Annotated in this window: 57 protein-coding genes and 1 pseudogene (1 of these 58 cut by a window edge); 35 read left to right on the top strand and 23 right to left on the bottom strand. The window is 42.0% G+C overall.

What is annotated here, in order from left to right:
* The first annotated feature begins 378 nt into the window (after positions 1-378).
* The gene (locus B1202_RS06435) at positions 379-1,659 is read left to right on the top strand and encodes an OprD family outer membrane porin (protein ID WP_078189746.1); all 1,281 of its coding nucleotides are present in this window, start codon (positions 379-381) and stop codon (positions 1,657-1,659) included.
* Between the two features lie 292 nt (positions 1,660-1,951).
* Positions 1,952-2,809 carry an alpha/beta fold hydrolase gene (locus tag B1202_RS06430; protein ID WP_078189745.1) on the top strand — a complete coding sequence of 286 codons (858 nt, stop codon included), beginning with the start codon at positions 1,952-1,954 and terminating at the stop codon, positions 2,807-2,809.
* Positions 2,810-3,209: 400 nt separating this feature from the next.
* On the opposite strand, the gene hcaR is transcribed toward B1202_RS06430, so the two are convergent.
* Entirely contained in the window at positions 3,210-4,115 is a 906-nt protein-coding gene (gene hcaR, locus B1202_RS06425) for a DNA-binding transcriptional regulator HcaR (RefSeq protein WP_078189744.1), read from the bottom strand.
* Positions 4,116-4,394: 279 nt separating this feature from the next.
* On the opposite strand from hcaR, the gene hcaE reads away from it, so the two are divergent.
* The 12 genes from hcaE (at position 4,395) to B1202_RS06365 (ending at position 17,077) form a co-directional block, all read left to right on the top strand.
* Positions 4,395-5,762 carry a 3-phenylpropionate/cinnamic acid dioxygenase subunit alpha gene (gene hcaE / locus B1202_RS06420; protein WP_067763943.1) on the top strand — a complete coding sequence of 456 codons (1,368 nt, stop codon included), beginning with the start codon at positions 4,395-4,397 and terminating at the stop codon, positions 5,760-5,762.
* A complete protein-coding gene (hcaF, locus tag B1202_RS06415; protein ID WP_078189743.1) occupies positions 5,759-6,277 on the top strand; it encodes a 3-phenylpropionate/cinnamic acid dioxygenase subunit beta in 519 nt (172 codons plus the stop codon). The genes hcaE and hcaF overlap by 4 nt, the downstream gene beginning before the upstream one ends.
* Entirely contained in the window at positions 6,277-6,603 is a 327-nt protein-coding gene (gene hcaC / locus B1202_RS06410; protein ID WP_078189742.1) for a 3-phenylpropionate/cinnamic acid dioxygenase ferredoxin subunit, read from the top strand. Before hcaF ends, hcaC begins: the two co-directional genes overlap by 1 nt.
* A gap of 2 nt (positions 6,604-6,605) precedes the next feature.
* Complete coding sequence (hcaB, locus tag B1202_RS06405) at positions 6,606-7,424, top strand: 3-phenylpropionate-dihydrodiol/cinnamic acid-dihydrodiol dehydrogenase (RefSeq protein ID WP_067763930.1); 819 nt, start codon at positions 6,606-6,608, stop codon at positions 7,422-7,424.
* A gap of 65 nt (positions 7,425-7,489) precedes the next feature.
* Positions 7,490-8,452: a 3-carboxyethylcatechol 2,3-dioxygenase gene (locus B1202_RS06400; protein ID WP_078189741.1), complete on the top strand. Its 963-nt coding sequence runs from the start codon at positions 7,490-7,492 to the stop codon at positions 8,450-8,452.
* A gap of 11 nt (positions 8,453-8,463) precedes the next feature.
* The gene (gene hcaD, locus B1202_RS06395) at positions 8,464-9,699 is read left to right on the top strand and encodes a 3-phenylpropionate/cinnamic acid dioxygenase ferredoxin--NAD(+) reductase subunit (protein WP_078189740.1); all 1,236 of its coding nucleotides are present in this window, start codon (positions 8,464-8,466) and stop codon (positions 9,697-9,699) included.
* A 294-nt stretch (positions 9,700-9,993) separates the two neighbouring features.
* Positions 9,994-10,902, top strand: a complete 909-nt coding sequence (locus tag B1202_RS06390; RefSeq protein WP_078189739.1) for a DMT family transporter — start codon at positions 9,994-9,996, stop codon at positions 10,900-10,902.
* Positions 10,903-11,128: 226 nt separating this feature from the next.
* A complete protein-coding gene (locus B1202_RS06385; RefSeq protein WP_078189738.1) occupies positions 11,129-12,070 on the top strand; it encodes a cation diffusion facilitator family transporter in 942 nt (313 codons plus the stop codon).
* A 60-nt stretch (positions 12,071-12,130) separates the two neighbouring features.
* Positions 12,131-13,186, top strand: coding sequence for an MBL fold metallo-hydrolase (locus B1202_RS06380; protein WP_078189737.1), 1,056 nt, complete (start codon positions 12,131-12,133; stop codon positions 13,184-13,186).
* A 311-nt stretch (positions 13,187-13,497) separates the two neighbouring features.
* A complete protein-coding gene (katG, locus tag B1202_RS06375; protein WP_078189736.1) occupies positions 13,498-15,690 on the top strand; it encodes a catalase/peroxidase HPI in 2,193 nt (730 codons plus the stop codon).
* Positions 15,691-16,236: 546 nt separating this feature from the next.
* Positions 16,237-16,521: a hypothetical protein gene (locus B1202_RS06370; RefSeq protein WP_078189735.1), complete on the top strand. Its 285-nt coding sequence runs from the start codon at positions 16,237-16,239 to the stop codon at positions 16,519-16,521.
* A 67-nt stretch (positions 16,522-16,588) separates the two neighbouring features.
* Positions 16,589-17,077: a GNAT family N-acetyltransferase gene (locus B1202_RS06365; protein ID WP_078189734.1), complete on the top strand. Its 489-nt coding sequence runs from the start codon at positions 16,589-16,591 to the stop codon at positions 17,075-17,077.
* Positions 17,078-17,363: 286 nt separating this feature from the next.
* On the opposite strand, the gene B1202_RS06360 is transcribed toward B1202_RS06365, so the two are convergent.
* Together B1202_RS06360 and B1202_RS06355 are read right to left on the bottom strand one after the other, a co-directional pair.
* Positions 17,364-17,783: a DUF6530 family protein gene (locus B1202_RS06360; RefSeq protein WP_078189733.1), complete on the bottom strand. Its 420-nt coding sequence runs from the start codon at positions 17,781-17,783 to the stop codon at positions 17,364-17,366.
* Between the two features lie 279 nt (positions 17,784-18,062).
* Positions 18,063-18,686 (bottom strand): TetR/AcrR family transcriptional regulator, encoded by a 624-nt coding sequence (locus B1202_RS06355; RefSeq protein ID WP_078189732.1) that lies wholly within the window; start codon positions 18,684-18,686, stop codon positions 18,063-18,065.
* Between the two features lie 91 nt (positions 18,687-18,777).
* Here B1202_RS06355 and B1202_RS06350 point away from each other — a divergent pair.
* Together B1202_RS06350 and B1202_RS06345 are read left to right on the top strand one after the other, a co-directional pair.
* Positions 18,778-20,438, top strand: a pseudogene (locus B1202_RS06350) (acyl-CoA dehydrogenase family protein).
* Between the two features lie 194 nt (positions 20,439-20,632).
* Positions 20,633-20,833, top strand: coding sequence for a hypothetical protein (locus B1202_RS06345; protein WP_078189843.1), 201 nt, complete (start codon positions 20,633-20,635; stop codon positions 20,831-20,833).
* Between the two features lie 22 nt (positions 20,834-20,855).
* On the opposite strand, the gene B1202_RS16435 is transcribed toward B1202_RS06345, so the two are convergent.
* From B1202_RS16435 to B1202_RS06330, 4 genes are all read right to left on the bottom strand, one after another.
* Entirely contained in the window at positions 20,856-21,017 is a 162-nt protein-coding gene (locus tag B1202_RS16435; protein ID WP_171262604.1) for a hypothetical protein, read from the bottom strand.
* A 67-nt stretch (positions 21,018-21,084) separates the two neighbouring features.
* On the bottom strand, positions 21,085-21,513 hold the full coding sequence (locus tag B1202_RS06340; protein ID WP_143221582.1) for a hypothetical protein: 429 nt from the start codon (positions 21,511-21,513) through the stop codon (positions 21,085-21,087).
* A 79-nt stretch (positions 21,514-21,592) separates the two neighbouring features.
* Positions 21,593-23,890: a phosphoenolpyruvate--protein phosphotransferase gene (ptsP, locus tag B1202_RS06335; RefSeq protein WP_078189730.1), complete on the bottom strand. Its 2,298-nt coding sequence runs from the start codon at positions 23,888-23,890 to the stop codon at positions 21,593-21,595.
* A gap of 77 nt (positions 23,891-23,967) precedes the next feature.
* Positions 23,968-24,447, bottom strand: a complete 480-nt coding sequence (locus B1202_RS06330) for an RNA pyrophosphohydrolase (protein ID WP_078189729.1) — start codon at positions 24,445-24,447, stop codon at positions 23,968-23,970.
* A 181-nt stretch (positions 24,448-24,628) separates the two neighbouring features.
* On the opposite strand from B1202_RS06330, the gene B1202_RS06325 reads away from it, so the two are divergent.
* The 3 genes from B1202_RS06325 to B1202_RS06315 all read left to right on the top strand — a co-directional run bounded on the left by B1202_RS06325 (position 24,629) and on the right by B1202_RS06315 (position 26,188).
* Positions 24,629-25,285, top strand: a complete 657-nt coding sequence (locus tag B1202_RS06325; protein WP_078189728.1) for an HAD family hydrolase — start codon at positions 24,629-24,631, stop codon at positions 25,283-25,285.
* A 90-nt stretch (positions 25,286-25,375) separates the two neighbouring features.
* Positions 25,376-25,849 carry a DUF2628 domain-containing protein gene (locus B1202_RS06320; protein ID WP_078189727.1) on the top strand — a complete coding sequence of 158 codons (474 nt, stop codon included), beginning with the start codon at positions 25,376-25,378 and terminating at the stop codon, positions 25,847-25,849.
* A gap of 96 nt (positions 25,850-25,945) precedes the next feature.
* Positions 25,946-26,188: a DUF2789 family protein gene (locus B1202_RS06315; protein WP_078189726.1), complete on the top strand. Its 243-nt coding sequence runs from the start codon at positions 25,946-25,948 to the stop codon at positions 26,186-26,188.
* 214 nt (positions 26,189-26,402) lie between these two features.
* On the opposite strand, the gene B1202_RS06310 is transcribed toward B1202_RS06315, so the two are convergent.
* A complete protein-coding gene (locus tag B1202_RS06310) occupies positions 26,403-27,266 on the bottom strand; it encodes a LysR family transcriptional regulator (RefSeq protein WP_078189725.1) in 864 nt (287 codons plus the stop codon).
* A 467-nt stretch (positions 27,267-27,733) separates the two neighbouring features.
* Between B1202_RS06310 and B1202_RS06305 the strand changes: the two genes are divergently transcribed.
* Entirely contained in the window at positions 27,734-27,943 is a 210-nt protein-coding gene (locus B1202_RS06305) for a hypothetical protein (protein ID WP_078189724.1), read from the top strand.
* Positions 27,944-28,072: 129 nt separating this feature from the next.
* On the opposite strand, the gene B1202_RS06300 is transcribed toward B1202_RS06305, so the two are convergent.
* Positions 28,073-28,309: a DUF2061 domain-containing protein gene (locus B1202_RS06300; RefSeq protein WP_078189723.1), complete on the bottom strand. Its 237-nt coding sequence runs from the start codon at positions 28,307-28,309 to the stop codon at positions 28,073-28,075.
* Between the two features lie 356 nt (positions 28,310-28,665).
* Here B1202_RS06300 and leuC point away from each other — a divergent pair, with 356 nt between their 5' ends.
* From leuC to leuB, 4 genes are all read left to right on the top strand, one after another.
* On the top strand, positions 28,666-30,114 hold the full coding sequence (gene leuC / locus B1202_RS06295; RefSeq protein ID WP_078189722.1) for a 3-isopropylmalate dehydratase large subunit: 1,449 nt from the start codon (positions 28,666-28,668) through the stop codon (positions 30,112-30,114).
* Between the two features lie 24 nt (positions 30,115-30,138).
* On the top strand, positions 30,139-30,789 hold the full coding sequence (leuD, locus tag B1202_RS06290) for a 3-isopropylmalate dehydratase small subunit (protein ID WP_078189721.1): 651 nt from the start codon (positions 30,139-30,141) through the stop codon (positions 30,787-30,789).
* Between the two features lie 109 nt (positions 30,790-30,898).
* Positions 30,899-31,462: a hypothetical protein gene (locus B1202_RS06285; RefSeq protein ID WP_078189720.1), complete on the top strand. Its 564-nt coding sequence runs from the start codon at positions 30,899-30,901 to the stop codon at positions 31,460-31,462.
* A 41-nt stretch (positions 31,463-31,503) separates the two neighbouring features.
* Positions 31,504-32,583: a 3-isopropylmalate dehydrogenase gene (leuB, locus tag B1202_RS06280; protein ID WP_078189719.1), complete on the top strand. Its 1,080-nt coding sequence runs from the start codon at positions 31,504-31,506 to the stop codon at positions 32,581-32,583.
* A 77-nt stretch (positions 32,584-32,660) separates the two neighbouring features.
* Here leuB and B1202_RS06275 read toward each other — a convergent pair whose 3' ends face one another.
* The 3 genes from B1202_RS06275 to infA all read right to left on the bottom strand — a co-directional run bounded on the left by B1202_RS06275 (position 32,661) and on the right by infA (position 33,960).
* A complete protein-coding gene (locus B1202_RS06275; RefSeq protein ID WP_416202506.1) occupies positions 32,661-33,095 on the bottom strand; it encodes a hypothetical protein in 435 nt (144 codons plus the stop codon).
* A 114-nt stretch (positions 33,096-33,209) separates the two neighbouring features.
* Positions 33,210-33,584 carry a hypothetical protein gene (locus B1202_RS06270; protein WP_078189718.1) on the bottom strand — a complete coding sequence of 125 codons (375 nt, stop codon included), beginning with the start codon at positions 33,582-33,584 and terminating at the stop codon, positions 33,210-33,212.
* A 154-nt stretch (positions 33,585-33,738) separates the two neighbouring features.
* Positions 33,739-33,960: a translation initiation factor IF-1 gene (infA, locus tag B1202_RS06265; RefSeq protein ID WP_001284370.1), complete on the bottom strand. Its 222-nt coding sequence runs from the start codon at positions 33,958-33,960 to the stop codon at positions 33,739-33,741.
* A gap of 231 nt (positions 33,961-34,191) precedes the next feature.
* On the opposite strand from infA, the gene B1202_RS06260 reads away from it, so the two are divergent.
* Positions 34,192-35,199 (top strand): AraC family transcriptional regulator, encoded by a 1,008-nt coding sequence (locus tag B1202_RS06260; protein WP_078189717.1) that lies wholly within the window; start codon positions 34,192-34,194, stop codon positions 35,197-35,199.
* 126 nt (positions 35,200-35,325) lie between these two features.
* On the opposite strand, the gene truA is transcribed toward B1202_RS06260, so the two are convergent.
* The 5 genes from truA to asd all read right to left on the bottom strand — a co-directional run bounded on the left by truA (position 35,326) and on the right by asd (position 41,233).
* The gene (truA, locus tag B1202_RS06255) at positions 35,326-36,123 is read right to left on the bottom strand and encodes a tRNA pseudouridine(38-40) synthase TruA (protein WP_078189716.1); all 798 of its coding nucleotides are present in this window, start codon (positions 36,121-36,123) and stop codon (positions 35,326-35,328) included.
* Between the two features lie 16 nt (positions 36,124-36,139).
* On the bottom strand, positions 36,140-37,102 hold the full coding sequence (locus B1202_RS06250) for an asparaginase domain-containing protein (RefSeq protein WP_078189841.1): 963 nt from the start codon (positions 37,100-37,102) through the stop codon (positions 36,140-36,142).
* A gap of 49 nt (positions 37,103-37,151) precedes the next feature.
* Positions 37,152-38,462, bottom strand: coding sequence for a hypothetical protein (locus tag B1202_RS06245; RefSeq protein WP_078189715.1), 1,311 nt, complete (start codon positions 38,460-38,462; stop codon positions 37,152-37,154).
* Between the two features lie 75 nt (positions 38,463-38,537).
* The gene (locus tag B1202_RS06240) at positions 38,538-39,971 is read right to left on the bottom strand and encodes a hypothetical protein (protein WP_078189714.1); all 1,434 of its coding nucleotides are present in this window, start codon (positions 39,969-39,971) and stop codon (positions 38,538-38,540) included.
* 143 nt (positions 39,972-40,114) lie between these two features.
* Positions 40,115-41,233 (bottom strand): aspartate-semialdehyde dehydrogenase, encoded by a 1,119-nt coding sequence (asd, locus tag B1202_RS06235; protein ID WP_078189713.1) that lies wholly within the window; start codon positions 41,231-41,233, stop codon positions 40,115-40,117.
* Positions 41,234-41,416: 183 nt separating this feature from the next.
* Here asd and B1202_RS06230 point away from each other — a divergent pair, with 183 nt between their 5' ends.
* Both B1202_RS06230 and B1202_RS06220 read left to right on the top strand, forming a co-directional pair.
* The gene (locus tag B1202_RS06230) at positions 41,417-42,544 is read left to right on the top strand and encodes an endonuclease/exonuclease/phosphatase family protein (RefSeq protein ID WP_078189712.1); all 1,128 of its coding nucleotides are present in this window, start codon (positions 41,417-41,419) and stop codon (positions 42,542-42,544) included.
* A gap of 371 nt (positions 42,545-42,915) precedes the next feature.
* Positions 42,916-43,221, top strand: coding sequence for a hypothetical protein (locus B1202_RS06220; protein WP_228145136.1), 306 nt, complete (start codon positions 42,916-42,918; stop codon positions 43,219-43,221).
* A gap of 126 nt (positions 43,222-43,347) precedes the next feature.
* On the opposite strand, the gene B1202_RS06215 is transcribed toward B1202_RS06220, so the two are convergent.
* The 4 genes from B1202_RS06215 to abc-f form a co-directional block, all read right to left on the bottom strand.
* The gene (locus tag B1202_RS06215; RefSeq protein ID WP_078189710.1) at positions 43,348-44,460 is read right to left on the bottom strand and encodes a glycosyltransferase family 4 protein; all 1,113 of its coding nucleotides are present in this window, start codon (positions 44,458-44,460) and stop codon (positions 43,348-43,350) included.
* A gap of 32 nt (positions 44,461-44,492) precedes the next feature.
* Entirely contained in the window at positions 44,493-45,428 is a 936-nt protein-coding gene (lpxL, locus tag B1202_RS06210; protein ID WP_078189709.1) for an LpxL/LpxP family Kdo(2)-lipid IV(A) lauroyl/palmitoleoyl acyltransferase, read from the bottom strand.
* Positions 45,429-45,515: 87 nt separating this feature from the next.
* Positions 45,516-46,277 (bottom strand): 3-oxoacyl-ACP reductase, encoded by a 762-nt coding sequence (locus tag B1202_RS06205; RefSeq protein WP_078189708.1) that lies wholly within the window; start codon positions 46,275-46,277, stop codon positions 45,516-45,518.
* Between the two features lie 186 nt (positions 46,278-46,463).
* Complete coding sequence (gene abc-f / locus B1202_RS06200; RefSeq protein ID WP_078189707.1) at positions 46,464-48,368, bottom strand: ribosomal protection-like ABC-F family protein; 1,905 nt, start codon at positions 48,366-48,368, stop codon at positions 46,464-46,466.
* A gap of 34 nt (positions 48,369-48,402) precedes the next feature.
* Here abc-f and B1202_RS06195 point away from each other — a divergent pair, with 34 nt between their 5' ends.
* From B1202_RS06195 to B1202_RS06165, 7 genes are all read left to right on the top strand, one after another.
* A complete protein-coding gene (locus tag B1202_RS06195; protein ID WP_078189840.1) occupies positions 48,403-48,648 on the top strand; it encodes a SlyX family protein in 246 nt (81 codons plus the stop codon).
* Between the two features lie 132 nt (positions 48,649-48,780).
* A complete protein-coding gene (locus tag B1202_RS06190; protein WP_078189706.1) occupies positions 48,781-49,782 on the top strand; it encodes a hypothetical protein in 1,002 nt (333 codons plus the stop codon).
* 70 nt (positions 49,783-49,852) lie between these two features.
* Positions 49,853-50,302 carry a hypothetical protein gene (locus B1202_RS06185; protein WP_078189705.1) on the top strand — a complete coding sequence of 150 codons (450 nt, stop codon included), beginning with the start codon at positions 49,853-49,855 and terminating at the stop codon, positions 50,300-50,302.
* Positions 50,303-50,340: 38 nt separating this feature from the next.
* A complete protein-coding gene (topA, locus tag B1202_RS06180) occupies positions 50,341-52,983 on the top strand; it encodes a type I DNA topoisomerase (RefSeq protein ID WP_078189704.1) in 2,643 nt (880 codons plus the stop codon).
* A 90-nt stretch (positions 52,984-53,073) separates the two neighbouring features.
* Positions 53,074-53,877 carry an NYN domain-containing protein gene (locus B1202_RS06175; protein ID WP_078189703.1) on the top strand — a complete coding sequence of 268 codons (804 nt, stop codon included), beginning with the start codon at positions 53,074-53,076 and terminating at the stop codon, positions 53,875-53,877.
* A 1-nt stretch (position 53,878) separates the two neighbouring features.
* Positions 53,879-54,637 carry a hypothetical protein gene (locus B1202_RS06170; RefSeq protein WP_078189702.1) on the top strand — a complete coding sequence of 253 codons (759 nt, stop codon included), beginning with the start codon at positions 53,879-53,881 and terminating at the stop codon, positions 54,635-54,637.
* 126 nt (positions 54,638-54,763) lie between these two features.
* On the top strand, positions 54,764-55,336 hold the full coding sequence (locus B1202_RS06165; RefSeq protein ID WP_078189701.1) for an HdeD family acid-resistance protein: 573 nt from the start codon (positions 54,764-54,766) through the stop codon (positions 55,334-55,336).
* A gap of 76 nt (positions 55,337-55,412) precedes the next feature.
* Here B1202_RS06165 and B1202_RS06160 read toward each other — a convergent pair whose 3' ends face one another.
* Positions 55,413-55,862 (bottom strand): carboxymuconolactone decarboxylase family protein, encoded by a 450-nt coding sequence (locus tag B1202_RS06160; protein WP_067763790.1) that lies wholly within the window; start codon positions 55,860-55,862, stop codon positions 55,413-55,415.
* A gap of 83 nt (positions 55,863-55,945) precedes the next feature.
* On the opposite strand from B1202_RS06160, the gene B1202_RS06155 reads away from it, so the two are divergent.
* Positions 55,946-57,115, top strand: a complete 1,170-nt coding sequence (locus tag B1202_RS06155; protein ID WP_078189700.1) for a glycerate kinase — start codon at positions 55,946-55,948, stop codon at positions 57,113-57,115.
* A gap of 6 nt (positions 57,116-57,121) precedes the next feature.
* On the opposite strand, the gene B1202_RS06150 is transcribed toward B1202_RS06155, so the two are convergent.
* On the bottom strand, positions 57,122-57,671 hold the 3' end of the coding sequence (locus tag B1202_RS06150) for a S41 family peptidase (protein WP_078189699.1). Its footprint extends 578 nt past the window's final position; only the last 550 of its 1,128 coding nucleotides appear in the window; the start codon falls outside the window, past its right edge; its stop codon occupies positions 57,122-57,124.

Genomic DNA, 57,671 nt, shown 5'->3' with positions numbered 1-57,671 from the left:
GGTGAAATTTAACTTTAAGTTGCTGATGATTATATAAATTAAATATCATGTGATAGCTAAACTTTATAACAAAAATAAGGATAAATCTCAGCAAAAAACTTTGATTAAACTTAAAAGCAATTAATCCAGCGTATGTAATTGCGAAAAATAAAAAACTTTCTATTTTACGTTAATAAAACATGGGGTTAATTTAATCAGTCGTTCTAAATAATAAAAAAGAGTTATTGTTTTAATCTCTAAGGAAAATAAGCAGAAATCGCATCCTAAGTTCAAGTCGTACAAAAGCCTGATAAACCTTAATACTGTAGTCGGATTTTTTTCCAAGGTATTGTTGAGCATGATGATGTCATAGCTTAATTTGATCACTGGGAATAAGCCATGCGTCGTCAAAATTTATGGATAGCAATTCTTGCTGCGACAGCAACATTAGGAACATCTGCAACTTATGCGGACTTTGTTGACGACAGCCAAGTACAATTGAAATTTAAAAACTTCTACTTAGACCGTCAAATTAAAGAAAATCCGGCGGGTAACTGGGGTTCATGGTCACAGGGTGTGACTTTGGATGCCAAGTCAGGGTATCAAGATATTGGTGCAGGTATTCAAGTGGGTGCTGACCTTTTGGTTCAACACGCATTTAAACTTAATGCACGTGATAAAAACCCAGACTGGATCTTGCCGCACGATGGTAAAGAATCAAAAGATAACTTTGGTAAAGTGGGCGTGACCCTTAAAGCCAAAGTATCTGAAACTGAGTTGAAAGTGGGTGAGTTATTACCGGTTTCTCCAGTGTTGGTTTTCGATCCATCACGTCAGTTAATGACGACTTATAGCGGTGCATGGTTAGAATCGAAAGAGATTAAAGATACCAAGTTAACTTTGGCATATATTGACGGGATCAATAACCGTTATGACAACCAATTCCGTGATTTATCAATGTTCGCTCCAGGTAAAAGATTACCAGATGGAACCATGGGTCATTATGATCTTGGGCCAACTTCTGATGGTATGTATATTGCGGGTATTGACCATCAATTCACACCTGAAATTGGTGGTAGCTACTGGTATGCCGATGTTCAAGACATCTACACACAGCAATATGTCGGCGCGAACTATAAAACCAAGTTAGGTGACAAAGCCAAACTGGATAGCCATATCCGTTACTTCGATAACTCGGATTCGGGTGACAAACTATATGGCGAAATTGATAACCAAGCCTTATCGGTTGGTGCGAAAGTGAATTACGGTTCGCATACCTTTGGTTTGGGCTATCAACAAATGTTTGGTGATAATGCCTTCCCAACACTAGGCGGATGGGTGCCACAGCCGTACTTAGTCAACTGGGGTGTAGCAACTTTTACCAATGTAGATGAAAAATCATGGGGCTTTACCTATGGTTATGACTTTGCAGAACTTGGTGCGAAAGGCTTAAATGCTACAGCGGTTTACTTTACCGGTTCTGATGCGGAAATTGGTACTGCAAATGGCATCCTGAAAGATCAAAAATCTGATGAACTTAACTTAATCGTGAACTACACCGTACCTGAAGGAAAGTTGAAAGGTTTAGGTTTTCAAGCGATGTATATCGACGCCAATTATGACTGGAAATCTGATTTGCAAGAGTACCGTGTCGCGACAACTTATACCTATAAGTTCTAATTTCTCAGGATAAAAAAGAGGGAAGTGGATTCATTGCTTCCCTTTTTATTCGCAGGGCTATTCAAAAAAGAAATACCTCAAAGATTTTATGGATATATTTTTGAGTTATGTATTTAAAAACAATAACTTAAATTATAGTCTATTTATTGTTTATGATCGTAAATATGTATCAGTTAGCAGTGGCTGAACAGGTAATATGAGACTGTAAAAACCACAAAATCCAAAAGAGTCCCCTTGTGTTTAAATCCGTTATGGATTGAAACATAAGCTCTACGCAATACGAGGAGCATGTATGAGCACTGTTCAGATTCCTGACTATACAACTGATTCATTCTTTGGTTTAGAAGATAAATGGATTGAAACTGCTGAAGGCGAATTAACGCATTACCACGAAGTGGGTGAAGGCACACCAATTCTATTTTTACACGGTTCAGGTACAGGTGTATCTGCTGCTGCAAACTGGTGGTTAAACCTTCCACAAATTGGTGAACAAGCACGTTGTATCGCTATCGATACTATTGGCTATGGTCAAACTGTTGTTGCACCGAATACTGCTTATGGTATCCGTGCTTGGGTTGATCACGCTGTACGTACACTAGATGCCCTAGGTATTGAAAAAACTTGGTTAGTGGGTAACTCACTCGGTGGCTGGTTAGCATTCCAAATGGCTTTAGACTATCCAGAACGTGTATTGGGTATCGTGTCTATGGGTACAGGCGGTGCGAAACAAACTGCAGCACTTAAAGCACATGCAAACCCTGTATTAACTGAAGAAGGCATCAAGAAAACTTTGTCTATGTTTGTTGTAAACAAAGACTTGATCACAGACGAATTGGTAAAAGTACGTTTTGCATCTGCTGCAAATGACTATGCATCTAACCGTTTGATGGATGTTGTTGGCGCACGTGACCGTGACCGTTTCGAATTCCCACTCGACTTCGAAAAAATGAAAGACATTACTGTACCAGTATTGCTTATTCACGGTGTTCAAGACGTGGTGATTCCTGTATCTCGTACGTGGGATATTTTGAACACTGTTCCAAATGCCGATGCGCATATCTTTAGTCAATGTGGTCACTGGTCACAAGTTGAAAAAGCTGAAGAATTCAACACAGTTATTAAAGATTACTTAACTGCACGCGGTGTTTAATCGAGCAGCTGAGTTAATAAAAAAAGGGATGGTTTAGACCATCCTTTTTTATATAAAAATTTTGACTTTAAAACAATAAATGAGTATTATTCTCATTAATAAAGCAATAGTGTACGGTCTAAATCAGTAAAAAGGCACAAAATAAGCCCATCTAAATGGTTGGGGAAGGGGAATTATTTATTAGACTTAAGTTGTAAATCGGCAATTTTTAGCAATTTTTATCAATGTCTAAACTAAAATTTATAAGTTATTTTCCATCAAGTCGATATGCATGATAGATAAAATGCGTCGATTAAAACATTTAAACGATTAAAAAAGCGACTTTTTAGCCATAAAAAAAGCACCATTATTCATTTTAAAAATAATGGTGCTATATCTATAAATTATGACTTGGCGAAAATTAACGCTGTTCGCGATTAATATCGAGATAAAAAACTTTGGTTAGCAGTTCAAGGAATTTATCTACAGCCACAGAACTCGCCGTTTTTCGGTAACTTACGTACAAGTCTAGATACGGTAATTCGACATCTAAAGGACGAATCACGGTATTGTTCATGGTCAATGGCGCGATGTATCCCGGTAGGATCGTGCAGCCTAAGCCCATGCCGATGGAGTTAATGTTAAACAGGATATTGTCGGCTTTTTGCACGATATTAAATTGAATACCATGGGTTGAAGCAAAGTCCAAAATGGCTTCATGCAACGTGCCAGATTGTTCACGTGCAGGAATGATAAAATCAATCCCATTCAATGCTTTAACAGGAATACGTTCGTACTTCGCTAAAGGGTGATCTTTGGGTAAAATAAAGATTAGCGGTTCACGCAGTACAAATTGACTTTCAATTTCGTCGCTATGGAAGTTATTGCGGGTAAAAGTGATATCCAGTTCACCTTTTTGCAGCAATTTCATCTGATCGCGGTTATTTAAACTGAGTAATTCAATCTTGAGTTCTGGGTTCTGAACACGTAAATTTGGCAGCACATAAGGGAAGATTTTCATCTCTGCGACAGGGACAAAACCAATGCGCAGCATCTGCTGTTTGGCTTGTGAAACCTGACGTGCCATAGCGACAGCTTTGTCTGCTTGTGCCAAGGTTAAACGTGCTTGTTCTAGAAATACGGCACCTTCTTCTGTGAGCTCAACTTTACGTTTAGTACGGTGCAACAGTTTTACGCCGACATCTTCTTCAAGATCTTTAATTTGTTGGCTTAAAGAAGGTTGAGCAGTATAAAGTTTTAACGCAGCTTTACTGAAATTGAGTTCTTCAGCGACAGTAATAAAGTAGCGTAAGTGTCGTAATTCCATATAATCAACCCGTGGAGTAATCCAAAAAATGTCTTACTTAGAAGTCCGTTCAGTATAATCTATAAACAACTATTGCGTGAGGATTATTTTACCATTCACGAAATAAATGGTGTTCTCGGCAATTTAAAAAAAATGCCATAAAAAAAATCTACCGTAATAATCCATAAAATCTCTTAATTAAAACAAAATAAATATTTCCCGAAAATCGGTCTAAAATCCATCATCGTTGAAAAGTTGAGTCTATTACTTTGTGCCTTACTGGTCACAGGAGAGCTTTTCATGAGTGGAAAAATTGATGTGCGCGAAATCGATGCTTTGGTCGATGCACAAAATGGACGTATCACGCCATCTATCTATACCGATCCAGACATTTACGAACTTGAATTAGAACGTGTGTTCGGTCGTACATGGTTATTCCTATGCCATGAGAGCCAAATTCCTAAAGCCGGCGATTTCTTCAATACCTACATGGGTGAAGATCCGATTATCGTGGCACGCCAAAAAGACGGCTCAATCAAAGCATTCTTAAACCAATGTCGTCACCGCTCTATGCGTGTGAGCTTCGCAGACTGTGGTAATACACGTGCATTTACTTGCCCGTACCACGGCTGGTCTTACGGCATTGACGGTTCTTTAAAAGATATCCCACTTGAAGACCGCGCGTTCCCGCACGGTGCTTGCAAAGAGAAATGGGGTCTTGTTGAAGTTAACCGTGTTAAATCATACAAAGGCTTAGTATTCGCTTGTTGGGATGAAACTACACCTGACCTAGAAGAATACATGGGCGATATCGCTTGGTACTTAGATGGTGTTCTTGACCGTCGTCCAGGTGGTACAGAAATTATTGGTGGTGTACACAAGTGGGAAATCGAGTGTAACTGGAAATTTGCAGCTGAACAGTTCGCATCTGACCAATACCACGCATTGTTCTCTCACGCATCTGCGATCCAAGTATTGGGTGCAAAACCAGATGACGAATCATCTAAGAAATTAGGTGCTGCACAAACCGCTCGTCCTGTTTGGGAAACTGCGAAAGACGCGATTCAATATGGTTCACGCGGCCATGGTTCAGGCTTCTTCTTTACTGAAAAACCAGATGCTAACGTTTGGGTAGATGGTGAAGTGGCGAACTACTTCCGTGAAACATTTGATGAAGTGAAAGAGCGCCTTGGCGAAGTACGTGCACTTCGTCTTGCAGGTCACAACACCATGTTCCCAACATTGTCTTGGTTGAACGGTACTGCAACGCTTCGTGTATGGCACCCACGTGGTCCAAACAAAACTGAAGTGTGGGCATTCTGTATTGCAGACGCTGAAGCATCTCAAGAAGTGAAAGAAGCATTCGAACGTTCTGCAACTCGTGCATTCGGTCCTGCTGGTTTCCTTGAGCAAGATGACTCTGAGAACTGGATTGAAATTCAAAAAGTTTTACGTGGTTATAAAGCCCGTCAAAACAAATTAATTATGGAAATGGGTAAAGGTAACGAGAAAGTACGTGAAGATGGTATCCCGGGTATCACTAACTACATTTTCTCTGAAACTGCAGCGCGCGGTATGTACCGTCGTTGGGCTGACCTATTGATTCATGAAAAATGGGAAGACGTTGAAGCTGCGGCTGACGAATATGAGAAGGAGCTTATGAAATGAGTCAAGTTAGTTTAGAACTCCATCACCAAATTAGTCAGTTCCTTTATCAAGAAGCCAAGCTTCTTGATGACTGGAAGTTCCGTGATTGGTTGGCTGTGTTAGCGGAAGATATTTCTTATACGCTTCGCACCACACCAAACGCGCAAACACGTGACCGTCGTCGTTCGATTGAGCCACCAACAACTTGGGTATTTAACGATACTAAAGATTTGTTGGAACGCCGAGTAGCTCGTTTAGAGACAGGTATGGCTTGGGCTGAAGAACCTCCTTCACGTACAACGCACATGGTTTCAAATGTGATCGTTGAAACGACTGAAGTTGAAGGTGAATACGACGTTTACGTAACGTACTTGTTGTACCGCACACAGAAAGAGAAAGATGTAACGATCTACTGTGGTAAGCGTCACGACAAGATCCGCAAAGTCGACACTGAGCAAGGTTTCCAAATCTTCAACCGTAAGATTACCCTTGATCAGGTGACTTACAACTCACATAACCTGAGCGTGTTCTTCTAATGAATAAGATTTTTGTTTGCCAAGTTGATGACTTAGACGAAGGCGATGCATTGAAAGTAGATTGTGGCGTGAATGGTATTGAAGCGCTTGCAGTATTTAACAATGGCGGAGAATTCTTCGCAATGAACGACCGTTGTTCACATGGTAATGCTTCTATGTCAGAAGGCTACCTTGAAGATGACGGTACTGTGGAATGCCCACTTCATTCAGCACGTTTCTGTCTGAAAACTGGACAAGCATTATGCTTACCAGCAACAGATCCGATCAAAACATTCCCTGTGATTGTTGAAGATGGTGCTTTATACGTAGAGATGGCAGGAGAGTAATCATGGGTTGGCTACAAGGCGAAGTTGCACTTATTACCGGTGGTGGTTCAGGCTTAGGCTGGGCATTGGTTGAACGTTTCTTGGAAGAGGGCGCGAAAGTTGCTGTTCTTCAACGTTCACAGTCCAAAGTTGATGCATTGAAAGAACATTTTGGTGACCGCGTGCTAGCGATCGCAGGAGATGTAGCCAGCTATGAGGATAATGTTCGCGCAGTTCAAGCGACTGTTGAACATTATGGCAAACTTGACTGTTTCGTCGGAAACGCAGGTATCTGGGATCATTATGCAGATATCGTCAATACATCGGGTGAACAGCTAGAAAAAGCTTTTGATGAGATTATGGGTATTAATACCAAATCACTCATCTTAGGTGCGAAAGCTGCACTCGATGCATTGATAGCTTCTGAAGGTTCTATCATATTTACTTTGTCTAACTCTGCACTGTATTCAGCAGGCGGAGGCCCTGTATACACAGCATCTAAGCATGCAGGTGTGGGCATTATGAAAGAACTGGCTTATGAGCTTGCGCCTAAAGTACGAGTGAATGCTGTTGCACCGTCGGGTATGAATGTCAACATCAAAGGCGCTGCGTCTTTAGGTCAAGAAAACCTTGGTCTACTCGATGCGCGTGATCCTGAGAAGATTGCCCGCGGTATGCCGCTCAACTTCTTACCAGAACCCGAAGATATGACTGGTTCTTATGTGTTATTGGCATCTCGTCAAAACAACCGTCCATTGACAGGCGTTTTAATTAACGCGGAATGTGGTCTAGGTATCCGTGGTTTACGTCAACCACGTGCTGGCTTCTTTGACGAGATCTAAATCGCCAAAAACGTAAAGGACTTACTCGGCAGCCGTTTTGGCTGCCTTCCGTTTAGGAGTCACCCATGGCCGTTAAACTCATTTGTGCATCGCACAGTCCCCTAATGGAATTTGCTTCTCCGCAAGAGAAATATAAAGAGGAAAAAGTTCGTGAAACTTTTGCCAAACTTGCGAAAGAAGTTGAAGACTATAATCCAACATTGATCATTACTTTTGGTCCAGACCATTTCAATGGTTTCTTCTATGACCTGATGCCAAGCTTCTGCGTGGGTATTCGTGCCAAAGCAGCAGGTGACTGGGATTATGGTAAAGACAATGATCACATCAACGTACCTGAAGAAACTGCAGTGAATTTAGTACGTCGTGTGTTGGATGAAGGTGTTGATGTTGCGTACTCATACCGTATGCAAGCAGATCATGGCGTGACTCAACCATTACATTTCCTATGTGGTGGCAAGCTTGATCGTTATCCAACGATTCCAATTTTTATCAATGGTGCGGCTGCACCGATGCCGACAACTAAGCGTACAGTCGCTTTGGGTCGTGCAGTCGGTCAGTTTATTCAATCATTGAACCTCGAAAATGAACGTGTATTGATCTTGGGTACAGGTGGTCTTTCACATGATCCACCAACGCCGCAAATGGGTTCAGTTCCACCTGAAGTGGAAGAGTTCCTGATTGCAGGTCGTAACCCAACTGAAGAGGCACGTAATACACGTCAAGGCAAAATCATTGCTGTCGGCCAAAAGCTCGCGGCGGGTGATACTTCTGTGGCAGTGCCACTTAACCCAGAATGGGATCGTGCATTGCTTGAGACTTTTGCCAAAGCTGACTTTGCGGCTATTGAAGCGATGACTGAAGCTGAAATTCGTGCCGAGGGCGGTCGTGGTGGTCAAGAAGTCCGTTCTTGGATGGCTGCATTTGCTGCACTGCATGAAGTGGGCGAATACGACATGACTACACATTGCTACGAAGACATTAGTGAGTGGATTGCGGGCTTCGGCATCGTATCTGCAGAATTGAAATAAGGAATATACCCATGAGCCAAAATGGTATCGAAACCATCGTTATTGTTGGAGCTGGTCAAGCTGGTGCTAGCGCCATTTTAGAACTCCGTGCGAACAAGTATGAAGGCAAAATCATTTTGGTGGGTGATGAAACACATCTTCCTTATGAACGTCCGCCTTTGTCGAAAGACGTGATTTTAAAACCTGAAGACACCAAAATTGAAATTTTGTCAGAAGAAAAACTGGCAGATTTGGGTGTTGAACATATTCGCGGTAATGGTGTGATCAGCATTGACGCAGCAGCGAAAACTGTTCAACTCAAAAATGGCGACAGCATTGCATTTGATAAGCTATTGCTTGCAACAGGTGGAGCTGCTCGTCGTTTACCAAACTTTGATGCTTTGGGTAAGCACGTTTATACCCTGCGTAATCTTGAAGATTCGCAAGCGCTTGTCCCTGTTTTACAAGCGGGTCGTCGTTTAGTGTTGATTGGCGGTGGGGTGATCGGTTTGGAACTTGCATCTTCTGCACGTTCTAAAGACTGTGACGTGACCGTAATTGAAATGGGTCCAATGGTGATGGGTCGTTCATCTCCACGCGTGTTGAGCGAATTCTTATTGGCTCAGCAACGTCTTGCAGGTGTGGATATCCGTCTTTCAACTGCCATTGCAGATTGCAAACTCGACGGCGAAGAAGTGGTTATTACCCTTGAAGGGGGTGAAGAACTACGTGCGGATGCAGTGATTTACGGTATTGGTATTGTGCCAAATGCACAGCTTGCTGCTGAGGCAGGCTTAGATGTTGATCTTGCCATTAAAGTAAATGAAAACTGCCAAACTTCGCATCCTGATATTTATGCAGCTGGCGATGTGGCAACTCAGCTTCGTGACTGTGGTAACCACCGCCGCGTGGAAACGTGGGAAAATGCCAACCTTCAAGCAGGTATTTTTGCCCGTCATGTGATGGAAGTTGAACACCCAACACCAAATCCAGCATGGTTCTGGACGGATCAGCTCAATATTAACTATCAATTTGTAGGTGATATGGCTGCTGCGGAATGGATCGCACGTGGTGAAGTAAATCCTGAATTAGCTGCAGAATCATCATTTGTTTTATTTGGTGTGACTGACGGTGTGATCGTGGGTGGTATCACGGTAAATGCTGCGAAAGAAATGCGTCATCTTAAAAAGTTGATCAGCAAGAATGCAGCGTTTGAAGCAGATAAATATTTAGATCTGAGCCAAGATCTTCGTAAGCTTGTGAAATAACTTTTGCGTTATTAATGCGTTTACAAAAGGGCAGACCTTGGGCAACCTAGGTCTGCTTTTTTATATCTTTGGCTTTGTTGTCACTGCCCTAAATTTCAGTTTTGGTTTATATGTCTTTGCGGAGGCTATGCCTTACTTTTCAAAGATGAAAAGTAACAAAAATCTTCTGCTTATCTGAGGGTACATCCCTATACCCCAGATAAGCAGGCGACATCCATGTCGCCCCCAGCATAATTAATGATGGGGAGGAGTCGATTTTTAGTCTTATCCCTGATTTATGCGATAGAACCATTTATGAACTCTAATTCCTCTCCGATGATTGTCACGGCAAGTATTTATGCTTTGCTGGTACTGATTTGGGCGACGACGCCGCTCGCGATTGTATGGAGTGTTGCGGAAATCCACCCGATGTGGGTGCTGATAATTCGCTATTTGGGGGCTTCCATCATTGCTTTATTTTTATTGAAGCTGATGCGTGATCCTTTGCCTTTTGATCAGACCTCACTCAAAAGTTATGTGGCGGGTAGTCTGAATTTAATTGGCGCGCAGCTGTTTATTTATCTGGCTGCCAATTACCTGACTTCAGGTTTGATGGCGTTGATATTTGGTTTTTCACCGTTGATTGCAGGCTTGATTGGTCATGTGATTTTGAAAACCCAAAAGTTAATCGCTTTACAATGGGTTGGGATGGCGATTGCGGTCGCAGGCTTGAGTTTTGTCTTTGCAGATTCGGCAGACAGTAAAGTGAACCCATGGGGTGTGGTGTTGATGCTGATCAGTATGGTGTCTTATATCAGCTCAATCTTTTGGGTCAAACAAATTAATGCACCATTAAAACCGATGTCGCAAGCCACAGGCTCGCTATTGGTTTCCGCATTGGGTTCGTTGTTGATTATTCCATTTATCTGGCAACATTTTCCAACGGCATTACCAAGTCGCCGCGCGATGATTGGATTTGTATTTACCATGATCATGTCATCGATTGTGGCAATGCTATGTTATTTCTGGCTGATTAAACGCTTAAATGCCTCAACGGTGTCATTGAGTAATGTGATGACTCCTGTAATTGCCTTAGTCCTCGGTGCGACATTAAACAATGAACAAATCAGTCCGAATGCCTTTATCGGCATTGTGGTGGTGATGTTTGGAATCGTGATGTACTTTTGGAAAGAGTGGCGCGAACAATATTTTAAGCGGGTTTAACTTTATCCATCGGAACAAGGAAGCTTCGGCTTCCTTTTTTTGTACTCCACGTTTGCGCGATAGAGCGTGTTTCACATGGAACATGAAGGGCATTGTAGAAACAATCGACAGTTGGTGTAAAAACAACAAAATAACAAACAACAGCTACAGTCAGTTTGAGTACTATGGAATGAGCCATAAAATCAAATAGATCTGTTTGATAAAAATAAGTTTAGGACAATTTTGAATGTCTGAATCTAATAAAGTCGTTGTGTATGCAGCCTTATTCGGAAATCTTGCCATTGCCTTGGTTAAGTTTGTGGCTGCTTATTTGACGAATAGTTCAGCCATGTTGAGTGAAGCCATTCACTCTGTGGTTGATACTTTAAATGAAATCTTACTGCTCTACGGTATGAAAAAATCGCAGCAGCCAGCAAATGCACGCCATCCATTTGGCTATGGGCGAGAGCTGTATTTTTGGGCCTTTATTGTGGCATTGATGGTCTTTGCTTTAGGTGCGATTGTGTCGATCTATCAAGGGGTTAGTCATATTTATCATCCCGAAGAAATGCAAAATCCGATGATTAACTATATCGTGTTAGGTATTGCGATTTTGTGTGAAGGGGCCTCTTGGTTTGTCGCTCTGAAAGCGTTTCGTAAAATCAAAGGTAAACAGGGCTATTTTGAGGCATTTCGACGCAGTAAAGATCCGACGACATTCACGGTATTATTTGAAGATACTGCAGCGCTGATAGGTCTGTTTATTGCCCTGATCGGGATTTATTTATCGCATGCGCTGAATATGCCAATGCTCGATGGTCTGGCGTCGATTTTGATTGGTGTTGTGCTCGCTGTTTCAGCGATCTTACTTGCACGTGAGACTAAAGGATTGCTTATGGGGGAAACCGCAGACCCGCAGTTGAGGCATAATGTCTTGATGGTGGCAGAGCAAGATCCCGCAGTGCATTCTGCCAATGGGGTGTTAACAGAGCAGATGGGGGCACATCAAGTTTTGGCATCTTTGAGTCTTGAATTTAAAGATAATTTAACGTCTGATGATATCGAAGCTTGTGTCAACAGAATTGAAGCACAAATTAAACAGCTTCATCCTGAAATTGTGGCACTCTTTGTCAAGCCTCAATCTCGGAAGGTTTGGCTTGAGCGCATGAAAGGTCGTCTTGATCAGTAGGTCTGCGAGGTTAAATACTTTGCATGGTTTGTCAGCACAGTGAATGAATTTTAAATACACATGAATCAAAAAACTCAATCAGCACAGTTTCAAATCAGTACTGAACGCTGTATGAAACATACGTGGACGAAGCCTGTATTTGATTATCTGGCAACCGACCATTTTAATGGGGAAAAATTCTTTAATACCATTCGAAATCCAGATCCGTTTACGCGTAAAGATATGCTGAAATGGATCATGACGCGTAAAAGCGATACGTGGAAAGTAGATCGTGAGCAAGAATACCAACAGTTTTTTGCATCTTCACGCAGCATTCCACAAAATCGACCTTTGGCTAAAATGGATGATTGGTTAGTTTGGTTTGTTGGGCATGCTACGGTGCTAATTCAAATTGGTCCGTATAATTTTTTGACCGATCCTGTGTGGGCTGAGTATGCAGGCCCACGTCAGGGGACTGGACCACGACGTGCTTGTCCTGCAGGCATTGCCTTAGAAGAATTACCCACCATTCATGGGGTTTTACTGAGTCATAACCACTACGATCATATGGATTTGGCAAGTCTAAATTGGTTGCATGAGCAATTTGCCATGCCGATTTATACCGGTTTAGGTAATGCTTATTATTTGCCAACACACTTCAATGTCATCGAACTCGACTGGTGGCAATCGGAAATGTTCGAAGATTTACGCATCGTCTATACACCGGCACAGCATGGCTCTGGGCGGGGTTGGCGCGATCAAAATCATGCCTTATGGGGCGGGTTTTCTATCGTACATAGCACAGGGCATTTTTTCTTTGCAGGTGATACCGGTTATGCCGCACATTTCAAGCAAATCCATACACGCTTAGGCGCACCGCGTGTGGCGTTATTGCCGATTGGGGCTTATGAGCCACGTCGTTTAATGAAATATTTGCACATGAATCCCGAAGAGGCATTTCAAGCGCACAAAGATCTACAGTCTAAATGTTCATTGGCGATGCATTATCGGACTTTTCAGTTGACCGATGAAGCTAGAGATCAGCCGGAGCATGACTTACATCAAGCAATGCGAAAAACGTCAAAGTTAATGAATCCATTTTTGACCATGCATGAAGGCAAAAAACTGATTGTTTAAACAATCAGTTTTTTTGCATTAACGCTGTGCAAATTGTTTGATCAGACTCGATAAAAGGTTCGAGATAGAAATATCCATTGTTTTTTAAAGACTATTATTTGAATAAATGCCAATTCACGAGTCATTCTAAATTTAAATGTGAATTGAAAAATAACTAATTATTTTTTAAATGGTTATATAGAAATAATCGATTGTGTTCATTCGTTAAATTCGCTTTAGATTGTCACAAAAACCCTATATGTTGTAATGAAAAGAGATTTCAATAGTTCACGGTTCAAACATTTACTTCATAATTATTTTGGAGCTACGAAATGACACAAGATACGCAAGCATCAGGTTGCCCATTCCATAACAAATTGGAAGGTGGTCAAACCAGTTTAGCCAGCACAAACAATGCTGATTGGTGGCCCAACGCGCTTAACCTCGACATTCTTTCCCAACACGATAAAAAAACCGACCCGATGGATCCTGACTTTGATTATGCAGCAGCATTTCAGTCATTGGATTTGGAAGCGGTAAAAGCGGACCTGCGTGATTTAATCAACAGCAGCCAAGAGTGGTGGCCATCTGACTATGGTAGCTACATTGGTATGTTCGTGCGTACTGCATGGCACTTGGCCGGTTCTTACCGTAAACAAGATGGTCGTGGCGGTGCGAACACTGGTAACCAACGTTTTGCGCCACTGAACAGTTGGCCGGATAACGTCAATACAGATAAAGGCCGTCGTCTACTTTGGCCGATTAAACGTAAATACGGTAACAAGATTTCTTGGGGCGATTTAATCGTTTTGGCAGGTACAGTTGCTTATGACGTTGCGGGTCTGAAAACTTTCGGATTCGGCGGCGGTCGTCTCGACATTTGGGCACCTGAAAAAGACATCTATTGGGGTGAAGAGCGCCAATGGTTGGCGCCAACTAAAGAACGCTATGCAAGTGATGCAGACCGTTCATCGTTAGAAAATCCACTGGCTGCGGTGCAAATGGGCTTGATCTACGTGAACCCTGAAGGGGTAGATGGTGTTCAAGATCCGCTTCGTACAGCACAAGACATGCGTGTCACTTTTGACCGTATGGGTATGGATGACGAAGAAACTGTAGCGCTTACAGTCGGTGGTCATACCGTAGGTAAAGCACATGGTAATGGTAAAGCTGAACTTCTGGGTAAAGATGTAGAAGCTGCTGATGTAGAATTCCAAGGCTTAGGTTGGCATAACCCTGAAGGTACGGGTAATGGTCCAAACACCATGGTCAGTGGTTTGGAAGGTGCTTGGACAACCCATCCTGACAAATGGGATAACGAGTTCCTTTACTTGCTGTTCACTTATGAGTGGGAAAAAACCCTCAGCCCAGCTGGTGCGAAACAATGGGAACCTGTGAACATCAAAGAGGAAGACAAACCTGTTGATGCACACAACCCGAATATCCGCCGTAATCCAATGATGACAGATGCCGATATGGCGCTGAAATTTGATCCTGCTTACCGTGCGATTGCAGAGCGTTTCTATAATAATCCTGAACAGTTGAATGATGCTTTTGCCCGTGCTTGGTTTAAATTGACGCATCGTGACATGGGTCCGAAAACTCGTTACTTAGGTGCAGACGTTCCAGCCGAAGATTTAATCTGGCAAGATCCAACACCGAAAGGCAATACGCTGTCTGAAGCAGACGTTGCAAGTCTAAAAGCCCAGCTGTTAAACAGCGGCTTATCTGCGGCGGAATTGATTGCTACAGCATGGGACAGCGCACGTACTTACCGCGGTTCAGACTACCGCGGCGGTGCAAATGGCGCGCGTATCCGTCTTGCGCCGCAAAAAGACTGGGCAGGCAACGAACCAGCGCGTCTAGCGAAAGTGTTGGCTAAACTTGAAGAAATCAAAGCTGCTTCAGGCGTTCAGGTCAGCATTGCAGACCTCATCGTGTTGGGCGGTACAGCAGCCGTTGAGCAAGCGGCAAAAGCTGCTGGTGTAGAAGTGGCTGTTCCATTCCTATCAGGCCGCGGTGATGCATCTCAAGAGCAAACCGATGCTTACTCATTTGAAGACTTTGAGCCAAAAGCGGACGGTTTCCGTAACTTCGTGAAAGCGGATTACGTGGTTCAGCCTGAAGAGCTGTTATTAGACCGTGCGCAATTGCTGGGTCTGACTGCACCTGAAATGACCGTGCTGGTCGGCGGTTTGCGTGTACTTGGCGCGAACTTCGGTGACTCTAAAGCCGGTGTGTTCACAGACAAAGTGGGCACATTAAGCAATGACTTCTTCGTGACCTTGACCGATATGGCTTACAACTGGAAGCCGACAGGCAAGAACTCGTACAACATCGTCAGCCGCGCAACAGGTGAAACCAAATACACAGCAACACGTGTAGACCTTGTATTCGGTTCTAACTCGATTCTGCGTTCGTATGCGGAAGTGTATGCGCAAGATGACAACAAAGCGAAGTTTGTAAAAGACTTTGTTGCAGCTTGGACAAAAGTAATGAATGCAGACCGTTTTGATGTGAAATAATTTGCATTGATCTAGTTTGAAAAAAACCGCCTTAGGGCGGTTTTTTGTGGAACAATGAAGTTTCAAGTAAAAAACCTTAGTTTGTTAAACCTTGGCTTTTTTATGGGTTAAAACTTATTGAAATCATTAAACTAATACAGTCGATTTCGTATAACGCGTATTATGTTAATTTTAGGAATTCTTAATCATCTAAGCTAAAGAAGTCTAAATTAAGCATAAAAATGGAATGCAGATTTTACTGAAATTAGAGGGCATGATTTAAAGACTGAATTTGATGATGCCATGATCCGAGCATCTTACTTGTGTAAGTCTGAGCAAAAGGATTTATTGCTTGAACATATCAAACGGTATTCTTTTGATCAGACAAGAGCTAGCAGTGCTATGAATGGTGATCTTTATAAACAAGCATCTTAATAGGTGCTTTACATATAACTATTCAAAGATATGAATTATTAATTAATTTCTTGAACATAGACCTTGAATTTTACTCATTCGTATCAACTTACTTACTAAGTAAACAATACATTAAGATATCAAGGAACGTAAATGACTATTCCAGCAGTGGTGGAGCACTTAATTTCAGAGTTGAAATCATGTGATGAGCATGACTATACAGAGACTTTTACTAAAAAACATAATATTGAACTACAGAAAGAAACGAATAAAGTATTCTTAGTTAAATCTGCACGAGACAATAACTCATCTCAAGATAATGATTTAAGTGAATATGAAGAACGAGATGGAGATTCCGTAGTTAAGCGATACTATGAATGGGAAATTGGAGATAAATACCCACCACATTCAACATCTTCAGGATATGTTGTTATCTAAATTTAACAAGCCCATTTAATAATGGGCTTTTTACTTTATGAACTCTATTTTATTGTAATGGTTATATATGAATAATTCTGAAATGGCTCTTTTAGCTTTTCACCACTTACAACAGGCATATCAACAGAACTTAATTTCTTTTGAGCCTTGTAAGACTTCAAGTAATTTATTTTTACACCTCGATTTTCCAACAGGAAATCAGAATGAGCCAAGACTTACATATGTAATTTTTGACCCCAAAAATCCTAAGAAAATTGTAGCTCAGTGTATTGTGAATTTTTCACGTATGATATCTCAATATGATCGTAAATGGGATATTGGTTGGTGTGTTGATGACGAATATCGAAACCAAGGTTATGGTTTTAAAGTAGCAGAATTAGCTTTAGAAGCATTTTCAAATAGTCCAAATGTCAAAGGAGATGTGATAGAAGCTTCTGTAGATGAAAATAATATAGCATCGCTTAAAATTGCTGAAAAGCTTATTGGTTCAAAAGAGCTTTTATTTAATGAAGATACAAATTTAACTGTGCATAGTTTTCTTAAGGTTATTGCTTAAATTAATTCACCGCTTTTTTTGGTTTTTTTAAGAAAAAATTTATTTGGTGAAAAATATACTATCAAAGAACTATACCCAAACGATAATTTGATAAAAGGCACAAATTACCTATCAATAGATTAATTTTTAATAACTAATGATAGGTTTATCATAAAATTTATCAAACCTAAGATTTAACATAAAACCTCTTATGCGAAATTAAAAAAATACAGTAAAAATAGTCACTTAAGACTTAGTTTTTTGATTTCGTATAGAGTGTATTATGTTGATTTTAGGAAAATTAAACTTAATATCCCAACACTTTGAGATATCTAGACAATCTTTTTAAAGATTTATCTAAATATTCTTCATCATTAGCCACACCTTCTTTCAAAACTTCAATCAATGCAGGGTTCTTTGATAAAGTGATATGAAAGTCATCATAAATTGGTAACTTTTCATCCTTAGCGTAACTGATAGACGCACATAATAAGCTAGCTAAATCTAATACACGATGAATAGGTAACTCTTCTGACTGTCTTGACCATTTTTCTCCCGTATATCTCCAAACTTTTGCAGATAAATCCATTTCCTCTGCATCACTCCACTGTGCTAAGCCTATTGATAAACCTTCAGCATCTGATTGATTAGCAAATTTCCCATCTAACTGTGTGTAGTCTTCCAATTTTACAATTGGTTTATGTGACAAATGAGTTGGTATATCCATGTTCAAACCCTTTTAGTAAGTAATTTAGTTAATTGTTTATAAAACATATTAGTAACATTTTTACTAAAAACTTTACTAAAATAAAGAATTATTTTTCCTCCCTATTTAACATAATGGTGCTTATGCGAAATAGTTTTAATAACAAATTAAAAATCAATTAGTTGAGTAATTAAAAAATCACAATTCATCTTCAAAAAAAGCGACTTTGAAACAAGTCGCTTTGTTTTTAATCAGCTTTGGTCACTTTTGCCACTAAAAATACATGTTTATGTACGAAATTTAGCTACGGTAATCTAAATTTTTTAGGAACTGAACAATATCCATCTCCAAAACATTCCAATCCTTAAATGTCGGCTCAATCAACAAAGTCTGTGACACAAAGCCATAACAGACTCGCTGCATATTTAAAGCCATCGACTTGAGCTGTTCATCATCCTGTATAAACGGCTCGAGAATGCTGCGCCACATCTGCACCATCATGGCATAACTTTTACGGTAACTTTCAATCTCTGAAATCTGTCGTTCCAACAAAAATACCTGCGACCATAAAAACTGCTGTGCTTGAATTTGCTCAATTTGAAAGTGAATAATTCGCTCCAAATACGCCCGAACATCCAAATCTGTGGATAACTTGATCAAGCTTTGTGCATAACTTTTTAAGCTTTCCGCATTGTGTTTCACATGCAAATGAATGGTCAGCGCAATCAAATCTTCCTTCTTGGAAAAATACTCATAGAACGTCCCCAAGCCAACGCCTGCAAGGTCGGTAATTTCCCGAATGGTAATTTGACTGGCAGGGCGCTCATGCAAAAGCCGAACAAAACTGTCCTGTAGGGCTTCTTGTGTCAGTTTGGCCCGTGATTGACGTGGCTTGCGCCGTATTTGAATGGCTGAATTCTTCATATTTTTAAGCGTGGAAAACCGAACGTCTATGCTTTAAATTTTCTCTATACTGAAATGAAAAGCCAACAAGAACAAGCGGAAAATATAGACGATGAATACATTAGAACAGACATGGATGACACATCAAATCAGCAACCAATTTGATGAACTGGAAAACTACAATCTATTTTCAAGCGATACGGTTTTGCATGAAATCTTGAAACGCTACGGCAGCCATGATCAGCCGACCTTATGTGAAATGGGTAAAGTTGCAGGTTCAAGTGAATACTTTCAGCATGGGGCTTTAGCCAATAAACACACGCCAATCTTACATGCCTTCGATGCCCGTGGTCGCCGTACCGACTTTATCGAATTTCATCCCTCATGGCATAAATGGATGGGACTCAACCGTCAGTTTGATACCCATCACATCCTTTTAATCAGCCTAACTCTAAGACTAAATGGGTGGAATGGGCTGCACGTTTTTATCTTGCAGGTCAGGTCGAATGCGGCAACTTATGTCCAAACTCAATGACGCTGGGCAGTATTCCACTCATTCAGCGAGAGCCTGAACTGTGGGCGAAAATTGGCGAGAAGTTGCTGTCGACGGAATATGATGAGCGGGATGTACCGATTGCGCAGAAAAAGTCGATTTGGCTCGGTATGGGCATGACCGAAAAGCAGGGCGGTTCGGATGTGCGTGCCAATGAAACCATTGCCGTGCCTGTGGCAGAAACAGGACGAGGCAAGGCTTATTTACTCACAGGGCATAAATGGTTTTTCTCTGCACCGATGTGTGATGCGCATTTGGTGGTGGCAAAAACCGAACAAGATGGTTTGGCCTGTTTCTTTGTGCCGCGTTGGTTGGAAGATGGCACCAAGAATCAAATTCAGGTACAGCGCCTAAAAGAAAAAGTCGGTAATCGCAGTAACTCAAGCTCGGAAGTCGAATTTAAAAATGCGTGGGGCATCATGATTGGTGAGGCAGGGCGAGGTATTCCGACCATTATTGAAATGGCGAATTACACCCGTCTGACCTGTTCGGTCGGTTCGAGTGCCATGCTGCGTCAAGCTTTGGTGCAATGCATTGCCTATACCCGTCAGCGTCAGGCTTTTGGTAAACATCTGATTGATCAACCACTGATGCGTGCAGTTTTGGCAGATTTGGCTTTAGAGAGTGAAGCAGCGACGCAGCTCAGTTTCCATTTGGCGCAGTGCTATGAATCGGATGATGCTTTGTCTGTTGCATGGAAACGCATCATGACCCCAGCAGCCAAGTTTTGGATTTGTAAGCGTGCCGTAGAGCTAACAGGGGAGATGATGGAAGTCTTTGGCGGCAATGGCTATGTCGATAACGGCATCATGGCGCGCATCTTTAAAGAAGCACCTGTGAATACCATTTGGGAAGGTTCAGGCAATGTGATGTGCTTGGATGTATTGCGAGCGATTGGACGTGATCCTGAATCCATGGAGGTACTGTTTAAAGATCTCGCTTCAACTGCAAGTACAGATAAAGCCTTGCAAACAGAATTGCAGGACTTGTTCAGGTTGTTCCATCAATCGCCTGAAGATTTACAATTTATGGGGCGCAGTTTGGTCAGTCGTTTAACGCTACTTGCACAAGCGGTTTTACTGAAACGCTATGCGCCTGACTATGTAGCGAATGGTTTTATTCAAAGCCGTTTTAGCGCTAAACATGGGCAAGTGGTGGGGATGTTGGATGCCAAAATGGTCGATATTGAGCGCGTATTAGAACGGGCGTTTGCAAGCTAAATACAACGTATTTCCCTCTCTCAATGGGAGAGGGGTGTGGAGAGGGGAATAATGTGGCAAAGCAATTTTTTATGAATTTGGGACTAACTACGCTGTATCAAAAAGCCATAGGAAAGTGCTTGAAAAAATCTAAAAATAGACCAATATATGCACTACAGCACGAGGGTGCTGTATAGGCAAAAAGGTGAATGCAAATGGCAAAGAAAAAAGTCCTGCCTGAAGTTGAAGTTCGCAACTTTGTGGCAAAACACATGAACGATTTTAACAAAAGCCAAACTTTTGTAGATCGAAAGAAAAATGCAAAACGCGGCTATGCAAAGCACAAAAAAGGGGGATATTCGAATGATTATCTCCCTTTTTATTTCAGTGTATTTTTAAGTTTTCTAGTACGTTAAATTATTCTGCGTCAACATCTGCTTAAATAAATTCCGCATCATATTCCATACGTTTCGCTGTTTGCTTCGCAATCTCTAGGCCATGCAATTTGGCCACAATATAAAGCGATGCATTGATCCCCGAAGAAGGCCCCGCAGCATCTAAGACTTCAACTTCGTTGAATAACAAAATACCGACGTTCATTCAGATAGTTCCATGCGGGACTGAACGCATGGGTTTTGAGTTGCAATGTAGGGCTATGAAACATGTCTTATTTTGAAAATAAGTCCTCAAACATTTTGTTGAATGTGGATTTTTGTTGCGGTCTAGACGCTGTGCTTTGATGTTTTGCAGCATCATTGGGTTGCTGGAGTACGTGTTCCACTTGACTGGTCAATTGCTCAAACCATGTTGAGTCAGTGTGATGCGTCTGATTTAGCTGTTTGGCGTGCTGTGCAGCCAGTACCGATGGATCATTTTTACCTAAGCGGCGCTGTTGTGACGCAGTAATTTCTATACCGAGTAAGGGGGGAATACGAGAGCGGCTGACTGGAGCTTTGAATTTTGTTGGTTTGGTTGGGCGTGTATTGACTTGTTGTGCTTGGGACGGTCTAGGTCGAGTTGAGGATGCTTTTTCAATCGGTGTGTCGTGTTGCAGCTCTAACATTTTTTGTTTGAGTTGTGGATGGATCTTTGTCATATAAAAGGCAATGGCGACAAAAGCCAGAAAAAATAAAAAATCCATCATCACCTCGTTTTATTATTTTACATGAGTGGTTTTAAGCACTCACGATTCGGGTTGCCGATTTCACCATATCACCAAGACCATGAGTCTTGAAGTAATACTCCATCATACTTTTCACCATTAATGGATTATTCATGCTCAATGCACGATCCAAGAGCTCTTTTGCATCGGGCATCGGCACATGGCAGATGGCTTTACGGACTTTGAGAATGTTACTCGAACTCATCGATAGGGTATTAAAGCCCATCGCCATCAGTAAAATAGCGGTGAGTGGATCACCGGCCATTTCCCCGCAGATGCTGATCGGCTTGTCATATTTATGACATTCTTGCACCAAGCGAGTCAGCGCACGAAGTACGGCTGGGTGTGAGTGTGAATAGACATTGGCAACCCGTGGGTTATTACGGTCAACCGCAAGTAAATATTGGGTTAAATCGTTAGATCCGACCGAGAAGAAGTCAACCAATTCAGCAAACTCATCGATCTGTAACAGCACACTCGGCACTTCGACCATGATGCCGATTTTGGGTTTGGTAATTTTCACCTGTTCTTCTTCTTGCACCGCTTGCCAGTCACGATCGAGCAAATACAATGCTTCTTCGACTTCGCTGACACTGGTCACCATTGGCAGCAAAATATGCAAGTTGTTCAGGCCAATACTGGCTTTGAGCATGGCACGAATTTGGGCTGAAAAAATCTCAGGATGATCGAGGGTAAAGCGAATTCCACGCCAACCCAGTGCAGAGTTTTCTTCTTCAATCGAGAAATAAGGAAGATCTTTATCTGCACCAATATCGAGGGTACGCATCACCACTGGTTTATTGGCAAAATGACTGAGCTGTTGACGATAAATCGCCCGTTGTTCTTCTTCACCTGGGAAGCGATCACGCAGCATAAACGGAATTTCTGAACGGTATAGACCGACACCTTTGGCGCCACGTTGTACACCGCGAACTACATCGATCATCAAGCCTGTATTTACAAACAATCGAACCGCGACGCCATCTGGGGTGATGGCATCTTTGGTTTCGTATTGTTTCAGATCTTTAGCAATTTGCTCTTCTTCTTTTTGAATCTCTTTATAACGTGTGCGTAATCGACGAGGGGGATTGATGAATACACGACCCTGATGTGCATCGACGATCATTTCGACATCATCGAGGGTATTAATCGGTAGTTCAGTCACACCGACTACAGTTGGAATGCCGAGAGCACGCGCCACAATCACCATGTGTGAGTTCATGGCACCTTCGGTGGTCACAATCGCCGCGATTTTATCGACAGGGAGTTCAACCAAGGCAGCCGTAGAAATTTCTTCACCAATTAAAATGCTTTCATCGGTGATTTCACGGTGACTGGCATCAGCTTCTTGTAAAAAAGCCAAGATACGACGCCCTAGATCTTTTAAGTCTGAAACACGTTCACGGAGATAGTCATCTTCCATCTGTGCAAACAGTGCAATGTGTTTATCAATGACAATGCGTACCGAACCTTGTGCCCAGTTGCCGTCACGAATTTCACTTTTGATTTCCGCGGGGAGGGCATTGGCATCGAGCATCCGTAAGAACACGCTAAATAATGCCCGTTCTTCGGCCATCAGGGCATCTTGCATCTTTTCATCGAGGGACAGAATTTCTTGGCGAACTGCGTCTATGGCATTGTCGAGTAATTCGAGTTCTTCACTGATGTCATCGGCTTCACGATCGGGGACTGAAGCCAAATCAGCAGGTGGATATAAGATGACTGCACGACCTAGCGCAATACCGCCTGAACCTGAAATGCCTTGGAAGGTTTTATAGGCAGGGAGGTTGTTGGGCTTACGAAAGACTTCGATATTCCCGACGGCATGTGCATGGGCAATTACCCCTGAAAGTTGAGCGCATAGGGTCACGAGGAAGGATTCGGCAGCTTCGCTAAAGTCTTGTGGTTCTTTGTTTTGAACCACCAAGACGCCCATAACTTTACGACGATACATCACCGGAACACCGAGGAAGGAATTGTAAATTTCTTCCCCTGTTTCTGGCAGATACATAAAGCGTTCATGTTTGGGCGCACTGTCTAAGTTGACGATTTCTTCACGTTGTCCAACTAAGCCGACCAAACCTTCACTGGTATGCAAAGAGACATGTCCAACGGCTTCAGGGTTTAAACCCTTAGAAGCCATCAGTAAATAACGATGATTTCGTTCATCAAGCAAGTAGATTGAGCAGACATCCACATGCATGGCTTCGGCCACTTGATTGACCATAATGTCTAAAGATTCATGCAAACTGGCCGACGCATTAATCTCTTGGACTATGCGTCTTAAGGTATCCAGTTGCATGTTCGACATCGTGTCTGCTCCAAAATTTATTCTGCTTTATTTATAACAACACTCATCCTAAAAATCTGCATCCATTCTGCAAATTTTTACGGTTTTTGCGGAAGCTGATTGCACAGTTCCACCATGGCTTTACGATATACATCGCGTTTAAAATTCACCACTTGTCCCAATGGGTACCAATAGCTGACCCATTGCCATTGATCAAACTCAGGTGGATCTGACAAATCCAGCTGAATATGCTGTGCTGAAGCTGTCAGTTTCAATAAAAACCACTTTTGTTTTTGACCAATACAAACGGGGTCTGAATCCGTACGTATATACCGATGTGGCAAACGATAGCGCAACCAACCTTGGGTTTGTGCTATCACCTGGACGTGTTCGGGCAGTAAGCCAACTTCTTCTCTCAGCTCACGGTAAAGTGCCTGTTCGGGGGTTTCTCCATGTTGGATACCTCCTTGTGGAAATTGCCAGGCATTGTGACCAATGCGCTTTGCCCATAAAACTTGTCCAATGTCGTTTGCCAAAATGATCCCGACGTTGGGTCGGAAACCTTCTGAATCGATCATTTGGCTACCTAAATATTGTGTAATTTATGACTTTGCTCACGGGGACGTTTATTTCTGTGTCCATCTCGAAAAAGCAAAGTGTAAAAATGTTAAAATTGTTATGATCTTAACGAATTTCTATCGACTAGCGGAGATAGATTTACAATTTTTTTCTTAAATTTCAGCTTTTACGAGTATTTTCATGAAATTGGCACTGTTTGACCTTGATCACACCTTATTAAATACCGACTCAGACCATTCTTGGGGGGAGTTTTTGGTCAATGAAGGCTTGGTTGATCCAATTCATCATCGTGCCATGAATGACAAATTTTATGATGATTATAAAAAAGGCCAGCTTGACCCAATTGCCTATAACGAATTTGTATTTGAGTTTTTAACTCAACATGACAATGCCTACTTAACTGAGTTACATCAGTTGTTTATGAAAAAAGTCATTCGTGCGCAAATGCGTCCAGAGGGCTTTGCTGCCATTCAGCGCCATCAAGATGCAGGGCATCAATTGGTCGGGATCACCGCAACGTCTGATTTTATTACCGCACCGATTTTTCGTGAATTTGGTATTACTGAAATTATTGCGACCAATGCCGAAGTTGTGGATGGTAAATATACCGGTAAAGTAATCAATACTCCGTGCTACCAAAAGGGCAAATTAGTCCGTTTGAATCAATGGTTAGAAGGTCGTGATGTGACAGAGTCTTGGGCCTATTCAGATTCGATTAATGACCGTTTCCTGTTGGAATATGCTGATCATGCCTTTGCAATCAACCCTGATGACCGTTTAGAAGTCCTAGCAAAAGAACAAGGTTGGGACATACAAGACTGGTCAATTCAAGCCTAAAGATAAACATAAAAAAGCATCTTGAGATGCTTTTTTATTTGACGTCCTTTTGATTAAACTTCGGCTCACTTATTTGAACTATCGCTCCATATGCAGACAGAAGCTTCTTTTAAACATTTGATTCAAATCTTTATTGGGCCACGTGCTCAATCTTATTTAAAGTTCATAGAACAACAAGGTGGGCAGAACAGTAGCCTGAGTTGGGCTGGGCTAATTTGTGGACCTTATTGGTTGCTCTATCGGAAGATGTATCGCTATTTCTTCTTATTCTTTGCGGTTGGTTTTTTGATTAGCATGCTGGCACTCATCATCGGTGTGCCAGATAAGGTTTTAATAGGACTAGCATTGATTCCTAACATCATACTCGCTGGGATCGGAAAGCGGCTTTATAGCGATTTTGCTGTGCAAAAGACCAAAGCCTATATGCAGCAGCCTAAATATAGTGAGCAGGTATTTGCTGAAGAAGGCGGAGTGAACTGGGGGCTGCCTTTATTGTTGGTATTTATTCAATCGGTCGTGATGATTATGCTCAGTTTGCCTTTTATTCAATTTTCACCGCTATAGAATTCTGTAATTGAGTGCGTGTTCGTTCCGTGTTATATCCTTAAAACAGAATAATTTTGTATCCATAAACAATAAGTTTTAATACGGAGAATGACAATGAGTGTACGTCCACGCATGACTCATCTATTTGAACAACTGGGTTTAGATTCGAGTGAAGACGCGATTGCTTTATTTATCGTGACGCATCAACTCAGTGCCCAAACTAAAATCACCGAAGCAGATTATTGGACAGATGCTCAGCGCCAATTCTTGGCCGAAAAAATTAAGTCAGATGGTGAATGGGCGATTATTGTTGATCAATTGAATGAATCATTACATGAAGATTCATTGACGAAGTAAAACTGACGGGTCTTCCTTTATTTTTTAATGGGATCGGCTGAAAAAGGTGATCCCATTTTTAATGCAAAAGAAATTTAAGCGATCCTTCAACAAGGACTGTTCAACACTTGGCAAATCAAATCATTCGCTTTTTCTAAACGCTCAAACAGATCAATAAAAAAGCCACCATAACGGTGGCTTGATTAATAACTGAATTTTGTAGGTAAAAATTCAATTAGATGTGTTTCATCAATTCAACCAGCTTTTGTGCAGCAAGTGACTGAGTACGGCCTGGGTGCCATACCATGCCCAATTGACGATTCATATTTGAAGGTAAATTCAGTTGTTTTAAATCTTGGTTCAATAAGGTTTTAGGAAGGACTGACCAACCTAGACCAATTGAAACCAACATGCGAATCGACTCAAGTGAGTTATTGCTCATGGTGACTTTTGGCTTGAGTCCATACTTTTCAAACTCAGCCAAAGTAATTTGACTGGTATAGGTTTGCGCCGCAGGTAAAAGACTTGGGTATTGGATCAAATCCTCTAAGGTCAAATGTTCGACTTGCGCCAAAGGATGGAAAGGCGCAACCACGAATACCAATGGATCATTCCATGTCGTGATGTATTTTAAACGGCTGTCACCCTGTGGCGGTAAAGTCAAAAATGCCAACTCTAAGTCGCCAGCCAAAACTTGCTCATGGGCTTGTTCAGAATCAACAAAGTGTACATCTAAGGTCACTTCTGGAAACTGTTGTACATATTGACGTAAATGCGCCGGTAAATGGTGCAAGCCGATATGATGGCTAGTACCAATTTTCAGTTTACCTTGAACCTGACCTTGCTCATGGCTGAGCGTATGGTGAATATCGCCCAACTCATTCAGCCAGCTTTTTACTTTTGGCAAGAGAGAGTTTGCTGCATGCGTCGCTTGAACACCACGACCCGCGGATTCAAAAAGTTTGACACCGAAGTATTCTTCTAAACTGTGAATACGCTTGGTCACAGCAGGTTGCGTAATGAAGAGCTGATCTGCTGCCAAAGAGATCGAACCAGTTTCCATGACTTTTACAAAGGCTTCAAAGGCTGCGAGATTCATCTTCATTCCTATAAAGAATTTTTATGCGTAGTCTCATTGTTATAATATTTTAAGAATAAATCAAAGGAAAAGTTGTATCTTTTGATTTAAAACTAGGCGTTCAAGCCAGATGACGCGTTAAATCTGAGGTGATTTTCAGGGTTCAATAGTGTTATTTGAGAAGTTGGTCGCTGCATGATTTAAGATTGGGCTGAGACGTTTTTAGCTCAAATGCGTTGTTACAAAGTTGTTTTTTAAACCGAAACCAGAGTTATGCATAATATAAAAAATACAGGGCTGAAAAGTATTTCAACCGTTTGAATTAAAGTGGAGCGATGGCGTTTCTTTTTAACTCAGTATTGAACTAAAACAAAAAATGAACTCAAGTTTTGATGGCTTGGGGAACAACTTTTCATTGAATAATTAAAGCAACAGGTACAGTCAGGGCGGCATCGATTAGCGATGCTGTACCTCACAGGGAGAAGGCGATGGATATTAAACACATTAAAAATTTATTGGATATTTTTGAAGGGACAGTCGAAAAGCGCTGTGCGATATATGAAATCGCAGATGATGAAGACGACGAAAACCGTGCAGCTGCCGAGTGTAATGCGGCAAAAAACAAACTGATTCTTGCGATAGAACAATTGGTTGAGGCGCATGATCAGCTGGCCATACAGCAAAAAACCAAGCTTTGATGATCCGTCTGCAATTGAATCTATAGGATGAAATGAATAGAAAGTTAAAGTGGATAGAGTAAAGGAACGTTTGAAGGTCATTAAAAAAACCACCGTGATGGTGGTTTTTTTACAAGGAGCAGGGTTGAATTAAGCGGGGATATTTTCCTCTGCTGCTTTATCTTTCTTTTCCCATGCTTTTTCATGGAAGAAAAAGGCAACCGCTTGAACAGTTGGTTCTAGTAAACTTAAGGTAATGGCCATTGCAATACTGCCTGTCACGTAATAACCAACCAACATCGCAACCGTGATATGCATGATGTAATAGCTCAAGGTTTTTTTGAACATGCGCTGATTATTTTCGACGAACTTGTTAATGTGTGCCATGAGAATGCTCCTTGTTAAATTGATAAATCTTGGCAATGAGTTAATAATAATGATTCTTATTTGCAATGTAAAAGAGGAAATTCAATTTATGATCATTGAATTTCTAAATCACCATTTAAAAATGGCAGAAAGTGATCAAAAAGTCGGAGAAAAATCTAAAGTTTCATTTGCTGAAAGTATTGAAGTGAGCCTGTTTTGAACGCATCAATGGTGATTAAAATGCAGCGGAAATCAGCAGTTAAATATCATTCCTATAAGTTTTCAAACTAATAAAAATGATAAATTAGATTTATGTGAATACGTGGTTATAATCGATTTAACGAAAGAATTTACCCAGTCCAGTGGAGCAAATCGACATGGCAGGCGAAACCCAAAAAGCGGAAACCCAAACAAAAAAAACCTTGTATGACAAATTGTGGGATGACCATCTAGTAAAACAACGAGATGATGGCTCTTCATTATTGTATATCGACCGTCATTTATTGCATGAAGTGACTTCTCCACAAGCCTTTGAAGGGCTACAGCTTGCAGGTCGTAAGCCATGGCGTTTAAGCGCTAACGTTGCAACGCCAGACCATAACGTACCTACTTCTACTAAGGAGCGTGCTGAAGGTATTGCGGGTATTGAAGATGATACCTCACGTATCCAAGTGCAAACTTTAGATGACAACTGTAAAACTTTTAATGTTGCCCAGTTTGACATCAACGATGTACGTCAAGGGATCGCGCATGTGGTTGGGCCTGAACAAGGTTTAACGTTGCCGGGTATGACCGTGGTGTGTGGTGACTCACATACTGCAACGCATGGTGCATTTGGTTGCTTGGCTCATGGTATCGGCACATCTGAAGTTGAACATGTATTGGCAACCCAATGCTTAGTTCAAAAGAAAATGAAGAACATGTTGGTGCGTGTTGACGGTCAATTGGGTCAAGGCGTAACTCCTAAAGACGTGGTTTTAGCAATTATCGGTAAAATCGGTACAGCAGGTGGTACAGGTCACGCGATTGAATTTGGTGGTCAAGTATTCCGTGATATGTCGATTGAAGGTCGTATGACGGTTTGTAACATGGCGATCGAAGGTGGCGCGCGCGTGGGTATGGTGGCTGTCGATGACAAAACCATTGCCTATGTGAAAGACCGTCCGTATGCACCAAAAGGTGAACAGTGGGATGCTGCAGTAGAGTATTGGAATACTTTAGTGTCTGATGAAGGAGCGCATTTTGATACTGTTGTGGTGTTACAAGGTGAAGAAATTGAGCCACAAGTGTCTTGGGGAACTTCTCCTGAGATGGTGATTCCTGTATCTCAAGCAGTGCCAACTTTAGAACAAGCCAAAGATGATGTACAGCGTAATGACTGGACACGTGCATACAACTATATGGGTTTAGAAGCGGGTCAAGCTTTAGCAGATATCCAATTAGACCGCGTATTCATTGGTTCATGTACCAACTCACGCATTGAAGATATTCGTGCTGCGGCTGAAGTGGCCAAAGGCAAAAAAGTGGCGGCATCGATTAAGCAAGCCATGGTGGTGCCGGGTTCAGGTTTAGTTAAAGCACAAGCAGAAGCAGAAGGCTTAGATAAAATCTTAATCGAAGCGGGCTTTGAATGGCGTGAGCCGGGTTGCTCAATGTGTTTGGCAATGAATGCTGACAAGTTGCAACCAGGTGAGCACTGTGCATCGACGTCTAACCGTAACTTTGAAGGTCGTCAAGGTAATGGTGGTCGTACGCATTTGGTGAGTCCAGCAATGGCAGCAGCTGCGGCAATTGCAGGTCACTTCGTTGACGTTCGTACCTTCTAATCAGGGCTAATAGGAGCAAATCGCATGAAAAAATATACCGTTGAACAAGGTATCGTTGCACCATTAGACCGTGCCAATGTGGATACAGATTTAATTATTCCAAAACAGTTTTTGAAATCTATTAAACGTACAGGCTTCGGAGCCAACTTATTTGATGAGTTACGCTATTTGGATGAAGGTTATTTAGGTCAGGACATTTCAAAACGTCCAATTAACCCAGATTTTGAATTGAACAAACCGCGTTATCAAGGTGCGTCGATTTTGATCTCTCGTGCAAACTTTGGTTGTGGTTCGAGCCGTGAGCATGCGCCTTGGGCATTAGAAGAATATGGTTTCCGTACCGTCATTGCACCAAGTTATGCGGACATTTTCTTTAATAACAGCTTTAAAAATGGCATGTTGCCAGTGATCTTGTCTGAAGAGATCGTCGATCAGTTATTTAAAGAATGTGCTGCATCAGAAGGCTATCAATTAACCATTGATTTGGCTGCGCAAGAAGTACGTACACCGAGTGGTGAAGCATTTACATTTGAAGTCGATCCATTCCGTAAACACTGCTTATTGAATGGCTTGGATGATATCGGTTTAACCTTACAAGCAGCCGATGATATCCGCGCTTATGAAGAAAAAACCAAAGCATCTCGCCCTTGGGTATTTGCAGAAATTAAAGCTTAAGTCAGTGTCACTGTAGAACTTCTTAGTAGTCAGTCGGCTTAAGTCTTGCTAATATCAGGCGAAACAAAATTTATACGTTAGCCAGAATTTATCAGGTTGGGTTCGAAAAATGAAAAAGTTCTTCGGTCAGCTGGTTGTAACGGGAGCGCTGTTCGCAACGCTCTCTGCCTGTCAAAGCTTTGACACGGCACGCATTAAAAATGTGAAAGAAACTGAAAGTACAAAAAATAATGCTTTGATTTACTGTGCAGGTACAGCGCATTGTGAATTTGAGCGTTTTGATCAAATACAGGTGGTTGATCCAAATAATCAACATGTACAACGTGCTGCGATTAAAGCAGGCATTGTACGGTTGAATGGTCGTTCATTGTCTGAGCCAAATCCTTTGTATTTGTCTGTACCTTCAGGTCAGCATGAAGTCGTGATTCGCTATTATCCAATTTCTCAGGAAAAAGCAGAGCGCTTGCATGTCATTCACAACTTTAGGTCCAAACACGAGTACACCTTTAAAATGTACCGTGAGCGTTCAAAAAACAGAGGCAGTTTACTGGATAAATCTGCGCCTGATCCGCTCTGTGTAGACTTAAAGCAAGGTGCAAAAACGATTCGACGATTCTGCCGACCCTACAATGTCCTCACAGGACTTGGTGAGTTTGTAGAAAAGAAACTTTAAATCTGACTGGTAATCAAGCCAGCGTATAAATGGAAAGACTCATGTCAAAACATATTTTGATTTTACCAGGTGATGGTATTGGTCCTGAAATCGTGAAAGCGGCTGAACAAGTGCTGACACGTGTAAACGAGAAATTCAACTTAGGTTTGACTTGGGAACAAGGTCTTTTAGGTGGTGCAGCGATCGACGCACACGGTTCACCTTATCCAGATGTAACAGCAGCACAAGCGAAGACTGCGGATGCGATTTTATTGGGTGCAGTGGGTGGTCCTAAGTGGGATACTATTGAGCGTTCAATTCGTCCAGAACGTGGCCTATTAAAAATTCGTTCAGAATTAAATTTATTTGCTAATTTACGTCCAGCCATTCTTTATCCGCAGCTTGCAGATGCATCGAGCTTAAAACCTGAAATCGTAGCAGGTTTGGATATTTTGATCGTACGTGAGTTAACTGGCGGGATCTATTTCGGTCAACCACGTGGTATTCGTGAACTCGAAAACGGTGAAAAACAAGGTTTTAATACTGACGTATATGCAGAATCTGAAATCAAGCGTATTGCCAAAGTTGCTTTTGAAATGGCGAACTTACGTGGTGGTAAAGTATGTTCAGTGGATAAAGCCAACGTACTAGAAGTGACTGAGCTTTGGAAACAAACCGTAACTGCGTTAAAAGAAGAGCAGTATCCTGAAATTAACTTGTCTCATATGTATGTTGACAATGCTGCCATGCAATTGGTTCGTGCGCCAAAACAGTTTGATGTGATCGTAACTGGTAACTTGTTCGGCGATATCTTGTCTGATGAAGCGGCGATGTTAACCGGTTCTATCGGCATGTTGCCATCGGCTTCTTTAGATGAAAATGGTAAAGGCATGTATGAACCTTGCCACGGTTCAGCGCCAGATATCGCAGGTCAAAACATTGCGAACCCATTAGCCACAATTCTGTCTGTTGCTATGATGCTACGTTATACCTTCCGTGAAGAAGCGGCGGCAAAAGCAATTGAAGATGCTGTAGGTAATGTCTTAGATCAAGGCTTACGTACAGGTGACATCATGTCAGAAGGCAGTACTCAAGTCGGTACTGTTGAAATGGGTCAAGCTGTAGTTTCTGCATTGAACTAATGTTGAATCTAAAAAAACGCAGCGTTTATGCTGCGTTTTTTTTGTGCCTAGAAATTATCAACCCTAGAATTGATGCGCTAACAGGTGCGACCAGTTAATTGGACATCAGTTGCAATATTATGCTTTAAGCGAAATTGAATAAGGCAGTTTAACTCCACCTCATAGCGTGTATTTCCACTGGGAATCGGCACAGCAGCACCGCTGCCCATGCCTATTGCAGGATTTTCCGCCATCGGTAAAGGAATACTGATCGGGCGTGCGACACGATAACGAAGGTAGTCAGAACTGACCTCTACGGGAGAGGTTCTTTGATAGCCGAGTTTGCTGAGGTTGAGTTCTGCTTGAATCGCTTGGCTCGATTGACCAATAAATGAGGCTAAATAGCGTTCACGTTCAACGGAGGATATCGTTGATGTCGTGGTACAGCCAGCCAACAATACAATGCTTAGAACGCATCCCATGCGCAATATCGGGCGAATAAAACGATGATCTTCTTCTAAAATAAATTTCATGGGTCAGTTCCTCACGAAATAAATTCAGTTTAGTCAGATCGGTCTGTATAACACTGTAGTCATTTGATACACGGTCATCCGAGCAAGATTAGCCTCTAGTATTCTAATATAGGATCAACAAGCTCTGCCAACATAGTCAATGGATTCAACTATTTGATTGCGTAATTTGAACTCGATTTTACATTCCATATCGACAGTGACACCACCTTTAGACGGCGTTGGGATAGGGGCGCCCATGGCTATACTGGTGCCGATATTCGGTGTACCTATCGGGATTGGCATCGAGCGTAAAATGGTATAACTGAGTTTCTCATTGCTTTGTACAGGTGCTCCCATCACTTTGTAGCCCAATTGACTCAAGTTGAGCTCTTTACGGACTTGATCAGCTGGCTGTCCAATATAGTGTTGTAGGGATTGATTGAGTTGCTTTTGGCCGGTCGTGGCGCAAGCAACACAAAAGATAGCACCGACTAATCCTAGATGTTTCATATGATTTTATGTCCTTATATTTTGAATTTTATAATCGAATTTTTTATGTTTTTAGACTGTAAAGGAAAGCAAATTTGCAGTCAATTTTTATCATTGCATTGAAATAAATACAAAAAAAGCCACTTATAAAGTGGCTTTTTCGCTTCGCTAAAACTTAGCGCGCACGGTAAGTGATACGACCCTTAGTCAAATCATAAGGTGTCATTTCTACTTTAACACTGTCGCCAGTCAAAATACGGATATAGTGTTTACGCATTTTGCCAGAGATGTGAGCAATCACTTCATGACCGTTTTCTAAACGTACACGGAACATAGTATTAGGAAGCGTCTCGGTGACAACGCCTTCGAACTCGATGAGTTCCTCTTTATTGGCCATAGCCTACCTGAATGAATAAATTAGCAAGGCGCAAATTATAGTCAATTTTTTTTCAGAATACAAGCCGTAAAAGGCTTTGAACTGATCGACTGTCAGTAAAATAAGCGAACAATTCAGTTAAATATTTTCAACAAAAAATGTGCAGTAACTGTTGTCAGTTTGGTCAATCGCAGTTAATCTAAAATCAATCTTTTTAGGTATAAATGAAGTACATACAAGGAAGGTTCTGGAGTGGGTCAGCTAACTGATGCATCTGTTGTGTTGCGTTTAGGGTATCAAGCGATTCGTCGTGCCGGATTGCCAACAGAAGAAATTTTAACAAAAGCGGGTGTGGCATTAAATCAGGTTGAAACCAATGACCGTACCCCATTGAATGCGCAATTTGCATTCTGGGTGGCTGCAGAAGAAGTCAGTAAGGATCCTGACATTGGTTTGCATCTGGGAGAGCATTTGCCTTTATATCGAGGGCAGGTGATTGAACACTTATTCATTTCATCTGAGAATTTTGGTGAAGGTTTAAAGCGAGCTTTGGCGTATCAACGCCTAATTAGCGATGCCTTTCATGCGCAATTGGTCATTGAAGATGACCGCTGCTATTTGACCAATGGTCATCAGCCTTGGGCAGAAAATATCGTGAATCGTCATTTTTCTGAATGCGCGATGTCCGGTGTTTTGCGTTTCTTTAAGTTTATTACTGAAGGGCGTTTTCAGCCGATTTATATCGACTTTAACTTTAGTCAGGGCGCGCCAGATGATGAGTATTTCCGTGTCTATGAATGCCCTGTGAGCTTAGGGCAAAAAGAAACCCGATTATATTTTGATCCGGCTATTTTAGAGTATCAATTGTGGCAGGCAGAACCTGAGTTATTACAATTGCATGAGCAGTTAGCGATTGAAAAACTTCAAGAGTTGGCGCGTTATGATTTGGTTGGTGAAGTTCGCCGTGCTATTGGTTCAACGCTTGAAAGCGGTGAAACCACACTCGAAACGGTCGCTGCGCAGCTCAACATTACCCCGCGTCGTTTAAGGACTCAGTTGTCAGAAGCCAATACCAGTTTTCAGCAAATTTTGTCAGACTATCGCTGTCGTTTGGCTAAAAAATTATTGGCCAATACCAATGAAAGTGTTGAGCGTATTGTGTACTTAACGGGGTTTTCTGAACCAAGTACGTTCTATCGCGCATTTAAACGCTGGACCAATGAAACGCCTGTGGAATATCGTAAACGAAAGCAGCGTTAAGGTTGAATATTTAAAAGTCTTTCCTAAACAGAATCCCCCTTTTGAAAGGGGGACTTTCATTTTAAAGCCTAGCAATGGCGAAAATGAAATTCCTCCCTTTGCGAAAGGGAGGTTGGGGTGGATTTTTTATTCAGGCATATTTAACCAATGTGGTCCCAGTGGAACTTGAGGAAGTTCAAACTGAGCTGGATAGTCTGCATGGATAAAATACAGCCCATCGGGTGGTGCAGTGACACCTGCTGCTTTACGATCTTCAGCCGCAAAAATGTCGTCAATATGGTCAACGTCATACATACCTTGCCCAATTTCCAATAAACAGCCCATGATGTTACGCACCATGTGATGTAAAAAACCATCGGCCTGAATATCTAGGACTAAGTAACATCCGTGTTGGATCAGACGGCAATGGCTGACATGACGAACTGGCTGATTGGACTGACAGGCTGCGGCACGGAAGCTTTCGAAATTATGAGTGCCTTCAAATTTGGCCGCGGCACGTTGCATTTTCAGTACATCTAGCTTGGCATAAACATGGGTCACTTGCTTGTGCAGTAAAGCTGGGCGCTGTGGATTATTATAAACCACATAGCGATAACGACGTGCTTGCGCTTTAAAGCGGGCATGGAAGTCCTGATCCATTTCCTTAATCCATTGGATGGAGATATCACGGGGTAATTGGCTATTGCTGCCCATTAACCATCCGCGAATGGGGCGAATCGCCTGAGTATCGAAATGTGCCACCATATTGGTTGCATGGACGCCGGCATCTGTTCGGCCAGCGCCGTGCAACATGATTGGCTCATTGGCCACTTTACTGAGGACGGTTTCAATGGTTTCTTGCACGCTTGGTACGCCCGGTTGCTGAGTTTGCCAGCCCTTGTATTGCATGCCACAAAACTCAATCCCAATCGCAAAACGTTGCATAGTTACCTCAAATGACTTAATCGTTCCAATGCGCAGTCCAGTCTGCGGCACTGCCGTATTGTAAATACATTTTCAAACATTTGGCATAAAGATCTGCATGCCCCAAACAATTGCTCAGTAATATTCCGCTGTCTTTGACCCAGTCACTGACAGCATAGCGCTGATCTATACCGCCATGAACAACCTGTGTACTTAAAACAATTTGGCAATTTTTTTGTTGTATAGCCTTCAATACATTGAGTAATTCAGCATCAACGGCAATGTTGCCTGTACCAAAACCTTGCAAAATTAAAACATCTGGCGTGTGTGAAAGCAGAGCCGCTAAATTTTGACTGTGTAGATCGGTTGCTATCGGTTGCCACATCCAATTCAGGCAATTGAAATGAGCCGCTTTGTCTAAATCATTGGCTTGAACAATATAAGGCGACGTCAGCATTGAAAGTGGCTGTGTGGCTGACTGTCCATCAAAAGCTTTTAGATCGGTTGTATGTACTTTTAGTGCGGATTGAGCATGCATCAATTGATGATGAAAGGCCAAATAAACCCCAACACTCGATTGGTGTACCGATTCCAATGAAAAATTTAAATTGTCGATGGCATCGGTAAATTCACGGGTGTTGTCACCAGCCACATTAAACAACGGATATTGGCTGCCTGTTAGCACGATATGAGCAGACTGTCCCATAAAGTGTGCAAGCACTGCGCTAGCATAGCTAAGCGTGTCTGTGCCATGAATAATCACGAAATGCTGAAATTGTTGTAATTGTGAGCTTTGAATTTGTTGGATCAGTGCCAGCCAATCGGGCGCGGTACAGGCACTACTGTCACGAATAACAGGTGCGACAAAACACTCAATGTTTAGGTGTAGTGGCAGCACATGCTGTAATTTAGGTAAAAACGCATTCGCTGGCATGGGGCTTAAAGGTTCACCGATACAACCGAAGGTACCACCCATATAAATAAGAGCAATTTTTTTCATCATAAAAAAAGCAGCCTTGAGAGACTGCTTTAGTTTAAATCGCTTTTGCTTAAGATGCGATTTGATTCAGTAACTGATCTGCTTGTTGACGCTGAGCTGAAGAAAACTCAGCTTCTTTTTCAGTCAAAATTTCACGTGCAGCGTCATAAGCACCTAGTTTGATGTATTGCGCTGCCAATTCAAGATTCAATTCAATTTCATTGACTTCAACCAGTTCAGGGAAAGATTGAACCAATGGATCGTTTTGGTCTGTAGCAGATGGGGTTGACGGTGTGCCTAAACCGCTAATGTCAAAACTCACACCACTTGATGCAGGTGCAGCAGGTTTCTCTTCAGGCGTAGACTCTAGGTTAAACTCTGTTGCAGGAGCGACAACCGCTTCTTCTGTTTTTGCTGTTTCAAAAGCACCTAAGTCAAAGTTTAAGGTTGGAGCTTCAACTTTGTTTTCTTCTACAACTGGTGTTTCTGTTGTAAATGAAAAGTCTAAAGGCTCGATTTTTTCTTCTACAGTTTCTGTTTTGGTTTCAGCCGCAGCTTCAGTGCTTGGGGCAAAGTCCATTGCAAAATCAATTGGCTTGATTTCTTCAACGGCAGGAGATGGCTGAGCAATCTCTTCGGTTTTCGGTGTTGCTTCAAGTGCAGGTTCTGGTGAAATTGAAAGCGTGTCAAATTCAAGCGGCTGTATTTTTTCAGCAGGAGTACTTTCAACTGGGGTTGAAATGTCTGCTTTTGCTGGCGTTTCAGTTGTGAAATTAAAATCTAGTGGTTTAATTTCGGCTGTTTTGGGCTCAACAGGTGCAGCAGTTGAACTTTGCATTAAAGCATCAAAATCAGAGGTATTTTGAGCTTTTGATGGAGCCTCTTCAGTGATCGGTGATACAAAGTTAATGGCATCATCTTTCACATTTTGAGAATTTTCAAACTCTACTTTTTTTGCTTCAGCTTGTTCTAAAATTTCATCAAGTTCAAGTGAACGAATATGGCTCAGCAATTGGCTGATGGCAAACTCGTCTTTTTGTAAAATGTGAATATCTAATAGATATAGATATAACTCATGTTGTGAGTTATCACGTTTTAGTGATTGATTGATTTGCGCTTCAGCAGAAAAGAAATTACGTTCCGTAATTAATTTTTCAATTTTGCCACGAGCATCGGTCGTTAATGGCGTCATTGATTTTTTTTCAATGACACTGCTTTCAACCACTTGAGTTTTCTTCGGAGTCGCTTTGGCCGAAACACCCGTTTTCTTGGTTTTAGTGGATGTTGGTTTGGCTTTATCTGATTCTTGATCTTTTTGGCGTTTGTTTAAAAAAACCAATACGATCACTAAGATCACTAATGGAATCACATAAATCAGCATGTTTTAACCCCTTGGAGATAGAGCGATATAAAGTTGCACTCATCCCTATAAAATCTTGATTGGTAACGTTTTAGTTTATTGGCTTCTTTTATCTGCTTGTTGAGCTTTCAACTGTTGTTGCAGTTGAGCAAGACGAGCATTTAATAATTGAATTCTGTGATCCTTTTGATTTAGCGCCAATTCTAATTGAGTTACGTTTCTCTGTAATTTAACGGTTTTTTCACGAGATGTCATAACTTTTAATGACAACTCTTTCGAAGTTTTATTCTTTTCTGCTGCACTGTTGGCAGAAGATTGTGCCGAATCTTGCGCTTTCTCTGCAACCAGACTCATTTCAGCTTGATTTAAGCGGTATTTGGTTTTACCTGACTGCTTCGAAGGTACTTTGGCAAGTTCTGCAGCAGAGACTTTTACAGGCTGTTTTGCTTGCTGCATACCATGCAGATTTAAGGCAGCACCACGGCGCAGACGGTTTACATCGCCTTGAATGAATGCATGTTCGTTGCTGTTTTTAATCTGTTGCATGACTTCAGAAACAGGGCGGTTTTGTTCTGTCGCAATACGTGAGGCAATCCCCCAAAGGCTTTCATTTGAGCGAACCACATATTTTGCCGCTGGTGTTGCTGTCGATGAAGCCGCAGTAATTGTTGGTTTTGGTGTAGATGCTGTTTGAGCTGTCGTTGTTGGATTTTCACGTTTTTGTGCTGCCTGCTCCGCAGCAAATTTTTGTGCCAATGGGTCTTGAGATCTTGCAGTTGATGCTGTTGCAGCTTGTGTGGCTTGCATTTCTGAACTGACAGAGCCGGTCGAATTGGTTTTTGTAACTTGCGAAATTGATGTTTCAGAACCAGATGATGTACTTGCGCTATTTTGCTCCGTAGGTGCAACGCTATAATTTTGCACATGCGTGACAGGTTCAATCGCAACAGGCGTTGACGTTGCTAATTGTGCTAACTTTGGCGGTGCTTTGGTACTGAGTAATAAGGGTTGTTCTGCAGCTACAGGTGCTTTTGCGGTGTAGAGGGTGCTAACAGGTAAATTTAAGGCAATTTCTTTTTCATTTACGATCACAACAGGTGCTAAAGCACGCTCATTGGCACGGGTTTGAGTCGCATTCGACGGCGCTGGATTGCGTTTTAATGGTGTGCGAATTTGTTGCAGGCGTGAAGCATTACCTTCTTTAATATTGACAATAAAATTAAGCTCAGCATCGGTCACTGGACGCGAAGAGGTAATGGTAATTACCCCATTGCCCGCACCATCACGACGCGTGAAGAAGTTTAAATGCCCCGGTGGTTGATGCCCTGTACCCATACTCAGCAAATCCTCTGCTGTGGCTAAACTTGCATTGAGCGGCACAGATGTATTGGAGTGGCGAAAATGAATCTCAGCGTACAGCAATTCCCCGGGTGCTGACTGGACTTGTACAGGATCAATGCTGATCGCTTGAATGTTTTGAGATGCAATAACGGCTAAAATGGCGATCTTTAATTTGTTATATACGGTCATCTTAATCTTTAGCTCGAATATATGTCGCATGGCGAAAATTATAGATTAGCGAGTTGTCGAAGAATTGTAAAATATTTACACGACAGTTACATAAAAAAGCCGATCAATTGTGATCGGCTTCTTGTTCAGAGACTTAAAAATGCTTAAGCATTTTTATAATCAATGAGAATTCTTAGCATACGACGTAAAGGTTCAGCAGCACCCCAAAGCAATTGGTCACCCACAGTGAATGCGCCTAGGTATTCTTTACCCATGTTGAGCTTACGTAGACGACCAACTGGAACAGACAAGGTGCCAGTTACAGCAACAGGAGTCAGATCAGTCATTGAGGCTTCACGTGTATTTGGAACAACTTTAGACCAATCGTTGGCACTAGCGATGATATCTTCGATTTCATCCAGTGGAACATCTTTACGAAGTTTTAAAGTCAATGCTTGTGAGTGACAACGCATCGCACCAATACGGACACAGTGTCCATCGATTGGAACGATTTGCTGGTTGCCTAAGATCTTGTTGGTTTCAACTTGACCTTTCCATTCTTCTTTCGACTGACCGCTTTCAAGCTGTTTGTCGATATAAGGAATGAGCGAACCTGCTAAAGGCACACCGAAGTTTGCAGATGGGAAACCTTCGCCACGTTGTAATTGTGCAATTTTAGAATCGATATCTAAAATTGGTGAACGTGGGTCATCCAGCAAATCTTTAGTATTGTTGTACAAGTAGCCCATACCTGAAATCAGTTCACGCATGTTTTGCGCGCCTGCACCAGAAGCCGCTTGATACGTCATAGACGTTGCCCATTCCACTAAATTATTTTGGAATAGACCGCCTAAACCCATTAACATCAATGAAACGGTACAGTTACCGCCCACGAAGGTTTTTGTGCCTTTTACTAAGCCGTCTTTGATCACGTTCATGTTTACTGGGTCAAGTACGATGATCGCTTCATCATCCATACGTAAAGTCGATGCGGCATCGATCCAGTAACCATTCCAGTTATCAGCTTTCAGCTTAGGGAAAACTTCAGTCGTATAATCGCCACCTTGGCAGGTGATAATGACATCCATTTGCTTCAGACTATCAATGTCCGTTGCATCCATAAGTGCTGGGGCAGTCTTACCACCAAACGCAGGGGCTTCACCACCTGCATTACTGGTAGAGAAATAAAACGGTTCGAAATGAGCGAAATCGTTTTCTTCAACCATACGTTGCATAAGGACGGAACCAACCATCCCGCGCCAACCGACCAGACCTACTTTCATGTCACTTTGCCTCGGTGCGTTAAAAAATAAAAGGGGGTTCGAGTGTACCAAAAGGGCGCATAACTGCAAGCGCTACATAATGAAAACACCAATAATATTGTGCAATATATCTTGTTTATGTTACATGCAAAACTGATATAAATTTATGAATCAATAAAAAATAAAGAATATAAGGGAGGCGTGATGATTTGGATTGAAATACTGGCGGGCTTCGTCATTTGGTTGACATTTTGGTCACTGATCCCACGAGATGAATGGTGGTTTCGTGGTGCAGATTTTCCGCGCCTGCAAATCTTGGCTTTGGGTATATTTGCCTTCATGGGCTTAATTTTATGGAATGCCGAATGGGACTTGGCACGTGAAATCATTTTAATTGGTTTGATTGCCGCCTTGGCATATCAATTGAAAATGGTTTTGCCTTATACCTTTCTGTGGAAAAAACAAGTCAAACAAGTCCGATCAGACCAGTTAGATACACAAAAACAGATTTCAATTATTGTCTCCAATGTACTCACGCCAAATACCCAATATCATTTGTTATTGGCACAAATACAGAAGCATCAACCGGACTTGGTCCTCACGCTAGAAACCGATCAAACTTGGCAAAATGAATTGGCGGTGATTGAGGCTGATTATCCTTACCGCGTTCCAGTGCCTTTGGATAATTTGTATGGCATGCATTTGTATAGCAAGTTAGAACTCACTGAAACTGAAGTTAAATTTATTCTCAGTGATGAAATTCCTTCGATTCATACCCAAGTCACCTTAGCGTCAGGAAATCAGGTACAACTGTATTGTTTACATCCCAAACCGCCAAGTCCAACGGAAGCAAAAGATTCAACCTTACGCGATGCAGAATTGCTGATTGTGGGTGATCAGATCAAAGATTTAGATGAAAGTTGCATCGTTATGGGGGACTTGAATGATGTGGCATGGTCACGGACCACACGACTCTTTCAACGGATCAGTGGGCTTTTAGACCCACGAGTTGGACGGCATTTCGTGAATACCTTTCATGCGAATTATCCACTGCTGCGTTGGTCGCTCGACCATATTTTTCATAGTACAGATTTTGCCTTAGTACACATGGAACGCTTGCCCAATATCGGTTCAGACCATTTCCCAGTCTATGTGGTGCTGCAAACAGGTAGGGTATTTGAGCAAATCCAAGAAGAATTGGAGCAAACGGATGAAGATGAACAAGAAGCGCAAGAGGCCATTCAGGAAGGCATAGAAAAAGCCGAAAAAGAGGAGAAAATGGTGACCGATGAAATCGCCCGTGATTATAAGGATGGTACGAAGGCACCTTGATTTTGTTTGATTTAAGAGAAAAGTGTAAGAAATAGCTTACACAGCTTTCGGCTTCTGACGAATGGTCAGGTCAAGTGTATTGACTTATTCTTTGTTCATCGGCACATGGAACTGGGAACGGAACATCCCACTAAGGAAGACGAAGCCGATGGAAGCATCACGGAACGGATGCAGGAAAGGAAAGCCAATAAAAAATAAAAAGAATACTTGTGAAAGCACAACCTCATAGACCCGAGTTTTGCAGGATGCAGAACTCGGGTTTTGCTTTTGTGATATACATATTTTTGCTTTTCTTTTGATCAATTTCTTTATACAGTGTTCCAAGAAAAAAGCGATGAATTTCCAATAAAAATATAGGTATGAGGCGTTCTATGCTGTCCGAATGGCACCAGAAAATATTGCAGATTACACACTTATCCACCGACGCACTTTCCATTTACCTTGGCTTAATCCTGTTCTTTTTTGTGGCCTTTTGCCATCACCGCCAATTGAAATCACATTATGCGATTTGGAGCGCTGTGGTCGTCGCAGTGGGGTTGGAATTGTTTAATGCACGGCATGATATTTTAGATAGAGGTTATTGGCGTATAGGGCAAAGTTTGCAACATATTTTGAATGTCTTGTTACTGCCGTTAATCCTTTGGTTGATGGCCCGATACCGAGTATGGAAGGGTTGAATCACCATTGAGTCATTCATAATAAAAAAGGATATTGTACATTTCACAATATCCTTTCTAGATGCTGAATTAAAAAGATTTCCAGAGCGTTATCCTGCACAGCAAAGATCTATGGCGAGGAGTCAATCAAGCTGAATGCTGAGAGACCACTTGCGTATACAACTCCAAAGTCTGATCACACATCTCTTTTAAACTAAACATGCTGATAGGCTGCACGTGTTGTGGTTGGTCTAAATGCAACTTTAAGGTATCGAGTAATTGTGTTTCATCATCGACAGTGACTAAACCTTGCGGATAGACATTCGATAAAATTTCAGCCACGCCACCACGGTTCCAACCAATCACAGGTGTACCTACAGACAGTGCTTCGAGTACGGTCCGTCCAAAGGTTTCCGCTTGGCTCGACAAAGATAAAACCAAATCGCTAAAAGCTAACCATTCACGGATATCTGAACGGTGACCGACAAAAGTAATCCGATCACTCAGTCCTTTAGCCGCAATGCTGTCTTGCATTTCTTGTAAATAAGCCGCTTTTTTCGGATCAGCACCACCGACTACCACCGCATGTACGTCGGGATACTGTGCTTGTAGCTGTTCCATTAAATGGATCAGGGTTTCATGACCTTTCAAACGGGTGATACGGCCTGGTAAGCAAATTAGACGTTTATTTTCCAGTTCAGGGAAGTCTTTTAGGGTTTGATTGAGCCACTGTGCTGAGGGTTGATAGCCATGTGGAAAAGCAGCAGGGTCGATACCACGATAAATACGCACAATGTCCTCGGTAGGACAGTTTTTATAGTTGTCCGTGATGTATTTGACAACACTATCCGAGACCGCAATGACTTTTTCAGCCTGTGTCATGATTTGACTGTAGCGATTAATCGAATAAAAGCCATGTACAGTTGAAATCAAATGAGGTCGCTTGTTAGCTGGAATCCCTTTGAGGGCAAAATGCGTGAGCCACGCGGGGACACGTGATCGCACATGCACGATATCTGGTTGATGCTGCTCAATCAGTTTACGTAGAGGACGAATTTGCCATAAGCTCGATAAGGCTTTTTTATGGATTGCGAGCGTGAGGTGTGTTGAGCCTTCAGCTTCCAGTTGAGCCACCATGCGGCCGCCATTTGAAACCACTAAGGACTCATGGCCAGCGGTCACTAAAGCACGAGCTATTTCTAAGGTTCCTCGCTCGACACCACCACTGTTCAATTCAGGTAAAAGCTGCATTACTTTCATAGCATTTCTCTTTTTTATGTGCTGAGTTGAACTCAATAGATTTTGTCATAGCCTTGTGGGCGGGTTTTAAAGCGGCGATGGAACCACATGTATTGTGTCGGTGCGATTCGCAGCTGATTTTCAATAATTTTATTGGTTCGAATAGCATCCGAAACGTCATCGTCACTCGGAAAATTGTCCAAAGCAGGTTCAATCAATACATGATATTGAGGGTTGCTGATGTCGCCGTCTCGATAAAAATACAACGGGATCGCCACGGCTTTAGCAATTTTTAATAAGCGACGATGTGCAGTAACAGTGGCTGCGGGAGTACCAAAAAACGGTGCCATGACCCCCTGTTTTAAACCAAAGTCCTGATCAGGACTGTACCAAATGGCATGGCCATTTTTCAGATTACGAATTAAGCCACGCATATCATCATGGTCGATTTGGTTGGCATAGATGGTGCCACGGCAACGCACAATCAACATATCCAACAGCGGATTATTTTGCGGACGATAAACCACATCCGGCTCAAAAAACTGTGCGCATAAATAACCACCTGCATCGAGCAGGGTAGAATGTGTGCCGAGGAGCAAAATACCTTTGCCTTCAGCTTGTGCATTTTGAATATGCTCTAAGCCTTCAATTTGCACCCGATTTTTGAACCACTGCGGGCTGTACCATGCATTTAAAGTTTCAAAAATGCCAATCATTTGGTCGATAAAAACCTGTCGTGCATTGGCTTCAACTTGTTCTGACGTCCATTCAGGAAAGCAAACTTCCAAGTTGCGAATCGTGGTTTTACGACGTGATTTGAGATTGTTAAATGCGACAGAACCGAGGAATTGCCCAAGGCGATACTGAATTGCCCATGGAAGAATCGCCAAAATCATAAGAAATACAATCCCTATCCAAATTCCCCAATACTGAGGAAGTAAGAAAGACCATTGGAATTTTCCGGGTTGATATGTTGGCTTTTGACTCATAGGGCTAAATCAAAGATTAAAAAATAGGGTTCAGTTTAGCATGAAGCTGAATTGAAAGAGAAAGTTCAACCTCATGCTGCATCAGACTTAACCTTTGACTAAACCGCCATCGACAATCAAATTCTGCCCGGTGACTGCACGTGAGTAAGGGGACAAGAACATCATGATGGCCGCAGCAAATTCTTCAGGCGTGGTCACTGTGCGTAAAGGTGTCGATGCCGCAATTAAATCAAACACGGCATCGGGCGTCGCTTTACTGGCATCGGTGCTTTGTAATAAGCCACCTGAAAGCATATTCACATTAATCCCAAACTCACCCAGCTCATGCGCCGCTGTGCGAGTGAAGGCCAAAAGTGCCGCTTTTGCTGCAGTGTAGTCGTGGTAAGGCACGACAGGGTTTTGTACCAGATTGGTACCAATATTCACAATGCGACCAAAACCCTGTGCTTTCATCTTGGGAAGCGCCGCTTGCGTGGTGTTGAGTGCAGCGACGACTGCTCCATCAAACTGTTGCTGTAAGTGCTGTGCAGTCAGTTCTTCCATTTTAGGGCGGGCATCGCCATTAAATTGAAAATGGATGAGGGCATTATTTACGACAGAGGTGATTGCGGTACCAAAATGTGCGTCTGCTGCGGCAAAAAGCTGTTCTACTTGAGCTTTATCGGTGACATCTGCTTGATAGGCAAACACTTGCTGAGGAAATTCGGTCGCCAACAGTTCTGCTGCAGTTTGACTGGATAGATAGTTCACGACCACGCGTGCGCCTTCAGCTATTAAAGTTTGGCTAATTGCCAAACCGAGGCCACGTGCGCCTCCTGTAACCAAAACAATTTGATCTGAAATTTGCATGTTCGTGACTCAATCTAATGTTGAGCGTCACCATAGCAAGCTTTTCACATTAGCGGAATCGTCTTTACAGACGCTGGATGCTCCAATTTGAAACAGCGTCATTTAGGTTAGCCATCCAGTCGAGTCATATGACATAAAAAAAGCCGTATCGAAATACGGCTTTTTCTGTGTGGAATATTTGTGGACTTAGCCTTTAGCGAGCGTTTCTAGCTCATCTAAACGTTCCATTTTTTCTAGCATTTCGTCATCAATTTCAGCAAGACGCTGTGATGCTTTGGTGGCAGCATCGGCGTCAGTCATAAACCAAGAACCGTCGGCTAATTTTTCAGACAATTCAGCTTGCTCTTGTTCCAATGCTTCAATTTCAGTTGGCAGTTGTTCTAGGGCACGTTGGTCTTTATAGCTGAGCTTGACTTTTTTAGGCACCGCAGCGGCAGCCGCTGCTTCGGCTTTAGCCATGGCTTTTTTCACATCGCTTTTTTGATCCACAACAGTTTGGTCAGGACGTTGTTCCAAATAGTCTTGGTAACCGCCGATGTATTCATCGATTTGACCTTTACCATCAAAGACCCAAGTCGAAGTCACCACGTTGTCCATAAATGCACGGTCATGCGAAATCAGTAACAGTGTGCCTTTGTAAGCGCTGAGCATTTCTTCTAATAGTTCAAGCGTCACCATATCCAAGTCGTTGGTCGGTTCGTCCATCACGATAAGGTTCGATGGTTTTAGTAGCAGTTTCGCCAACAGAATACGGTTACGCTCACCCCCAGACAGTGCTTTAACCGGTGTACGTGCGCGTTCTGGAGAGAATAAGAAGTCTTGTAAATAACTGTAGATGTGACGACGGCTACCATTGACATCGACATGGTCTGAGCCTTCAGAGACGTTATCTTTCACTGATTTTTCAAGATCAAGTGCATTTCGAAGCTGATCAAAGTAAGCAACTTCAAGTTGTGTACCTGTTTTCACAGTACCAGTATGTTCTTGCTCACCCAAAATAGCTTTAATGAGGGTGGTTTTACCCACACCGTTGTCACCGACCAAACCGATACGGTCACCACGTAAAACCAGTGCCGAGAAGTCTTTGATGATTGGCGCGCTGTTGCCAAATTGCACAGCCAAGTTTTCAATTTCAAAGACCACTTTACCTGAGCGCTGCGCATCTTGCGTTGCCATGCTCACTTTGCCTTGTTGTGAACGACGCGCCTTAGACTCTTCACGCAACGCTTTTAGAGCACGAACACGACCTTCGTTACGGGTACGACGCGCTTTAATGCCCTGACGAATCCACACTTCTTCTTCAGCGAGTTTTTTATCGAATAGCGCATTTTGCTTTTCTTCCGCTTCCATTTGCTGAGCTTTGAGTTCGAGGTAACGTGAATAGTTACCTTCATAGCTACGCAAAATGCCGCGGTCAAGTTCCACAATACGAGTCGCAATATTGTCGACAAATGAACGGTCATGCGAAATAAACAACAGGGTTAAGTTATTTTGATCGAGTAAGAATTTTTCGAGCCATTCAATACTTTCAACGTCCAAATGGTTGGTCGGTTCGTCGAGTAGCAATACATCGGGCTGCGTTAAGAGAGCACGTGCCAATAAAACACGACGCTTACGACCACCAGACAAATCTGCAAGGTCAGCTTCTGGGTCTAGGCCCATTTTACTGAGGATAGCATTCACTTTAGTTTCAAGTGACCAGCCATCCATTTGATCCATCTGATGTTGTAGGTTGCCCATGCGCTCACAGGCGTCCATATCGCCGAGTACGCAGGCATCGCTGGCTTCATGATAAGCACGTAGAACAGTTGCAGCTTCACCAGCACCATCGGCTACAATATCAGCGACTTTGCCCGAATCCATGGGGACATCTTGCGCAAGCATTGAAATGGTAATGCCATTTTGCAATGAAACTTCACCGCCGTCTGGCAATAAAGTTCCCTCAATCAGTTTAAGTAAAGTAGACTTACCTTCACCATTACGACCGATTAAACACACTCGTTCGCCACGCTCTAAACTGAAGTTCGCGCCGTCGAGTAGGGAAGGTCCGCCAAACGCAAGCTGGACGTCCCTTAAAGTAATATAGGCCATAATGTTTCCTGAAATCTTATATGAGGAGTGTAAATTGACTACACAACAAAATCTTGATGAACAGGCGTCATTTTCCGCACCCATTGAAGATTTGCAAGTCCGAATTGCATTTTTAGATGATTTAGTTGATCAACTGAATGATCAAGTTGCGCGTCAAAACGCCGAAATCGCTGATTTAAAGAAACAAATGCAGATGTTGTATCGTCGTATTGAATCGGCAGATTTATCTGAAGGCATCGCGGCATTTGACCCGATGACCAACCGCCCACCGCATTATTAATGTCGATTTTGAATGACAGGCAGATGACGAATCAGCGCCAAAGCTGTGGATTGGTGTAATTTTATTTGACCTTTTGCAGCGTGACAGGTCTAATGCACCGCATCTGCTGATCGAAACCCATTATTTCATCTCATGAGTCAAAAAGTTGTCCTGCTAGATTTGGAAAATAACCCGCCCACAGCAAATCTATTGCGCAATATCATTGAACATTACAGTACTTTGTATGTGTTTAGCTGCAATGGAAAATTTGAATATGCACTTGAAGACTTAACTGAAATTGCAGGGTGGATCACGAGTGGCCAATTGGTGGTTTTGGATATTCCAGAAACGCCGCAAAAAGAATTTGAATATGCGGTGATTGTGGGGCAACTGATGGCCTTGATGGATCCAGATGCGCATATTGAAGTGATTTCAGCGATGCCTGATATTGAATTACTGATGGAACAATTGGACGGCTCTGGACTCAGCGCACATCTCATTCAAATTCAGTCAGAACAAGAAGCTTCACATAAAGTGAAATATAAAATTCCTGACCTTGAAACCATTCGGAATAAACCTGATTTATTACTGATTAAACACTATTGTGATGGTCTGGAAAAACTCAGTGGCAAACCCAACAGTTTGGATAAACTGAAAAATTCGCTGATGAATATTTTGCAAGTCTCTAGCGAAAAAGCTCAGCATTTGGTCGGTATGTTGATCAATCTAAACATCGTCAAACGCTTTGATGAGCAGATTTCGATTCGAAAAAAAGTACTCAAACAATGGGTGCAGCTAGATTTAAATGCGACTGCTGAAACAGCATTGTCCATCAAAACAGACCTGAATGCATTTACTGCTTCACTCGAAGATCAAACCTCAAATACTGATGATACGGCGTCGATGATTCAGGCTGCACAGCAAGGCTTGTTTAAAAATTTTAATAAAATTGACCCTGTGCAAATGGAAGTGATCCGAAAATTGCATGAATTAAAGTCAGATAAACCAAAAGATATCTATGCCTTACGTGATTTATTGGAGCAAATGTTCCCACAATCTGACGTTCGATTATTACTTAAAGAGTTGATCGAAAAAGGATATATCTATTGGAATGGTCACGAAGTGCTGTATAGCCACGAGATGTTCCTGAATTAATTTTATCGAGTGAACTTGCGTTTTATATTGCGCTTATGCAACTCTAATAAAGGAATATAAAGGTTGTGCTATGGAAAATACTGGAATCTGGGTTACCGTTTTTATTGTGGTCTTTGTACTTGGGTCGATTTTTGGACTTCGAGTAAATCCTAGAGAAAAAGCCTTGGGTATTATGCGTGAGAAGGCGCGTAAGATGGGGTTGCATCCACGTTTAGTGGCTGCACCTGCTTGGACCAAGATTCCAATGGCTTCTGAAAAACGTGCCAGTATGGTGGCGTATTACAGTGTGCTGATTCCAGATGCGCGTTTGCCTTTAATGCGTGCTTTAGTGGTCGATGACAAACTTGAACTGGTGCATGGTGATGACAAGTTCAAGGATTTAGCCATTACATTAAAGGGCATTTATGCTATTGATATGCAGGCAAACTGTGTAGGACTCTATTGGAACGAAGAATCTGACTTAAGGGCCACACAGCTTGATGATATGAAAGCATTTTTACATTCATTGGCTGAACTTTAAATTTTAAAAAACCTATTAAACAGGAATGATGGTTAACTATGGCGAACGCTCCTCGGTCCACATCTAAAAGTACCACAGCAAAATCTGCCGATGCTGGGAAAAAGCGTGCGTTAGTGATTGTGGAATCGCCTGCAAAAGCGAAAACAATCAATAAATATTTGGGCTCTGATTACATCGTAAAATCATCGGTGGGTCATGTCCGTGATTTACCTACAGGCGGCTCTGCGAAAACAGCAGAGAAAAAGCCAGTAACTCGTGCAAAATTAACTGAAGCTGAAAAAGCCAAAAAAGCACAAAAAGCTTTGGTTAATCGTATGGGCGTAGACCCTGAAAATGACTGGAAGGCACAGTACGAAGTCCTACCGGGTAAAGAACATGTTGTTGCAGAACTGAAAAAGCTTGCATCGCAAGTTGACGAGGTCTATCTCGCAACGGATATGGATAGGGAAGGAGAAGCAATTGCTTGGCATTTAAAAGAAGTCATTGGCGGTGACGACTCACGTTATCAACGTGTGGTGTTCAACGAAATTACCAAAAATGCCATCCAAGAAGCGTTTAAACATCCTTCTCGCCTCGATACAGATAAAGTGAATGCTCAGCAAGCCCGTCGTTTCCTTGACCGTATAGTGGGCTTTATGATCTCGCCACTCTTATGGGAAAAAATCGCCCGTGGTCTATCGGCAGGTCGTGTGCAATCAGTGGCTGTTAAACTTGTGGTTGAGCGTGAACGTGAAATTCGTGCCTTCATTCCAGAAGAATTTTGGCAAGTTTTTGCAGATACCAAGTCGAAGAAAGACGATATCCGCTTAGAAGCAGTGAAGCAAAATGGCAAGACTTTAAAACTACACAATAAAGCTGAAACGGATGCTTTATTGAACCTGATTAAAGATGCCGACTACACAGTTTCAGCTCGTGAAGATAAACCAACCAAGGTTAATCCAAGTGCACCATACATCACGTCTACACTGCAACAAGCAGCAAGTACACGTTTAGGTTTTTCTGTGAAGAAAACCATGATGTTGGCACAGCGTTTATATGAAGCCGGCTTTATTACCTACATGCGTACAGACTCAACATTCTTGAGTGATGACGCTGTAAATATGGTTCGTGGTCATATTGAAACTGAGTTTGGTCAAAAATATTTACCGGCTAAACCAAATCGCTATGGCAATAAAGCTGGTGCGCAAGAAGCCCATGAAGCGATTCGTCCATCAAATGTCGCGCTAAAAGGCGATAGTTTGGTGGGTGTAGAGCGTGATGCACAGCGTCTTTATGACTTGATTTGGCGTCAGTTCGTTGCGTGTCAAATGACCCCTGCAGAATATTTATCATCAACGATTTTAGTCAATGCCAATGGCGTCGAACTCAAAGCCAAAGGCCGTACATTGGTCTTTGATGGTTTTACCAAAGTGCGTGGTCAAAACAAATCCGATGATGATGTACTGCTACCTGCTGTAAAAGTCGGTGAAGTACTGAAACTTGAAAAATTAGATCCATCGCAGCACTTTACTAAACCACCTGCACGCTTCACTGAAGCATCATTGGTCAAAGAGCTTGAGAAAAAAGGGATTGGTCGTCCTTCGACGTATGCTGCGATTATCTCAACCATTCAAGACCGTGGTTATGTGAAGCTTGATAACCGTCGTTTGTTCGCCGAGAAAATGGGTGAAATCGTGACAGACCGTCTCGATGAAAACTTCAATAACTTGATGAACTATGCATTCACGGCAGACCTTGAAGGTCAGCTGGATAAAGTCGCCGATGGTGATCGTAACTGGAAAGAGTTACTCAATAGCTTCTACGGTGATTTTAAAACACGCTTAACCACAGCTCAGGGTGAAAATGGCATGCGCCGTAATTTACCTGTAGAAGTGGATGCTGTGCACTGTAAAGAATGTGATCGTCCGATGCAGATTCGTACAGGGACTACAGGCGTGTTCTTGGGTTGTTCAGGTTATAACTTACCGCCAAAAGAGCGTTGTAAGGGAACTTTGAACCTGACACCTGTAGAATCATTGGCTGCACTGTCTGACGATGATTCGGCAGAAACAGCAGATTTAATGTCGAAAAAACGCTGTCCAATCTGTGAAACAGCCATGGATAGCTATGTGATTGATGGTGGGCGTAAGTTGCATATCTGTGGTAATAACCCAGACTGTGCTGGTTTTGAGCTTGAAGAAGGTGAGTTCAAAATCAAAGGTTATGATGGTCCAACCATTCCGTGCGACAAATGTGATGGCGAAATGCAATTGAAGACAGGCCGTTTCGGTCCTTACTTTGCATGTAATAGCTGTGACAATACACGTAAAGTGTTGAAGAGCGGTCAGCCTGCACCTCCACGTGTAGATCCAATTAAAATGGAGCACTTACGTTCAACCAAACATGATGACTTCTTTGTTCTTCGTGATGGCGCAGCAGGTTTATTCTTAGCTGCAAGTAAGTTCCCGAAAGTTCGTGAAACTCGTGCGCCTAAAGTCGCGGAACTACGTTCTGTTGCAGATCAGTTGGATGCGAAATATCAGTTCATCTTACAAGCACCAGATGTCGATCCTGAAGGAAACCCAACATTAGTGAAATTCAGCCGTAAGAACCAAGCGCAATATATTGGTTCTGAAAATGCTGAAGGAAAACAAACCAAATGGTCTTTGGTGTACCAAGACGGTAAGTGGGTTGAGGCTTAAGCTTTAAAATCAATAAAATGCTGACTTCGGTCGGCATTTTTTATGTCAGAATTAATCAAAATTTAAATGATAAAAATGATTGGGGGAATAGTGGAAATTCAAACGAAAAAGTTTGCTGTACTCATAGATGCGGATAACTCATCAATCAATGCTATTCCATTTGTGTTGGAAGAAGTTGCAAAATATGGAATCGCAAGTGTTAAACGAGTTTATGGAGATTGGAGCAGCGAAACCTTAAAAAATTGGCGTGAAGTCTTACTTCCTCATGCCATCACACCTGTTCAGCAGTTTGCTTACACAAAGGGCAAAGATGCAACGGATATGATTTTGATCATTGATGCGATGGATTTGCTGTACGCAGGTGCATTGGATGGCTTTTGTATTGTTTCAAGCGACAGTGATTTTACCCCTTTAGCATCTAGAATTCGTGAAAATGGGCTAAGTGTTTACGGTTTTGGAAAAAAGTCGACGCCAGAGGCATTTAAAAAAGCATGTGATAAATTTATTTATGTTGAAAACTTACTGCAAGATAATGAGCTAAAAAATACTGAAGAAGATCTTATTAATTCACCAATTAAAGAAGTCATTGAAAATACAAAAGTAAGTGAACCAAAGCCATCTGTGCAGATTAAAGAGAATACAATCACTGAAATCATTGATAAACCCACTTTAAATTTGATTTATAAAGCTGTGAAAGATAATGCGGATGAAAATGGATGGGCCAATTTAAGTATGGTTGGGCAATATATCAGCGCAGTCAAACCTGACTTTGATTCTAGAAACTACGGTCGAGCAAAATTATCTGGACTAATTAAAACGCTAAATTTATTTGAAACAAAAATAGAAATGAGTCAAATGTATTTAAGAAAGATAAAAAAGCAGAGTACGATTTAACATGTGGAAAAAAATTCGGGTACTGTGCTTATTGCTGATTTTATTGGTTGTCGCAGTCAATGCCTATAAAGACAAAAATCAAGACTGGAGTAAACCGATCTTTGTATTGTTACATCCAATTAATGCAGATGGTCGAGAGAGCACACAAGCTTATATACAGCAGCTATCTGTCAATGATTTAAACGATGTTCAACAATATTTACAAGCGACAGCACAGAAATACCGAGGGCAACCGACTTATCTGTATTTTAAGTTAGGTCGCGAGCTGAAAGTTTTACCTCCCAAAGTACCCAATGACGCCGGTATGTTGGACGTTATCTTATGGAGTTTGAAATTCCGCTACTATGCTTGGCAGCACCATGAAAATGTAGATGGAGTTTCGAGTGTCACGCTATTTTTAAATTATTACGATCCGACTCAAACCAAAGAACTTAAACATTCCACAGCTTTGGAAAATGGTCGAATTGGATCGGTGAATTTATTTGCATCGAATAAACAGACAGCGCAGAATAAAATCGTTTTAGCCCATGAGTTATTACACGCTTTTGGTGCAACTGATAAGTATGATTTGGCTACAGGTCAGCCGATTTTTCCTGTCGGTTATGCAGAACCCCAACGGCAGCCTTTGTTTCCACAAAGCAAAGCTGAACTGATGGCAGGGCATATTCCTACCTCACAGACGCAAAGTAAAATGCCTGAAGATTTAGCTGATACTGTGGTGAATGACGTCACAGCGATTGAAGTGGGATGGAAAAAATAATGTGGATAAAACCTATCTTATCCACAGTCTAAGTCAGCAGTGTGGATAAGATTTGGACTTTTCTTTCATTTTTCTTCATCATAAAGTTGCATAATCCATTGAATAACGAATAACTTGAGAAAAAACATGAGAACAGTAGGCAACGATTTAATTCGCAGTCAGCTCCATGAAAACCGTAAGTGGTATCTCGGTTTGGGTGCTTTATTGGTGGTCTTCGGATTGGTCCTTTTGGCAGCTTTGCCATTTGCGACACTTACGGTGATTTATATTTTTGGTGTGCTGATGATGTTAGGTGGAGTAATCCACTTCATCGCAGCATTTAAAATTTTTGAAGGCGGTTACCGCTGGTTCTGGGCACTATTTGGTGTGCTGTATTTGGTCGCAGGCTATTATGCATTTACAACGCCTGTCAAAACGGCCATTGTCCTGACCAATTTGTTGGCGATTATTTTGATCATTGCAGGGGTCATTCGTATCTTTAATGCTGTGCTATTTCGAGCATTTCAAGGTTGGGGATGGACACTATTTTCAGGGCTATTGACCTTGATTACTGGTGTGATCATTTTGATGTCGCCTGATGCGCCATTTTGGGTATTAGGATTATTCTTGGCGGTTGATATTTTATTCCAAGGGGTCAACTACCTTACTTTGGCTTCTTATATTCGACGTGAAGTACCGAAAAGCTCGGCAGAGCAGTAAGCTGCTTGCTGAACTAATAAATAAAAAAGAGTGCTGAGGCACTCTTTTTTTATTCAGTTTTAATGTGTACAACCCGTTAAGGTTTTACGCTATAGCGGCTACTAATGGCGATACGATTCCATGTGTTAATGACAATCGCAAGCCATTCAATCGCACTGATTTGATCATCCGTTAAAAATGGCAGGGCATCTTCATAGACGGCATCGGGAACTTGGCCTTCGGCAATCAATGTAATCGCTTCGATCAAGCTTAAAGCCGCACGTTCTTTTTCATCGTAGTACGCAGTTTCACGCCATGCATTGAGTAGGCTAATGCGTTCAATGCTTTCACCTGTTTTAAGTGCATCTTGCGCATGCATGCGAATACAGAAGGCACATTCGTTGATTTGGGATGCACGTAATTTGAGTAAATGAGCTAATCCTTCACTCAGGCCAGCTTCATTTATTTTTTGCATTGCCAGTGCATCAAGCTCTGCGACTTTTTTATATAGCTCAGGTGCAGACTGACCTAGGTTGATTCGTGACATTTCGAGCCTTTCTGATGTTTTTAGATATACCTGCTATTTTAAAACCGTTATGGTTGAGGACAAGTTTTATTTTGAGCATTTAGATGACCACTTTTGTTCTTGCGCCCGATTCATTTAAAGAAAGTATGAGTGCTCAACAAGCCTGTGATGCGATGCAACGTACAATTTTAAAGCTCATACCTGATGCAAATGTCATCGCTGTGCCAATGGCAGATGGCGGTGAAGGAACTGTGGATGCGTTACTCAGTGCTTGCCACGGTCAAAAAGTGCCGATAGCGCTTACAGGTCCTTTGCCCAATCAACGTGTGACGACGTATTTCGGTTTGATTGACGGTGGAAAAACCGCAGTGATTGAAATGGCAAAAGCCAATGGAATTCATCTTGTCGATATGGCTAAGCGAAATCCTTTACTGACGTCAACTTATGGTACGGGCGAAATGATTCAGGCTGCTCTAGACTTCGGAGTAAGTAAAATTATCATTGGCTTAGGCGGGAGTGTGACGAATGATGGCGGTGCAGGTATGGCACAGGCCTTGGGGGCACAATTTTTAGATGAAAATGGCTTGGAAATAGCAGTTTGTGGTGGTTATCTGGATCAAATTAATAGTCTTGATTTGACACAGCTCGACTCACGTTTAGCGCAAACAGAGATCATCATTGCCAGCGATGTCATTAATCCACTATGTGGTGATCATGGCGCATCCCATATCTTTGGCCCGCAAAAAGGCGCAACGCAGGAGATGGTGCGTCAGTTAGATCAGAACCTCAGTCATTATGCCGATGTGGTTGAAGCGACACTGGATTGTGCTTTACGTGATATCGCAGGTGCAGGCGCTGCAGGTGGACTAGGTTTTGGGCTGATGGCTTTTGCAGGTGCATCAATGCGATCAGGTGTGGAATTGGTCATTGAACAAAGTCAGTTGAAGGAAAAAATAGCACAGGCAGATTATGTGCTGACAGGTGAAGGGAAAATTGATCATCAAACTAAGTTCGGTAAAACACCATTTGGTGTGGCACAGGTTGCAAAAAAGTTTAATAAACCCGTGATCGCCTTTGCTGGTCTAGTGGGTGAAGGGATAACAGAATTCTATGATTTGGGTTTCACACAGATTGTTGGGATTAATCCACCAGATTGTAAGTTGGAAGATGCATTAAAAAATGCCGAAACATACTTAGAAAAAAGTTGTACAGATCTCATCAATTCAATATGCAAAAGATCAGAACCGACTCCTCTTAAGATAGATCGGTTCTGAAAAGTGTTACTTCCATAAGCGATTTTCTAAATAGTGCTGTGCCAATTTGACTTCTGCATCGTATTCAGTTTGATTTTTCGGTTTAGGGAGGCGAATATTAGGTGCAATACCAATATTATCAATTTCTTGTCCTGCGCGACGATTGACATAGGTTGTTGCGTACCATAGTGATAATTTTGTAGAAGGAGTTTTAGTATCTCTTAGATTAGATGCGTCTAATGCCCCATAAGTATTTCTACCTATGGTCACAACGCGTGGGTTTTGCTTTACTGATTTAACGAACTCTTCACCAGAGCTTCCGCAATATTCATCAGTTAAAACGACAACTTTTTTTGGCGTTGCGAGTACATCTTTCTTGGTAATTTTTTCAACATCTAATGATTTTTCTACTCCCATATAGACCCAACTATCCTTTTTTTTCTCCATTTTTTTAATGATTTGATCTAATTCATGTTTGAACTTAGGATCTGGGTATATTCTTTGCAATTCTTTATAGGCGTGTATATTGGCTTGGGAAGTATAAACCTGTGGCATTTCTGTCCAATAATCAGCTTCC

The sequence above is a fragment of the Acinetobacter amyesii genome, assembly GCF_002018365.1.
Taxonomy (GTDB): Bacteria; Pseudomonadota; Gammaproteobacteria; order Pseudomonadales; family Moraxellaceae; genus Acinetobacter; species Acinetobacter amyesii.
This window is presented reverse-complemented; position numbering and strand designations above follow the sequence as displayed.

Excerpts from the sequence above, each read along its gene's own strand:
- hcaC (WP_078189742.1), top strand. The coding sequence starts at position 6,277 with ATGAATAAGATTTTTGTTTGCCAAGTTGATGACTTAGACGAAGGCGAT.
- B1202_RS06190 (WP_078189706.1), top strand. The coding sequence starts at position 48,781 with ATGAGTCAAAAAGTTGTCCTGCTAGATTTGGAAAATAACCCGCCCACA.
- B1202_RS06250 (WP_078189841.1), bottom strand. The coding sequence starts at position 37,102 with ATGAAAAAAATTGCTCTTATTTATATGGGTGGTACCTTCGGTTGTATC.
- hcaF (WP_078189743.1), top strand. The coding sequence starts at position 5,759 with ATGAGTCAAGTTAGTTTAGAACTCCATCACCAAATTAGTCAGTTCCTT.
- B1202_RS06245 (WP_078189715.1), bottom strand. The coding sequence starts at position 38,462 with ATGCTGATTTATGTGATTCCATTAGTGATCTTAGTGATCGTATTGGTT.
- B1202_RS06365 (WP_078189734.1), top strand. The coding sequence starts at position 16,589 with ATGAATAATTCTGAAATGGCTCTTTTAGCTTTTCACCACTTACAACAG.
- B1202_RS06430 (WP_078189745.1), top strand. The coding sequence starts at position 1,952 with ATGAGCACTGTTCAGATTCCTGACTATACAACTGATTCATTCTTTGGT.
- hcaE (WP_067763943.1), top strand. The coding sequence starts at position 4,395 with ATGAGTGGAAAAATTGATGTGCGCGAAATCGATGCTTTGGTCGATGCA.
- B1202_RS06285 (WP_078189720.1), top strand. The coding sequence starts at position 30,899 with ATGAAAAAGTTCTTCGGTCAGCTGGTTGTAACGGGAGCGCTGTTCGCA.
- B1202_RS06305 (WP_078189724.1), top strand. The coding sequence starts at position 27,734 with ATGGATATTAAACACATTAAAAATTTATTGGATATTTTTGAAGGGACA.
- B1202_RS06400 (WP_078189741.1), top strand. The coding sequence starts at position 7,490 with ATGGCCGTTAAACTCATTTGTGCATCGCACAGTCCCCTAATGGAATTT.
- infA (WP_001284370.1), bottom strand. The coding sequence starts at position 33,960 with ATGGCCAATAAAGAGGAACTCATCGAGTTCGAAGGCGTTGTCACCGAG.
- B1202_RS06330 (WP_078189729.1), bottom strand. The coding sequence starts at position 24,447 with ATGATCGATTCAGAAGGTTTCCGACCCAACGTCGGGATCATTTTGGCA.
- B1202_RS06160 (WP_067763790.1), bottom strand. The coding sequence starts at position 55,862 with ATGTCACGAATCAACCTAGGTCAGTCTGCACCTGAGCTATATAAAAAA.
- B1202_RS06340 (WP_143221582.1), bottom strand. The coding sequence starts at position 21,513 with ATGACAAAGATCCATCCACAACTCAAACAAAAAATGTTAGAGCTGCAA.
- B1202_RS06370 (WP_078189735.1), top strand. The coding sequence starts at position 16,237 with ATGACTATTCCAGCAGTGGTGGAGCACTTAATTTCAGAGTTGAAATCA.
- ptsP (WP_078189730.1), bottom strand. The coding sequence starts at position 23,890 with ATGTCGAACATGCAACTGGATACCTTAAGACGCATAGTCCAAGAGATT.
- B1202_RS06205 (WP_078189708.1), bottom strand. The coding sequence starts at position 46,277 with ATGCAAATTTCAGATCAAATTGTTTTGGTTACAGGAGGCGCACGTGGC.
- B1202_RS06155 (WP_078189700.1), top strand. The coding sequence starts at position 55,946 with ATGACCACTTTTGTTCTTGCGCCCGATTCATTTAAAGAAAGTATGAGT.
- B1202_RS16435 (WP_171262604.1), bottom strand. The coding sequence starts at position 21,017 with ATGAACGTCGGTATTTTGTTATTCAACGAAGTTGAAGTCTTAGATGCT.
- lpxL (WP_078189709.1), bottom strand. The coding sequence starts at position 45,428 with ATGAGTCAAAAGCCAACATATCAACCCGGAAAATTCCAATGGTCTTTC.
- asd (WP_078189713.1), bottom strand. The coding sequence starts at position 41,233 with ATGAAAGTAGGTCTGGTCGGTTGGCGCGGGATGGTTGGTTCCGTCCTT.
- leuC (WP_078189722.1), top strand. The coding sequence starts at position 28,666 with ATGGCAGGCGAAACCCAAAAAGCGGAAACCCAAACAAAAAAAACCTTG.
- B1202_RS06385 (WP_078189738.1), top strand. The coding sequence starts at position 11,129 with ATGTCTGAATCTAATAAAGTCGTTGTGTATGCAGCCTTATTCGGAAAT.
- B1202_RS06185 (WP_078189705.1), top strand. The coding sequence starts at position 49,853 with ATGGAAAATACTGGAATCTGGGTTACCGTTTTTATTGTGGTCTTTGTA.
- abc-f (WP_078189707.1), bottom strand. The coding sequence starts at position 48,368 with ATGGCCTATATTACTTTAAGGGACGTCCAGCTTGCGTTTGGCGGACCT.
- topA (WP_078189704.1), top strand. The coding sequence starts at position 50,341 with ATGGCGAACGCTCCTCGGTCCACATCTAAAAGTACCACAGCAAAATCT.
- hcaR (WP_078189744.1), bottom strand. The coding sequence starts at position 4,115 with ATGGAATTACGACACTTACGCTACTTTATTACTGTCGCTGAAGAACTC.
- B1202_RS06390 (WP_078189739.1), top strand. The coding sequence starts at position 9,994 with ATGAACTCTAATTCCTCTCCGATGATTGTCACGGCAAGTATTTATGCT.
- B1202_RS06230 (WP_078189712.1), top strand. The coding sequence starts at position 41,417 with ATGATTTGGATTGAAATACTGGCGGGCTTCGTCATTTGGTTGACATTT.
- B1202_RS06325 (WP_078189728.1), top strand. The coding sequence starts at position 24,629 with ATGAAATTGGCACTGTTTGACCTTGATCACACCTTATTAAATACCGAC.
- B1202_RS06270 (WP_078189718.1), bottom strand. The coding sequence starts at position 33,584 with ATGAAACATCTAGGATTAGTCGGTGCTATCTTTTGTGTTGCTTGCGCC.
- B1202_RS06345 (WP_078189843.1), top strand. The coding sequence starts at position 20,633 with ATGGCAAAGAAAAAAGTCCTGCCTGAAGTTGAAGTTCGCAACTTTGTG.
- B1202_RS06275 (WP_416202506.1), bottom strand. The coding sequence starts at position 33,095 with ATGAAATTTATTTTAGAAGAAGATCATCGTTTTATTCGCCCGATATTG.
- B1202_RS06220 (WP_228145136.1), top strand. The coding sequence starts at position 42,916 with ATGCTGTCCGAATGGCACCAGAAAATATTGCAGATTACACACTTATCC.
- B1202_RS06300 (WP_078189723.1), bottom strand. The coding sequence starts at position 28,309 with ATGGCACACATTAACAAGTTCGTCGAAAATAATCAGCGCATGTTCAAA.
- leuB (WP_078189719.1), top strand. The coding sequence starts at position 31,504 with ATGTCAAAACATATTTTGATTTTACCAGGTGATGGTATTGGTCCTGAA.
- hcaD (WP_078189740.1), top strand. The coding sequence starts at position 8,464 with ATGAGCCAAAATGGTATCGAAACCATCGTTATTGTTGGAGCTGGTCAA.
- truA (WP_078189716.1), bottom strand. The coding sequence starts at position 36,123 with ATGCAACGTTTTGCGATTGGGATTGAGTTTTGTGGCATGCAATACAAG.
- B1202_RS06380 (WP_078189737.1), top strand. The coding sequence starts at position 12,131 with ATGAATCAAAAAACTCAATCAGCACAGTTTCAAATCAGTACTGAACGC.
- B1202_RS06170 (WP_078189702.1), top strand. The coding sequence starts at position 53,879 with ATGTGGAAAAAAATTCGGGTACTGTGCTTATTGCTGATTTTATTGGTT.
- B1202_RS06215 (WP_078189710.1), bottom strand. The coding sequence starts at position 44,460 with ATGAAAGTAATGCAGCTTTTACCTGAATTGAACAGTGGTGGTGTCGAG.
- B1202_RS06320 (WP_078189727.1), top strand. The coding sequence starts at position 25,376 with ATGCAGACAGAAGCTTCTTTTAAACATTTGATTCAAATCTTTATTGGG.
- hcaB (WP_067763930.1), top strand. The coding sequence starts at position 6,606 with ATGGGTTGGCTACAAGGCGAAGTTGCACTTATTACCGGTGGTGGTTCA.
- B1202_RS06315 (WP_078189726.1), top strand. The coding sequence starts at position 25,946 with ATGAGTGTACGTCCACGCATGACTCATCTATTTGAACAACTGGGTTTA.
- B1202_RS06165 (WP_078189701.1), top strand. The coding sequence starts at position 54,764 with ATGAGAACAGTAGGCAACGATTTAATTCGCAGTCAGCTCCATGAAAAC.
- leuD (WP_078189721.1), top strand. The coding sequence starts at position 30,139 with ATGAAAAAATATACCGTTGAACAAGGTATCGTTGCACCATTAGACCGT.
- katG (WP_078189736.1), top strand. The coding sequence starts at position 13,498 with ATGACACAAGATACGCAAGCATCAGGTTGCCCATTCCATAACAAATTG.
- B1202_RS06360 (WP_078189733.1), bottom strand. The coding sequence starts at position 17,783 with ATGGATATACCAACTCATTTGTCACATAAACCAATTGTAAAATTGGAA.
- B1202_RS06355 (WP_078189732.1), bottom strand. The coding sequence starts at position 18,686 with ATGAAGAATTCAGCCATTCAAATACGGCGCAAGCCACGTCAATCACGG.
- B1202_RS06435 (WP_078189746.1), top strand. The coding sequence starts at position 379 with ATGCGTCGTCAAAATTTATGGATAGCAATTCTTGCTGCGACAGCAACA.
- B1202_RS06310 (WP_078189725.1), bottom strand. The coding sequence starts at position 27,266 with ATGAATCTCGCAGCCTTTGAAGCCTTTGTAAAAGTCATGGAAACTGGT.
- B1202_RS06240 (WP_078189714.1), bottom strand. The coding sequence starts at position 39,971 with ATGACCGTATATAACAAATTAAAGATCGCCATTTTAGCCGTTATTGCA.